This window comes from Achromobacter sp. CF-sbj1-Ac2-l (genome assembly GCF_052698165.1).
In genome coordinates this window covers 222,643-278,293 of record NZ_CP199855.1, presented here as the reverse complement: position 1 = coordinate 278,293, position 55,651 = coordinate 222,643, and the positions used below count along the sequence as shown (strand labels likewise).

Genomic DNA, 55,651 nt, shown 5'->3' with positions numbered 1-55,651 from the left:
ATCGCCCAGCTTGATCGCGACCACCGAAGGATCCTGCACCGGCCCGACCTTGATCGCGCAATCGATGTTCTCGGCGATGAAATCCGGCACCCTGTCATGCAGCAGCCATTCCACCCGCATGCGGGGATACTGGCGCAGGTAATGCGCCAACGCCTCCATGAACTGGTTCTGACCGAACGCGTGCGGCGCCACCACTCGCAACGACCCGGTCAGGTCCTCGCCCGCGCCACTGACCTCGCTCTCGAGCGACTGCCAGGTGGTCGTCAATTCCCGGGCGCGTTCGTAGCAGCGCTGGCCATCGTCGGTCAGCCGGATGGCGTGGGTCGAGCGCTGCAGCAGCCGCACCCCCAGCGAGCGCTCCAGCAACTGCAGCCGGCGGCTGATCGTCGGCTGCGTCGCTCCCAACTGCAAAGCGGCCGCCGACAGGCTGCCAGCCTCCACGATGCGTATGAAGGTCTCCAGCAACAGCAGGCGGTCTGTTCCAGTTGCGGCGGGCAGGGCGGGCTTGGTCATACGCCTATCGTATAACGGATCTACCCGGGGGACGGCTACCCACGGCCCCCGCGGACGCTCAGAATCTGCCCCGTGCCCCTTCGCGGCCTATTTCCTGAACGGAACCCCCATCATGTCCTCCGATACCCGGGCGCACCCCGCGCCCACAACCCAAGATCCGTCCGCCGGACTGGTCCTGCTGCTCGCCATCGGCGCCGGCCTGGCCGTTGCGTCCCTGTATTACAACCAACCGATGCTGGGCATCCTGGGCGCGGACCTGCACGCCAGCGCCAGCCAGCTTGGCTGGATTCCGACGCTGACCCAGTTGGGCTATGCGTTCGGCATCCTGCTGCTGGCGCCGCTGGGCGACCGCTACGACCGCAAGCGCATCGTCCTGATCAAGGCCGCCGCCCTCGCCGCGGCGCTGTTGCTGGCCGCCGCCGCCCCCGCCATCGGCGTGCTGCTGGCCGCCAGTTTCGCCATCGGACTGTCCGCCACCCTGGCGCAGGACATCGTGCCCGCCGCCGCCACGTTGGCGCCACCAGCGCATCGCGGCCGCATCGTCGGCACGGTGATGACCGGCCTGCTGTTGGGCATCCTGCTGTCACGCGTCATCAGCGGCTTCGTCGCCGAACAGCTCGGCTGGCGCACCATGTTCCTGGCCGCCGCGGTGTCGATCGTGGCGCTGGGCGCGGCCCTGTGGCGCGGCCTGCCCGCGTTCGCCCCGACCTCCCGGCTGCCCTACGCCGAACTGCTGCGCTCGCTGCCCCGCCTGTGGCGCCAGCACGGCAAACTGCGCCGCGCCGCGACCGCGCAAGGCCTGTTGTCGCTGGGTTTCAGCGCCTTCTGGTCGACCCTGGCGGTCATGCTGCACGAGGCGCCATTCCACCTGGGCGCGGCGGCGGCCGGCGCCTTCGGCCTGGCCGGCGCCGCCGGCGCCCTGGCGGCGCCGCTGGCCGGCCGCTACGCCGACCGGCGCGGCCCCAACGCCGTCAGCCGCCTGGGCGCCGCGCTGACCGCGGTGTCGTTCGCCACCATGGCGTTGCTGCCGTTGCTGTCGGCCCAATCAGGCCTGTGGCTGATCGCGGCCAGCGCCATCGGCTTCGACCTGGGCATCCAGGTGGCGCTGATCGCGCACCAGAGCATTGTCTATGGCATCGACCCCGCCGCGCGTAGCCGGCTCAACGCGGTGCTGATGGTCAGCGTCTTCATCGGCATGGCCGCGGGCGGTGCGCTCGGCAGCCTGGCACTGGCGCACTGGGGCTGGATCGGCGTGACCGCGGTGGCCACGGCCGCGGCGGTCGGCGCCCTGGCCCTGCGCCTCTGGCCGGCCCGGCGCCGCGTGGCGCAGGGCGCGAACTGCGCGGCCTGACCGGACGGCCCGCGCCAGCGGACGTCGAATGCGACACAGCCCTCGAACCGAGCAACGGTTCGAGGGCTGTGCGACCCGATGCAAACGTCGGGGACTTACTGCGCGGCGTAGCGCGGCGAACGCGGACCGTACAGGATGCCGCCCGGCGTGCCGGCGCTGAGCAGCATGTTGTTGGTCATGCCCGCCACGCCGAAGCTGCGGTCGGACAGCGTGTTGACCACCTGGTCCACCACCGCCTGCACCAGCATGCCGATCAGGCCGCCGCCGCCATTGCTGGCCTGCACCACCTGCTTGCTGCCATCCCACAGCTTGGCGCCGGTGCGCAGATCGACCAGCGCGGCATCGATGGAGACCGTGATCGAACTGGAAAGGACGGCGTAGCTGGAGCCATACTGCTTGACGGTCATGTACAGCGCGGCATCGGCGCCGAAGATCTCGCGCAACCGCGGAGCCGGCAGCTCATGGATTTCTTCGGCGCTGGTCAGGCCGTTCTGCTTGAACGTCTCGTCCATCACCGCCACCGGGATCACGTAGTAACCCGATTCCGCCAGCGGCAAGGTTGCCTGCGACAAGACCGCGGCTGTCGCGGCCACGTCCACCGAGGTATTGAGCGGCGGCAGCACCAGGATCGACGCCGGCTTGCTCTCGCGGAAAGCGGCGTAGTCCACATTGCGTTGCGGCGCGGCGCAGCCGGCCAGCAAGGCCACCAGCGCCAGCACGGCGATACGGAGGGTCGTGGTCATGTCAGGCTCCCTTCTTGGTTGCTTGCTCAGGCGCGGCCTGGCTGGCGGGCGCCGCGGGTTTCGCCGCCTCGGGCTGGGCGGCCTGCGACGCGTTTTCCGCCGTCTTGCTGGCGTTGCGCAGCAGGAAGTCCATGAACGGCTTGGACTCCGGGAAAGCCGCCTTCTCGCCTTCCAACTGCTCCACGCCCTTGGCGCCTTCGCCCATCTTCAGATACAGCATGCCAAGATGCGCGCGGAAGCCCGGCGGCAGTTCCGCGTTGGTCGCCCGCGCGGTCTCGATGTTCTTTTCCATCGCCAGCGTCTGCGCCGCGTAATCGGCGCCGTCGTCCTTGAGGTAGGCGTAGACCGAAGGCTGGTATGACTGCCAGCTATACATGCTCTTGGGTTGCGCGCACGCAGTCAGCGCGCCCGCCAGGGCGGCCACCGCCAGGATGCGGCCGGCGCGCCCGAGCGCGACCGGGCGAACCATCGCCAGATTGTTCAACATGGGGCGCCCTTTCACTGTTGTACGGGCTGCCAGGCGCCCTGTTCGATACCGTCGACCAGGCGGTCGACGGCCTCGCGGATCGCCAGATCCAGCACCTTGCCGTTCAGCGTCGAGTCGTACCCGGCGGTGCCACCGAAGCCGATGACTTCGCGGTTGGACAGGCTGTATTCGCCGGCGCCGGACGCGGAATACACCACTTCGGACGTCGTCACGTCGACCACGTTCAGGTCGACCTTGGCATAGGCCACCTGTTCCTTGCCGCGGCCGAGAATGCCGAACAACTGCTGGTCGCCCGTCACCTTGCGGCCGAAGGCGGTCACGTCGCCCGTCACCACGTAGCGCGCGCCCTTGATCTGGCTGGCCTTCTTGTTGAAGGCGGCTTCCTGGGCGATCTCGGAGAGGTTCTCGCGATCCATCACCTGGAACCGGCCGCTGCGCTGCAGGTGGCTGACGAGAATCGTCTTGGCCTGGCCGCCCAGCCGGTCCACGCCGTCGGAGAACACGCCACGCAGATAGTTGGTGCGGTTGTCGAACTTGCCTACCGAGATCGGGCTGCGCACGCCTTGATAGGGCTTGCTGGCCGCCGCCACGGCGGGGACCGCCACGGACTGGGAGCGTTCGGTGGCGCAACCCGCGACCACCAGCGACAACATCGTTACCGCGCCAAGCTGTACTGCCTTCTTCAACATGCCACTCTCCTGCTGGCCCGCGCCAAACCCGCCGGGCGTCGTTTGAAAGAAAGAAATCCGGCGGCGAGTATATACAATTGAATACAGAATTTATATTTGGAAGTGACGGATTGAAATGCGCTATTTCGTATTAATGGCCCCAACTTCGGCCATTTCCTCCTATGTGCGCGCTTCTATTTGTCCGATTTTTGAAATGCTGTGCCAGGGTGGAATTTTCTTGGGCCGCAACGCATCGGCAAGCGGCAGAATAATTTCCAAATGAAACGCAGCGAGAGGCAAGCAAGGTCATGTGACGGCGCCCCGGCCGGGGCGCCAATGGGCCGGACGAACGCCGGCCCGGCGGGACGTCAGTGTTGGGGGCCGGCTTCGGGCTGATTGATCTGCGAAGCGTCGATGATCTCCGCCACCAGCACCGGGCCAGGCCCCTGCAGGTAGTACTCGGCCTCCCGCGGCTCGCGCAGCTTCATGTAGCGGGCCTCGCCGATCTGCATGGTATGTCCGGCGGCCAACTCGGCGCCGCTGTCCAGCATGTAGGCCATGATGTTATTGAACATGCCGGAATACTCCTCGCCCTGGTGGTGACCCTCGGCCAGCACGGCGAAATCCGGCAGGCCGAAACGGTCGCCGCCGTAGGTGCGCATCCATACGCCCTGCACGCCTTCGACCTCGTATTTCACGAAACCGCAATACAGCATGGTCAGCGGCAGCGAACGCAGCACCTCAAGGCTTTCGTCTCCCAGCGAATCGTCGGTGAACACGCCGGCGGGCAACGAGGTATGCGCATGCTCGTTCAGCACCGCGACCGCGTTGAAGCGACCCAGCGCGCCAGCCACCGCGGCCATCGCCACGTACTGCTCCAGCGGATTCTCGTCGAAGCCCGCGTAGTACAGCAGAATGTGGCTGACGTGGGCGCGCACCTGCTCCTTGACCGGCGCGGGGTAGTGCGCGGGCGCCACGCAGACTTCCAGCGCCTCCTGGGGCAACGGCGCGTTCCAGCCCACCATGCGCACCACATGCCTGCCCCAGCCGACCATGCCCACCAGTTCCGGCATGTCCGGCTCGATCTCGGCGCGCGCCTGGCGCATTTCCGGGTGGTAGGCGCGCAAGGCCGCCGCCAGCGCGTCGGCTTTCAGGGCCAGCGGCGCCGCGAACACGACCTGCAGGCTCGATGGATTGTCGATATCGGGATTGGCCGTGAGGGCCGCGGTCTCGCCGGGCGTATCGGAGCGGCCGAAAAAGCGGGAGAAGATACTCATGGTGGGCGACCTGCCTGTCGGGGAAAGCGGGGATGCTATCAAGCCCTCGCGACACATTGGCCGGCCAGATGCAACCAAAGTCCGCCGCCCGCAACCAGATGTAGGGCGGCCGCGCAACCCGCCCCCGGTGCTACTTCAATTCCCGCGTGGCCCCGATCACGCGCAAGGTCGGCATCAACTGGCGCCAGGCATCCTTGGCGATCGCGGCCGGTCGCTTCAGGTCGGCCGCCGCGGGATCATCCAGCAGGTCGCCCTTGCAGGCGAAGACGATGCTGTTGGTCATGTCGTCGTCCACCACCTCGAACATGGCGCTGCCGAACGCGGTCCGCACCCGGTCCAGGTACTCGTGGTGATCCGGATGGTTGACGTGGAAGTTGATCACGAGGATGCCGTCGTCGCGCAGGGCGCGATGGCAGTCCGCGTAGAAATCCGCCGAACACAGCGCGTCAGGAATCCCGGCATCGTCAAAACCGTCGAGCAGCAGCACGTCGGCGGCCTCGCACAGGCCGCGCACATAATCGGCGCCGTCGGCCTGCACCACCCGGAAGCGATCGCTGTCGGGCGGGACCATGAACGCCTCGCGCAGCGCGATCACGGCCGGGTCGATCTCGACCACCGCGATGCGCGAACGCGTCAGGTAGCGATGGCAGAACTTGGCCAGCGAACCGCCGCCCAACCCCACCATCAGAATGTCGGCGGGCTCCGGGGCGAACAGCACGAAGCCCATCATCATCCGCGTGTACTCCAGGTCGAGCGCGTCGGGATTGAGCGTCGACATGCGGCTCTGGATGACTTTCTCGGAAAAATGCAGGGTGCGTGTGGTGCCGGCGGCCTGCACGTAGGGCCGGGCGACGTCTGGCGCCACCGGCGCGCTGGACAGGGACAAGGAGGAATCACGGGCGGACATGGGGCAGAAGATACCACCGCCGCCCGCCCGCGACGCGATCTCGGACCGATCCCCACCGCCGCCGGTTAAAGAATGCGCGCCGGACAGCCGTACATATCGTGTCACCTCGCCATCGCGGGCAGCGGCCGACCCGGCCCGCCCCCGATGCCATGTGCCCCGCCTTACCGGAACATCCCCATGCAGCCATTGGCCACCGACAACCTCCTTCCTCCCGCCGTCCCCGCCGGCAGCGACCCGCGCGCCGCCAGACGCGACGCCGACGCCGATGCCAAGGCGCAGAACCTGGAAACCACGACCAGCGACCGCCCGGTCTCGGTACGCGTGGTGCTGAGCGACGACGCCCTCGAACGCGCCGCCAAGGCGCGCAAGGCCGCCTCGCAGATCGCCGTCGATGCGGCCCAGTCGCGCCAGGATTTCGCCCGTTCCCGCGTCTCGCAGATCAAGCAGCGCATCGAGATGCTCAAGAAAATGCTGATGTTCCTGGGCAAGGCCGCGGCCAAATCCATCCTTCTGGAACTACGTCAACTGGCCGGCGAACTCGGCCAGGCCGCCGCGGCGCTCAAAAGCAGCGCCAGCGCCGCGCCGGCCGCGAGCGCCGCCGACGCCACGGCGGCGCCCGTGGTGCAGGGTGCCAGCGGCCCCGCGACGGACGGCCCCGCCGCCACCGTCTCGCAGGCCACCACGGCCGAAGACGCCAACGCCGCCGGGCCCGCGTCAGCCGATGCCGGCGACGCAGCATCGGCCCAGGCCGCCGTGCCCAGCGCCGCCACCGCCTCGCGCGCCGTGGCGGCCTATGCCGCCGCCAGCGACACCGCCGTCGCGACCGCCGCCGACACGGCCGAAGCGGCGGATCCCGCCCCCGCGGCGCAAGCCGCGACCCCGGCGCCGCGCGACGCCGCCAAGGACGTCTCGGTGCCCGGCGAGCAAGACAAACCCAATGCCGCCAGCGGCGACGACGACAAGTCGACGTCCACCGCCGAATCCCGCCAGGAACGGCAGGTCGAGCAGAAGCGCCGCCAGGATGATGCCCAGGCGGTGCGCGACGCCATCCGCGCCATGAAGGAACTGCTCGCCATGCTCAAGAGCAAGCTGCGCATGCAGGACAAGGCCACCCAGAAACAGGTCGCCGAGGTGCAGGACGCCCTGGCCGACGCCGAGAAATCGGCCCATGCGATCGAAGGCGGCGGCCCGACCGGCGCCGGCCTGGACAGTGGCGGCGTGGGCGGCGCCAGCATGGAGGCCGGCGGCGGCATGACGGCGTCGGCCTGAGCGGCCGGCGGAATACCGCCACTCGCGGCGCCCGCGGTCGCCCCCTGACATTGCGCCCCGGCGGCGCGCACCCCGCGGCAAACGGCCTATGATGACGCTCCGTCCCTCTTGCCATGGCGGCCGCCGCCGCCCACCGCGATGTCCCTCATCCGCCCGCTCCTGCTCATCCTGCTGGCCCTGCCGTTTCCGGCCATGGCCCAAGCAGACGTCGATGACACCGCCGCACAGGCCCGTGCCACCCTGAAGCAGCGGTCGCTGGAACCCGAATGGATAGACGAGTGCTTCCTTGCCAGCAATCCATTCCGCTACTGCATCTATCTCGATAAACAAGCCGGCGGATTCCGTGTCGCCGACGTGCAATTGCGCGAGCCCTACCAGGTCTACCTGTTCGACAACGGGCCTGACTATCCACAGGACGGGCGCTACCGCATCCGCCTGAACGGCAAGATCGGCTATGCCGACGAAGAAACCGGCGCCATCGTCGTCGCCCCCGTCTACGACTGCGCCTTTCCGTTCAAGGACGGCAGGGCCAGCGTGGGCTTCGGCTGCAAGGAAGAAAGCGATGGCGAGCATCGCTGGTGGTCGGGCGGAAACTGGCAGGTCATTGATAAGAACGGAAAGACCGTCAAATAAGAACCCGGTTACACGCCCGCGCCTTCATGATCCGGCGCGCCCCACGACATCATCGCGTCCAGCAAAACCACCGCAGGCGCGCCTGCGAATCGTGCGCGTCCGGGTCGTCATGCTCGAACCCCACCTCCACCCCACCGGCGGTGGTCACAACGAAGTGGAACTCGATATCGCCACAGGCGGTGATCAACGGAAAGCAGCGCGGATCGTCCCGCCGATAGGCGCGGTCCAGATCGCTGGGGTTGTAGAGCTCGTCCGCCATGCCCAAGGCGACGAACACGGCTTCGGGCGTGTTCGGGCCGCGCGGCATCCGGCGCGGCAATCACTCCATCCGTAGCGTATCGATGGTCGTCGTCGTCCTGGCCCTGGGCGTCGTGCTCTCGACGACCAGCGCGACTCCAAGCTGACGCAGGAAGGCATAGCGCAGCTTGCGCACCGACAAACCGCTTTCATTGGTCTCCACGCAATCCAAATCGATGGCTTGCCCGGGAATTCGCTCATGCACTTGATTCGCGGGATAATCCGTGCCGCTGGCGCAGGTGAGCGTTTGCCTGGGCCCGGTTCGCCGCCCTTCCCATCCGCCCTCGCTCTCGAGCGTGAACCGGGCATTTTCCGGCGGATTGGCCAACACATCGCCCGGCCATTGCTGGATGTCGCGCGCCATCCAGCGCGGCGGCACCTGCGCGGCCTTGAATCCGCCGGCCTGATGGATCAGCAGCGCCAGGCTGCGATAGTTGAGCGCCAACACGTAGTTGACCGGCAGGCCATTGAGCTTGCCGATATAGATACTGCGCAACGTGCCGTCGTCGCGATCATTGTGGAACGTCAATTCGTACTCGCTGTCCACCGCGACGTGGTCGATGCCGACGGTATGCTGGGTGCCCGTCATGCGCAAGGCGCGAAACCCCATGGGCTGCGTGCCCGCCGCCGGCAGCCTGGCCCGCACCGCGGGCGGCAGGGCATCGGGCAACAGGGTGCGCGCGGTGTAGGCATCGGCATTGAGCGCGACTTCGCGGGTCGACACGGGTTGCGCGCAGCCCGCCAGCACGGTAACGGCGGCCAGCACGGCCAATCTGGAAATCGTCTCGATACGCATGGGATGGGCTCCACGTCAGGCAACAGGCAGGCAAACGCCAAGGCGTGGTGCATTCTGAGGGAGCGTCGAGGTATCAACCAGACTTTGGCAACGATTGGCAATCATTGCCCCGCGTCGGATCCTCCAGCTTGAACCATTCGGGCCACGAGCTGCGATGCCGGTCGCCCGCCTCGATACAGGGAATCAACGTCTGCGCCAGCGCAGGCAACCGATCCGCGGACTTGGCGATCCGATACTTGACGCTGTGCACGCATTCCCGGTCGCCGAATTCGCATCGATTGAGCCGGGTGCCGCCGCAGGGGCCGTTCGCCAGGCCTTTGGGACAGGTCTCGGGGCAGACGTAGAGTGTGTCCTGCAAGCGGCAGGTGCCACAGGTGTCACAACCCACCAGCGGCCGCTTGAATGTCCGTTCGACCGCGAGCAGCGCCCGCGCCGCCACGCCGGTCTTCCAGAACGGCCGCGTCACACTCCAGCCAAAGGCGCTGCCGAGCCATCCCGTGCGATCGAAGAGCTGTTCATGCACCGTGGAAAGCAGCGTATAGCGCAAACGCTCCCCGGGAGTGGCCGCGACATCGGACTGCCCCAGCTCCCACGCGTCAATGCCAGGGGCGAAGCCTGTCTGGGGTATCCCGGGCATCCGCCAACTCGCCTGCCATCGATCCATCCAGTCGGACAGCGAGGTCACCGCATCCCGTTGCTCGGCGATCGCCTGCTCCAGCAACAACAGTTCGTCCAGCGTGTGCACTCCGGACAGATGCACACCGGCATAACCCATCCATTGCAGGCCCACGATCTGCAGCGCCAGCCGCTCGAGGCTGCGCGCGCTGGCATCGGCGGGCGAAATCTCTTGCTCCCTGCCCAGCAATTCGCGCATGGCGTCGGTGATGACGATTCCGGGCACATCCTGCAACGCCGCCGCGCGCCTGTGGGTCAGCCGCATCACACAGGCCAGCATGGGTTTGACGCAGCCCTGGGCGCGCATCCAGGCCTGGGCTTCGAGATGCTTGGCGGCGTCGAAGCCCAGTTGCAGGGTCAGGAAATCCGCGCCGGCCAGCAGTTTCTTCTGCGCCTTCAGGTACTGCGCGGCGCCTTCTTCCTCACGGTATTTGAACGGGTTCAACGCCGCGCCCAGCAGCCAGTCCGGGCCGTGCTCGCGGGCAATCTGCAGCGCGGGCACCGACTCCAGATAGCGCACGGGCGCCCGTCCCGGATCATGGCCAGGCAGGCGGTCCCCACTGAGCAGCAGCAGTTGCGACAGGCCCCGCGCCTGCATCGCGTCCATCTGGCCCAGCAGGTCGGCGCGCGCGCGATCCTTGCCCGAGAAATGCAACAGCGATGAAGCCGGATCGCCCAGCGCCCCTGCCCCCTGCAGGGGGCTCAGGTCGGAATGCAGGCCGACGCGGTCGGCGAAGGCAGGCAGCAACGGCCAGCCGGCCAGGTGCCCGCGTTGCACGATCCGCTCGAGCGCGGCCCGGCGCGCGGGAGACTGTTGAGGAATGATCTCCAGCACGCAGGCGAAGCGTCTCGCGTTCAACGCCTGTTTCAATGCACTCAAGACAGCTCGATACCAAGTCGTTCAGGGGCGCCGCGCCACCTCGCGCCGCAACGGATTCGGCCAGCGGCGATTGGCGCTCAAGCCGCGCCGTGCGCGGCGATGTTGCGATATTGCCCTTTGAAATACAGCAATGGCTGCGTGGCCGCCGCTTCCTGCAGATTCAGCGCCTTCACTTCGCCAATCACGATCACGTGGTCACCGGCGGCGTATTCTGCGTGGATCTCGCAATCGATCCAGTGCAGGCTGCCGGCAATGAGCGGATTGCCCAGCGGCGATTCCTTCCAGTCGATGCCGCGCCACTTGTCTGTGCCACGCCGGGCGAACTGGTTGGACACCTCGACTTGCGCATCCGACAGGATGTTCACGGCAAAGCGGCCCGCCTGGCGGATCTTGGGATAACTGGCCGAATTGGACATCACGCTGAACGACACCAGCGGCGGGCTCATCGACACGCTGTGGAACGACTGGCAGGTAAAGCCGATCGGCTCGCCATCGATGTGGGTGGTGACCACCGTGATACCGGACGCGTAGTGCCCGAGCGCTTCACGAAAGCGCAACGGCTCGATGGCGGGACTGGGGAGTGACATGGTAGGGACTGCCAAAACTGGCGACTGGGTGCAGCGCGAATGCTATGTAAGGCCTTGCGGGCAGGGCCGTCGCAAGCAGCTTGCGACGGCCATTTCCCGTCTCGAAATCAGTTCGAGAGTTCGTTGCGGACGATCTCCGCGCCTGCGCTCAGCGAGCTCAGCTTGGCGCGCGCGATCGCACGCGACAGCGGAGCCATGCCGCAGTTGGTGCACGGATAGAGCTTGTCGGCGTCCACGAACTGCAGCGCCTTGCGCAAGGTGTTGGCCACTTCCTCGGGCGTCTCGATGGTATTGCTCGCCACGTCAATGGCGCCCACCATCACCTTCTTGCCGCGAATCAGCTCAATGAGCTCCATCGGCACGTGGGAGTTGTGGCACTCCAGCGAAACGATGTCGATATTGGACTTCTGCAGCTTGGGGAAGGCTTCCTCGTATTGCCGCCATTCCGAACCCAGCGTCTTCTTCCAATCCGTATTGGCCTTGATGCCGTAGCCATAGCAGATGTGGACGGCGGTTTCGCACTTCAGCCCTTCGATGGCCCGTTCCAGCGTGGCGACGCCCCAGTCATTGACCTCGTCGAAAAAGACATTGAAGGCGGGCTCGTCGAACTGGATGATGTCGACGCCGGCCGCTTCCAGCTCCTTGGCTTCCTGGTTGAGGATCGTGGCGAATTCCCAAGCCAGCTTCTCGCGGCTCTTGTAGTGATCGTCATACAGCGTGTCGATCATCGTCATCGGGCCGGGCAGGGCCCACTTGATCGGCTGCTTGGTCTGCTGGCGCAGGAACTTGGCATCCTCGACGAAGACCGGTTTCTTGCGCGCCACTGCGCCCACCACCGTCGGCACGCTCGCGTCATAGCGGTCGCGGATCCGGACGGTCTTGCGGTTCTCGAAATCGACGCCGTCCAGGTGCTCGATGAACGTCGTCACGAAATGCTGGCGCGTCTGTTCGCCATCGCTGACGATGTCGATGCCCGCGTGCTGCTGTTCCTGCAGCGACAGGCGCAGGGCATCCTGTTTGCCCTCGATCAGTCCGCCATCCTGCAATTTCCAGGGCGACCACAGGGTCTCGGGCTCTGCCAGCCAGGAAGGTTTGGGCAGGCTGCCGGCGGTGGAGGTGGGAAGCAGTTTTTTCACAATAAGACCTGATGCTCTTTATTAATCAATGTGGGGTGGCCGCGGACCACTGCTCAAGAACCGTCTGATACGGCTTGATGAAGTTTTCCTCGACGAACTTGCCCTGCTCGACAGCCAGCCGGCTACGCTCTTCCCGATCGTAGACAATGCGGGTCAGGGAATAATCCTGGTGCTTCAGGCTCGGCTGGTAGGACTTCCCGGCAGCCGAGTTGGCGTTGTAGATCTCGGGCCGATAGATCTTCTGGAAGGTATCCATCGTGCTGATGGTGCTGATCAGCTCGAGATTGGTGTAATCGCCCAGCAGATCGCCGGTGAAATAGAACGCCAGCGGCGCGGCGCTGTTGGGCGGCATGAAGTAGCGCACCTTCATTCCCATTTTCTTGAAATACTCGTCCGTCAACGAATACTCGTCCTGCAGGTATTCGACGCCCAGCACGGGATGCTGGTTTTCGGTGCGCTGATAGACCTTGCTGCTCGAAACGCTCAGACAGATGACGGGCGCCTTGTGGAAGTTTTCCTTATAGGTGCTCGAATTCACGAAGCTCTTGAAGAGCTTGCCGTGCAGGTCGCCAAAATTCTCCGGCGTGCTGAAGGCGGTCGTATTCTTGTTGTGCTCCAGCAGCAGCACGCTGAAGTCGTAATCCCGCACGTACGAGGAAAAGTTATTGCCTACGATGCCCTCGAAGCGTTCATTGGTATGCCGGTCGAAAATGCTCGTCTTCAGCACTTCGATCAGCGGCAGGCCGTTACCGCTGCTTTGGCCTTCGATATTCAATTCGACGGAAATGATCTCGAGCTTTACGGAATAGCGATCGCCCTTGGGATTATCCCAGTGCGCCAAGGCGTTGAAGCGATTGTCGATCATCCTGAGCGTATTGCGCAGATTCTCCTGACGGCTCTCCCCCCGGGCCAAATTGGCGAAGTTGGTCGTGATTCGCGTATTGTCCGCGGGACGATAATCCTCATCGAAACAAATGCTCTTGATGGCAAATGTAAACTCTTTACTCATTCTGATCCGGCGCTCAAATTTCTGACAAAAAGCTCGCGTCTATTTTCCGCCGTCATTTATTTCCAAATTTCTTCGGATTTTTGATTTGGCAGTCTTGACACTTTCAATATTCGAGCCGTATTTTATGTTGCGCCTTCCATGAATAAAAATGATTTTATTTGGATGAAATCATTAGTTCCGCTCATGCTCTGGCCGAGGCCGGGCGCCCCCATGCCAGCGGGACATGGTCCGGCAGGGCAACGTCCGGCCGCGCGGCGCGCCAGGGCGTCGCGCTAACATGGCCGTCATGGGGTCGTTCAATCGCCGTCAATTCACCGGTATCGAGGTCGCGCACATCGCGGACGGCACGCGCGGCTTTGCGCCCCATTTCCACGACGAATTCGTGATCAGCGTCAATGTGCGGGGCTGGGAAAAAATCACGCTCGACAGGAAATGCTTCGATGCCGCCGAGGGTGACGTCACGCTCTACAACCCGGCGCAGGTCCAAAGCTCCCATGTCATCAGTGAGTCGTGGCAATTCGCGAGCATGTATGTGGACCCGGCCGCCCTCCCGGTCCTGCTCGGCATCAACCCGGAAACCGTTTTCGACAAGCCCCTGCTGCAAGCGCCAGGCATTGCAGCCAGGCTGCGCGGCGCCATCCTGTCAGCGCTGAACCGGAACACGCCCGAGAGCGTGGCGCAGGAAGGGCTGGTCCACGTTTTCGACGAACTGTTGCAGATGGCGGGATCGGGCGGACCCGCGACATCCAGGCACGTGCCGGCGTCCATCAGCGGCATCGCCGACCGCCTGCGCGACGACCCTGCCTTGCCGACGCTGACGGACCTGGCGGCATCGGCGGGGATGACGCCCGTGCAGCTCGTTCGGGCCTTTTCCAGGGTCTATGGCATGCCCCCGCTGGCGTGGCGCTGGAACCAACGGGTTGCCGAAGCGCGCAAGAGAATCGCCCAAGGCGAGAACATTGCGGCGGTGGCGCTGGACCTGGGATTTGCCGACCAGTCCCACCTCACGCGCAGGTTCCGGGCCGTCGTCGGCGTCCCGCCCGGCCAATGGCGCGACGGCTGAAATAGCGTTCAAGACAGGGCCGCGCGCCCGCGGGCATAGTGCTGCCGTTACTGAACGAGCAGACTATGACCGCCGCCTCTTCGCCCATTCCCATCGGCTACACCGCCGTCCCCCGCGGACACATTGCCAGTGTCGTCACCGACCTCGAAATGCTGTCCAGGCCCGACTTGCCCGGCGCTTCCTTGCCCCAAGGTTTCGAGCTGGCCCCGGTTGCCGGAATCGGCCTGGATGCCTACCGCGCGCTGTTCCGCAAGGTCGGGGCCGACTGGCTGTGGTTTTCGCGCCTTTTCATGGAAGACGGCGAGTTGGCCGCCATCCTCGCGCACCCCGACGTCGACATCCACATTGTCCGGACCGGACTTGGGGACGTTGGCATTCTGGAGTTGGACTTCCGCACGCAAGGTGAATGCGAGTTGGCGTTCCTGGGGCTCACCGCGGAGTGCACGGGCCGGGGCGTGGGCCGCGCGCTGATGAGCAAGGCAGTGGAACTGGCCTGGGTGCGGCCCATCACCCGGATGTGGGTCCACACCTGCACCTACGACCATCCTTCGGCACTGCGCTTCTACATGAAAGCGGGCTTCAAACCGTACGCAATCCGGGTGGAAGTGCAGAGAGATCCGAGGTTGAGCGGCGACTTGCCGAAAACTGCCGCCGCGCACGTCCCGATTATCGACTAGCCGCCGCGGCCGGCTCGGGTCGGCGCCGACCGGCAATGGAAAGGGGCCGCCACGGCGGCGGCCCCGCGTCCTCGCCGCGATATCACTCCACCGTCACGCTCTTGGCCAGGTTGCGCGGCTTGTCCACATCGGTGCCGCGGGCGCAGGCCGTGTGGTACGACAGCAGTTGCAGCGGCACCGTGTGCAGGATCGGCGACAGCTTGCCGTAGTGCTCGGGCATGCGGATCACGTGCATGCCTTCGGCGCTCTGGATCTTGCTGTCGGCGTCGGCAAACACGTACAGCTCGCCGCCGCGCGCGCGCACTTCCTGCATGTTGGACTTCAGCTTTTCCAGCAGCTCGTCCTTGGGCGCGATGGTGACAACGGGCATGTGCTCGGTCACCAGGGCCAGCGGACCGTGCTTGAGTTCGCCGGCCGGGTAGGCCTCGGCGTGGATGTAGCTGATTTCCTTGAGCTTGAGCGCGCCTTCCAGCGCGATCGGGTAATGCATGCCGCGGCCCAGGAACAGCGCGTTTTCCTTCGAGGCAAAGCGGTCGGCCCAGGCCATGATCTGCGGTTCCAGCGCCAGCACCGAGCCGATGGCCACGGGCAGGTGGCGCAGCGCCTTCAGGTGTTCGGCCTCCTGCTCGTCGGTGAGGCGGCCGCGCACCTGCGCCAGCGCCAGCGTCAGCAGGAACAGCGCGGTCAACTGCGTGGTGAAGGCCTTGGTCGAGGCCACGCCGATTTCGACGCCAGCACGCGTGATGTACGACAGCTTGCACTCGCGCACCATGGCGCTGGTGGACACGTTGCAGATGGTCAGCGTGTTTTCCATGCCCAGCGAGCGGGCATGCTTGAGCGCGGCCAGGGTGTCGGCGGTTTCGCCCGACTGGGAGATCGTGACGACCAGCGAACGCGGGTTCGGCACGCTGTCGCGGTAGCGGTATTCGCTGGCGATTTCGACGGCCACGGGGATCTTGGCGATCGATTCGATCCAATACTTGGCGGTCAGGCCGGCGTAATAGCTGGTGCCGCACGCCAGGATCAAGAGCGAATCGATGTCCTTGAAGATCTTGTAGGCGTCGTCGCCGAACAGCTCGGGCGTGATGGACTCGATGTCCTGCAGCGTGTCGCCGACGGCGCGCGGCTGCTCGAAGATCTCTTTCTGCATGTAGTGGCGATAGGGGCCGAGCTCGGCCGCGCCCGTATGCACGTGCACCGTGTGCACTTCGCGCTTCACATCCTTGCCATTGGCGTCCACGATCCAGACGCGCGCCAGTTGCAGATCGACGACGTCGCCGTCTTCCAGGTAGATGATCTGGTCGGTGGTGCCGGCCAGCGCCAGCGCATCCGATGCCAGGAAATTCTCGTTCTGGCCCACGCCCACCACCAGCGGCGAACCCTGCCGCGCGCCGACCACGCGGTGCGGCTCGTCGCGGCAGAACACGGCGATGGCGTAGGCGCCGTGCAGGCGGCGCACGGCGTTCTGCACGGCCTCGAACAGGTCGCCGGCGTACAGATGGTTGACCAGGTGCGCGATCACTTCAGTGTCGGTCTGGCTTTCGAAGACGTAGCCCACGGCCTGCAGCTCGGCGCGCAGTTCGTCGTGGTTCTCGATGATGCCGTTGTGCACCAGCGCGATGCGCGGTTCGTCGTTGCCCAGGCGCGAGAAGTGCGGATGAGCATTGTGCGTGGCCGGCACGCCGTGCGTGGCCCAGCGGGTGTGGGCAATGCCGGTGAAGCCTTGCAGATGGTCCTGCGCGACCTGCTCGGCCAGCTCGGCCACGCGCTGGGTGCTGCGCGTGCGGCGCAGGTGGCCGTCGGCGTACACGGCGACGCCGCAGGAGTCATAGCCGCGGTATTCCAGCCGCTTCAGGCCTTCGACCAGGATCGGGGTGATGTCGCGCTGGGCGACGGCGCCAACAATGCCGCACATAGGAGAGACTCCTGAAAGTTCGAGTACGGAACGCATTGTGCGCGTCCCGACAAGAAATTTGATTTCTTTATCTGGTCATATTTGACAGTTTATTCACTTACATATTTGTGATTAAATAATATTTCACCAATCATCCATTCATGAATTAATCATGCAAAACCAGCCGATCACCCTGCCGGAATTGGACGATCTGGACCTGCGCATCCTGGAACAGCTGCAGGACGACAACTCGCTGACCAACCAGGAGCTGGCCGCGCGCGTGCACGCCTCGCCGCCGACCTGCCTGCGGCGGGTGCGGCGCCTGGTGGAAGAAGGGGTGATCGCGCGCCAGGTGGCCATCCTGGCGGCCGGGAAGCTGGGCAGCACGCTGACCGCCATCGTCGAGATCACGCTGGACGTGCAGGCGGCCGAAAGCCTGGACGCCTTCGAACAGATCATGTTGGCGGAACCGGCGGTGCTGCAGTGCTACCGCGTGTCGCCGGGGCCGGATTTCGTGGTGATCGCGCAGGTCCGGGACATGCCCGCCTATCACGCGCTGGCGCACCGCGCCTTCACCGCGCACGCCAACGTGCGCAACGTGCGCACGTTCTTCTCGGTGCACCGCGCCAAGTTCGAGACCCGCATCGACGTGCGGACGCCATAGCGACGCGCCTCAGCGGGCCGCCAGCAACCGCTCGAACTGCGCCAGATAACGATTGCCCATCTTCTGCACGTCGTGCTCGTCGCGCACGTACTGATACGCGCGCTCGGTGATCTCCTGGCGGAACGCGGCATCATCCAGGCAACGCGCCATGCCCTGGGCCATGGCATGGAAATCGGCCACCGCGCACAGCACGCCGCGCCCGTCGGCCAGGCTTTCCTTCAAGCCGCCAGCGTCAGTGGACACCACCGGCACCCGCTGCAGGAAGGCGTCCAGCACGCTGCTGCCCAGCGCCTCTTCCTCGGAACTCATGACGAACACGTCGAGGATGCTGTAGAAATCCTCGACGCCCTTGCGAAAGCCCGCGAAACGGTAGACGTCCTCGACGCCCAGCGCGCGCGCCTCGTCGCGCGCCTGCTGTTCGCGGTCGCCGCCGGCGCCGAAATGCAGGAAGACGAAATCGCGCCGCGTCCGGGCCAGTTCGGCCACCGCGCGCACCAGCGTCACCGGGTCCTTGTCGCGGATCAGCGCGGCCGACGTGGCCATGACCTTCTTGCCTTCCAGATCGAACTCGCGCGCCAGCGCGGCGACGTTCTCCTGGTTGATCTGGTGCGGCTCGACCGCGCTGCGGATGATGACCGGGTCCAGCCCCAGGCGCCGCGGCTCGCTCGCGGCCATGTCGCTGATCGCCACGAACAGGTCGGTGTGGCGCCACTTGAAGCCGGTCTTCCATTCCTCGTTGGGCTTGACCACGAACGAGGTGCGGCGCGAAAACGCCACCGGGCGCCGGTGCAGCCACTTGGTCAGCACCGCCCAGGTGATGGTGTTGGCGGTCTGGGCGTGGATGATGTCGTAGCCGCTGCCCGCGCGCGCCAGGAACGCCAGTTGCGCCGGCACGTTGCGGACGGTGTGCGCCACGAAGCCCTCCTGGCGCACGCGCTCGGCCAGCGGGCCGCCTTCGCGGCACAGCACTTCGACCTGGTGGCCGGCGTTGCGAAACGCGCGCATGCAGTACAGCGTCTGGCGTTCGCCCCCGCGCCAACCCTTTTCGAAGTTGAGCTGCAGGATCTTCATGCGCGGCCGATGCCCGAGTACTCAAAGCCCTGCGCGCGCACGTCGGCGGGCGTGTAGAGATTGCGGCCGTCGATGATCAGCGGCGTCTTGAGCAGCGCCTTGACGCGGTCGAAGTCGGGCGCGCGGAAGACCTTCCACTCGGTGGCGATCAGCAGCGCGTCGGCGCCGTCCAGCGCGTCGTACATGTCGGTGGCGAAGCTCACGCCGGGTTTGCCATCGAGGACGCGGGCGGCCTCGTGCATGGCCACCGGATCGTAGGCGCGCACGGTGGCGCCGCGGCGCGTCAGCTCGGCGATCACGGTCAGGCTGGGCGCCTCGCGCATGTCATCGGTATTGGGCTTGAAAGACAGGCCCCACAGCGCGATCCTGCGGCCGCTCAGGTCCTCGCCGTAGCGGTCCACCAGCTTTTCCGACAGGCGGAACTTCTGCGCGTGGTTGGCAGCCTCGGCCGCCTCGATGACGCGCATCGGCAGCGCATTCTCGGCGGCGGTGTTGACCAGCGCCTGCACGTCCTTGGGGAAACACGAACCGCCATAGCCGGCGCCCGGATAGAGGAAGTGATAGCCGATGCGCGGATCGGCGCCGATGCCGCGGCGCACCTGCTCGATGTCGGCGCCCAGCGCCTCGGCCAGGTTGGCCATCTCGTTCATGAACGAGATGCGGGTGGCCAGCATGGCGTTGGCGGCGTACTTGGTCAGCTCGGCCGAGCGCACGTCCATCACCATCAGGCGATCGTGGGTGCGCTGGAACGGCTCGTAGATGCGGCGCATGACGCCGATGGTGTAGTCGTCGTCGGCGCCGACGATGACCCGGTCCGGGCTCATGAAATCGTTGATCGCAGCGCCTTCCTTCAGGAATTCCGGGTTGGATGCGACGCTGAACGGCACCTCGACGCCGCGCCTGGCCAGTTCCTCGGCCACCGCGGCGCGCACCTTGTCGGCGGTGCCGACCGGCACGGTGGACTTGTCCACGATCAGCTTGCGGGTGGTCATGTGGCGGGCGATGTTGCGGGCCGCGGCCAGCACGTACTTCAGGTCGGCCGAGCCGTCCTCGCCCGGCGGCGTGCCGACGGCGATGAACTGCACGTCGCCGAAGGCCACGCTCTGGGCCACGTCGTCGGTGAAATGCAGGCGGCCGGCCTGCACGTTGCGCCGCACCAGGTCTTCCAGGCCGGGCTCGTAGATGGGGATCCCGCCCTGGCGCAGCAGGGCGATCTTGGCCGCGTCCACGTCCAGGCACATGACGTCGTTGCCCATGTCGGCCAGGCACGCTCCCGACACCAACCCTACGTAACCGGTACCCACGACCGTGATCTTCATGCCTGAACGCCTTAAAAATAGGTAATCGTCGCGCCGGGACGAACCGTCACCGCGCCGGCCGCCATTATAGAAGCCGTGCGGCCCACGGGTTTGGCGGCGGCCGGCGGTCCCGCGCCGCCTCCGCCCCGGCCGCTATGGTTCCGACGGCGCCCGCAGCTTGCTGAACCGCACGGTGTTCACGACAACCGCCAGGCCGGCGCAGATCGTGCCCAGCACCAGCGCCAGCCCGGGGCCGTGCGCTGCGCTGACGCTGAAGGCGATCGCCACCAGCGCGGTGCCGAAGCTCTGCCCGAACACCCGGGTGGTGGCCTGCAGGCCGCCTGCCGCGCCGCTGCGGGCGCGCGGCGCGGCCGACAGCATGGCGCGGTTGTTGGGCGTCTGGAAGAAGCCGAAGCCCACGCCGGCCACGAACATGCCGGCAATGATCGGCACGTTGCCCACGGCCGCCGGCAGCGCCGCCAGCCACAGCATGCCCGCCACCATGGTGGCCGCGCCGACGCCGCTCAGGGTGGCGGCGGAGTAACGGTCCGACAGGCGGCCCGCCACCGGCGCGATCAGCGCCGTGCCCACCGGCCAGGCGCCCATCAGCAGGCCGACCTCGAGATAAGGCCGGCCCAGCACCTGCTGGAAATAGAACGGCAGCGACACATACGACGCCATCTGCGCCGCGAAGGTGCAGGCCGACGCGCCCACCGCGAATGCCAGCGGCCGGATGCGCAGCAGGTCGACCGGCACCAGTGGCGCGGGCTGGCGGCTGGCGCGGCGCACCAGCACCAGGCCGGCCACGGCCGCGATCGCCACCAGGCCGATGCCGCGCAGCAGGTCCTGGCCCATCATGTCGATGCCGGAGATGAACACGCCCAGCGTCGCCATGCAGAGCAGGGCGCTGATCCAGTCCAGCTTGACGTCGTTGCGCGGCACCTCAGGCAGATGGCGCAGGCCGAACATGGCCAGCACGCAGATCGGCAGATTGACCGCGAAGATCCACGGCCAAGGCGCCACCGACAGGATCGCCGAGCCGATGGTCGGCCCCAGCACCGACATCACCGCCACCGTGGTGGCGTTCAGACTGATTCCGCGGCCCAGCATCTTGAGCGGATAGATATTGCGCACCAGGCCGCCAAACAGGCACATCAGCGTTGCGGCGCCCACGCCCTGGAATACCCGCGCCGCCGTCAGTTGCACCAGCGAGCCGGCCAGCGCGCAGCCCAGCGAGGCCAGCGTGAACAGCACCAAGCCGAAAGTGAACATGCGGCGAAAGCCGATGCGCTCGGCCAGCGCCGACAGCGGCAGCAGCATCATCACCACCGCCAGGTTGTAGGCATTGACCACCCACACCGCCTGCGCCGGTGACGCGTTCAGGTCGGCCGCGATGGTCGGCAGGGCGACGTTGGCGATGGTGGTGTCCAGCACTGACAGGCTGATGCCTGTCATGACGGTCGCCGCGGCCCAGTAGCGGCGCGGGACCGGCAGGCCGTCCGGCGCGGCGGGCTTGGCGCCGCCGGCCGGGGTTTGCGACGCCGGCGGCGTCACGACTTCTTGACCGGCCGTTGCCAACCGTCGATGGTGAGCTGCTTGACGCGCGACACCGTCAGTTTCTCGGCCGGCGCATCGCGGGTCAGCGTGGTGCCAGCGCCCAGCGTCGCGCCGCGGCCCACGCGCACCGGGGCCACCAGTTGCGTATCCGAGCCGATGAAGGCGTCGTCCTCGATGACGGTGCGGTGCTTGTTGACGCCGTCGTAGTTGCAGGTGATGGTGCCCGCCCCCACGTTCACGCGCGCGCCGATATCGGCATCGCCGATGTAGGCCAGGTGGTTGGCCTTGCTGTCGGCGCCCAGCACGCTCTTCTTGATCTCGACGAAGTTGCCCACATGGGTGCGGTCGCCCAGCTCGGCGCCCGGACGCAGGCGCGCATACGGGCCGATGCGCGCGTCGCCGCCCACCTGGGCCTGCTGCAGATGGCTGAAAGCCTCGATCTGCGTGCCCGCGCCGATGCTCACATCGCGCAGCACGCAATGCGGGCCGACGCGCACCCCGTCGGCCAGCGTCACGCGGCCCTCGAACACGCAGCCCACGTCGATAAAGACATCACGACCGCAATTCAGCGTGCCGCGCACATCGAAACGCGCGGGGTCGGCCAGCGTCACGCCTGCCTCGAGCTGGCGACGCGCCTGCTCGGCCTGCCAGCGGCGCTCCAGTTCGGCCTGCTGCACGCGGCTGTTCACGCCCAGCGTCTCCCACGAGGCGCCCGGCTGGGCCGCGCCCACCGGCACGCCATCGACCACGGCCAGGCCGACCACGTCGGTCAGGTAGTACTCGCCCTGGGCATTGTTGTTGTCGATGCGCGAGAGCCAGTCCTTGAGCCGGGCAGTCGGCGCGGCCAGGATGCCGGTGTTCACTTCCTTGATGGCGCGCTCGGCTTCGGAGGCATCCTTGTGCTCGACGATACGGCAGACATTGCCGCCGGCGTCGCGCACGATTCGTCCATAACCGGTGGAATCGGCCAGCACTTCCGTCAGCACCGCGGCGCCGGCGCCACGCGCCTGCAGCAGGCGGCGCAACGTCTCGGGTTGCACCAGCGGCACGTCGCCGTACAGCACCAGCGTCACGTCGTCCTCGCCGTCGCCTTCGCGCAGCAGCGGCACGGCCTGCTGGACCGCGTGGCCGGTGCCTTGCTGCGGCTGCTGCAACGCGAATTGCAGGTCGTCCTGGCCCGCGAAAGCCTGCTTGACGCGGTCGGCGCCATGGCCGACCACCACGATGACGCGGGCCGGCTCGAGCTGGCGGGCGCTGTCCAGCACGTGTGCCAGCATCGGTTTGCCGGCCAGGGTATGCAGCACCTTGGGCAGGTCGGACTGCATGCGCTTGCCGAGTCCGGCGGCGAGAATCACTACATTAAGCATAGGTTCCGGTATTTGAATGCGCCCGCTACCGCCATCCGGCGGTCCGGGACGGGATTGAAAAAATCAGGGCTTGCCGTCGGCAGGCCCGTTGTTCTTGGTGGCCGTCTTGGCCGCCGGCTTGCGCGCGGCCTTGCGAGCGGGCTTGGCGACCGGCTTGGCTGCCTTGGCCGCCGGGGCGGCCGCGGCTTGCGGGCCGCCCGGCTTGGCCTTGGACTTGTCGGCCTCGGGCGCCGGCTGGCTGCCCGGCATCGATGCGGCCGTGGCCGCCGCGATCTGGTTGAACTGCTGTTGCAGCAGGTCCCACCAGGCCTTGGAGGCCGATTGCGCCGCCGCGCCCATCTGCTCGCTCATGCCGGGCTGGGCGCCAGCCGCGCCGCCCTCGGGCTCGGACGCCTTGGCCTCGGCCTTCGCGGCGTCGGCGGCATCTTGCGACGCGCCTTTCGACGTGTTCCTGGCGGCCGGCGCGGGTTTCAGGCCCAGCACCACTTCCAGCGGCGACGCCGCGCCGCTTTCGCGCACCGCGCCCAGGTCCAGATTGGCGGCCGAGTCGACAAAGGCGCGCAACGTGCTGATGGTGGAGCGCTGCACTTCCATGCCCTGGATCGTGCTGGACAGCATCGACAGGTTCATGCGCAGCCAGTTTTCGACCGAGCGCAGTTCGGTGATACGGCGGTCCAGGTCTTCCAGGTTCATGGGCGGCGCCATCGGCAGGCTGCTCGCCAGCCCGCCCGGCCCGGTCAGGCCGGCCCAGGCCTGGCGCATCATTTCCATGCTGGCCAGCAGCGGATTGCCCGACAGGTCGGAATTCTGGCCCATGCCGGGCAGGACGAACGGGTTGCTGTGTTGGTCGCTCATTCCTGTCTTCCCATAGATCGCAAAGCGCCGCCGGCCTGACTGGTCACCCCGGCAGCAGCTGATTATTCTCCACGCGCACATGGTCGCCGGACGCAAACGCGAACGGTTGCGCGCTGCGGAACTGCCGCGTGCTGCCGTCGTTCATGCGAACCGTGAGCTCATAGTGCGTCACCGTTTGTTGCTGCCTGATATTACGCTCAACTTCACGGCCTGCCAAAGCGCCGCCCACCGCGCCCAGCACGGTCAGCGCCGTCTTGCCGTTGCCGCCGCCGAACTGGTTTCCGACCACGCCCCCGGCGACGCCGCCGGCGATCGTGCCGACCAGGTGGTCGCTATTGTCCTTGACCGGCACCTGCACCTGGCGAATGGTTTCCACCACGCCGCAGGTGCGGCAGGCCTGTGCCGCCGGCGCGGGAGCGGGCGCCGGCGCGGGACGGCCCTGGGCCTGGACCTGGGCCTGTGGTCGTGCGCCCGGGGCTTGCGGCTGGGCGGGCGCGGGCTGCGCCGGAGCCAGGTTGGCGGCCTCGGGCCCGGCCTGCGCGAGCGCCGGGTCCTCGGCGTGCGGCGTGGCCGATGGCGTCGGCAGCCAGCCCATCACGGCGGCGACACCGACCGAGCACATGACGATCACCGCGATGGCGGCGGCCGCGACCAGCGGATGCAGGCCGCGGCGGGAAGATTCGGTTGGGACGGGGTAATTCATGACGATGCTCCATCGTTACTAACCGGCAGTGGTATAGCACCCGGATGCGGTTTCGGCATGTTGCGATGGTGACGCTTCATTGCTGCGCCAGGGCGGGTGGACAGCCCGCGGCATTCGTGGACAATAGGACCATGAATGCCATCACCTTGCCTCAGATCGAAGCGGCCATCAACTATTGGCGCAATGTGTCGCCGTCGACCGGCGACGAATCACGCCTGTGCCCCGAAGCCGCCGCGCTGGCCGCCCCCTATGCCCTGATGATCATGTCGCACCGCCGCGAAATCCCCGCCGCCGAACTCAGCGACCAGGCCCGTGCCGCGCTGTCCGGCTGGACGGCGGCGGGCGGCGTGTAAAGCCGGCCGGCACGCGCCAGGCCTGGGATAAGCAGCCGGTGCGCCGCGGACCGCCTGAGGGCGGACCAGGCACAAGCGCGTCCCGGATCAGCCCTTGAGCAGGGCCTGGATATCGTGCACCAGGGCGTCGACCCCGATGTTGTTGTTGGCCAGCACGCGCGATTCGCCCTTGCCGTCCAGCAGGTAGAAAGCCGCGGTGTGGTCCATGGTGTAGTTGCCGTCCTTGGTCGGCGCCTTGGCGTAATAGGCCTTGAACGAGGCCGCCGCCTTCTTCACCTGGTCGGGCGTGCCGGTCAAACCCAGAAAACGCGGGTCGAACGCCGTTACGTATTGCTTGAGCACGTCCGGCGTGTCGCGCTCGGGATCCACCGTGATCAGCAGCACCTGCACGCGGTCGGCGTCCGGGCCCAGCTTCTTCATCACCTCGGTCAGCTCGGCCAGCGAGGTCGGGCAGACGTCCGGGCATTGCGTGAAGCCGAAGAACACCACCACCGCCTTGCTGGCGAAATCCTGCAACGTGCGCGTCTTGCCGTTGTAGTCCGACAGCTCCAGGCCGCGGCCCAGTTGGGTGCCGCTGATGTCGCTGCCCTTGAATTGGGGCGCGTTGTCGCCGCAGGCGGCCAGGGCGGCAGTGAACGCGGCGGCCGTGGCCAGGCGCAGGGCCAGGCGCCGGCTGGCGGAAAATACGGACATCGACTTATCTCCAGGGGGTCAGATCAGCGCGACCCAGTGGTCCACCAGCAGGGCGCCGAACAGCAGCGCCAGGTAGAGAATGGAAAAACGGAACATGCTGCGCGCCAGCTCGTCGCTGTAGTTGCGGTACAGCCGCCAGGCGTACGACACGAACATGCCGCCCAGCACCAGCGCCGACGCCAGGTACAGCGCGCCGCTCATGCGGATCGCGGTGGGCAGCAGCGTGGTGGCGACCAGCGCGATGCTGTAGAGCAGGATCTGCAGGCGCGTGAACTGCTGGCCATGCGTCACCGGCAGCATCGGCAGGCCGGCCTTGACGTAGTCATGGTTGCGATACAGGGCCAGCGCCCAGAAATGCGGCGGCGTCCAGATGAAGATGATCAGCACCAGCAGCCAGGCCTCGGCCGGCACGGAATCGGCCACCGCCGCCCAGCCAAGCGCCGGCGGCATGGCGCCCGACAGGCCGCCGATGACGATGTTCTGCGGCGTGCGCGGCTTCAGGATGATGGTGTAGATGACGGCGTAGCCGACGAAGGTGGCGAAGGTCAGCCACATGGTCAGGGGGTTGACCAGCGTGTACAGCACGAACATGCCGGCGCCGCCCAGCAGGCCGGACAGGCTCAGCACCTGGAACGCGGAAATGGTGCCGCGCGCGGTGGCGCGCCGCGCCGTGCGCAGCATGCGGGCGTCGACTTCCTGCTCGATCAGGCAGTTGATGGCGAAGGCGGCGGCCGCCAGCAGCCAGATGCCGAGCGTGCCGAACAGCACGCGGCGCATGTCCGGCACGCCCGGCACGGCCAGGAACATGCCGATCACCGCGCAGAACACCGCCAATTGGGTGACGCGCGGCTTGGTGAGAACGAAATACTGGCGGAGCAATCCGGATTGGGGAGCGGCAAGACTGGTCATCATGCACCCTATTTTAAACGCGCACCGAATTGGGGCCGTAGCCCCCGGCCGGCGCCCCGCCCGCGGTGGACAGGCGCACCATCAGGACCACCGCGGCCAGCGTCAGGCCGGCGGCCCCGCCATTGTGCAACACCGCGATCAACAAAGGCCACTGGAAGAAGATCGTCGTCAGGCCGGTCAGCAACTGCGCGCCCAGCAGCGCCAGCATGAGCGTGGCCGGTCCCCGCAGGCCGCGGTCGGCCCGCAGGCGCCAGGCCAGCACGCCCAGGTAGGCAAACACGACGAAGGCAAAATTGCGGTGCACCCAGTGGATCGCCGTCAGCGCCGGCTGCGAGATCATTTCGCCGGACGGCAGTTCGCCCAGCCCGCGGATGATGGAATAGCCGCCATGGAAGTCCATGTCCGGCACCCACTTGCCGTGGCACATGGGGAAATCCATGCAGGCCAGCGCCGCGTAGTTGGTGCTGACCCAGCCGCCCAGCGTCACCTGGATCAGCAGCAGGATGAAGCCGCCGACCACCCACGGTTTGAAGCGCCGCGCCGCGGCGGCCACCGCATGGTGCGGGCGTTCACGCGCCGACAGCCAGGTCATCAGCGCCAGCACCGACAGGCCGAACACCAGGTGCGCCGTGACCACGGCGGGCATGAGCTTGTGGGTCACGGTCCAGGCGCCGAACGCACCCTGCACGCACACCGCCACCAGCGTCGTCACCGCCAGGGCCGGCGAGCGGCCCAGTTCGCGGCGGTAGCGCCAGGCCATGTAGACGATGCCGATGATCAACATGCCCAGGATCGAGCCGACATAGCGATGGATCATCTCGATCCAGGCCTTGGACAGCGTCACCGGCCCGAACGGCATGGCCTGCGAGGCCTCGTGGATATCGCCCATCGCCCCCAGCGGCGTGACGCTGCCGTAGCAGCCGGGCCAGTCCGGGCAGCCCAGGCCCGAGTCCGTCAGGCGCACGAAGGCGCCGAACATGATCAGGTCCAGCGTCAGGAACCAGGTGAAGAAGACGAGTTTGCGATACCGCGCTTTGATGCGTTCCATGGAAATCAACTAAATACCGATTCAACCGATGCGCGAGTTATAGACCAGCTTGCTGATGTCCTTGCGCACCTTCACGCCGTCGGCGTCGGCGGGATACTGCATCATCAGGTTGCCCAGGGGGTCGATCACCCAGATCGGCTGCGCCAGGCCGGGCTGTCCGACCGCGGCATCGCGCGCCAGCAGGAAGCGCGCCAACTGGTCCGGATCGGCGCGCAGCATGATCGTGCCCTGGTAGGCCTCCAACACCTTGTCCGGCACCGGGCCATCGTCGGTGATGAACCAGACGCGCGCCAGGCGATCGACGTTCTTGCCCTGGCTGGCGTGGGTATTGCGGGTGATGTAGAGCTTGCGGGCGCAACTTTCCGGGCAGGCCGCGCCGTCGGCCGCGACCAGCAGCCACTTGCCCTTCAGGCTCTGCAGGTCGAACGGCTTGCCGTCCAGCGTGGTCAGCTTGAGCGCCCCCGGCGCCGGCACGGGCCGCTGCGGCTCGACCAGTTGGCCGTAGTTGCTGGCGTCCGCCGGCCACCATTGCGGGTTCATGTAGACCACGAAGGCCGCCACGATAGGCGCCAGCGTGCACAGGAACACCAGCACCATCGGCGTCAGCGAGCGCCGGGCGGGTTTGGAAGCAGTCATGTCGCGAGCCACGTGGGTCATGGATTCTATTGTCGGGAGAGGCGGTCAGGCCGCCGGATCGTCGGCCGCGCGCTGGCGCATGCGCTTGATGGCGCCCCCCAGCACCACCAGCCAGGCGATGGCGGCAAACAAGGCGAAGGAAAACCACTCGACGGCGTACACCGTGTTCTGCTGGAAATTCACCGACGGCTGCGGCCAGTCGTGCACCAGCCCGTCGTCCTCGCCCAGGCCGAACTGGCTCACCACCGTGGGCAGCAGGGTCAGTCCGGTGGCCTTTGCGTAGGCCTCCAGCGGCAGGTTCTGCACCTGCGGCACGACGCCGCCGGGCGCCGGCAGCGAGGCCGGCAGGCTGGAGGCGTCCTGGCCCCCCAGCGACCACAGCTCGAACATGCGCGGCACGCGCGGCGACAGCTCGCCCTTGATGGTCTGTACGCCTTCAGGCGCGGCGGGCAGCACCGGGGCGCCCTGGCCCTGGATCACCCGCGGCAGCCAGCCGCGCAGCACCAGCACCGCCGTGCGCTTTTCCGCATCCAGCAGCAGCGGCGTGGCCAGCCAGTAGCCCGGCTTGCCATCGTGGTTGCGGTTGTCCAGCAGTACACTGAATTCAGGCAGCCAGGTGCCGCTGGCCTGCGCCACGCGCCACGGCTTCAGGTCGGCCGGCGCGGTCGACGGCGCCAGCACCAGCGGCGCTTGCTTGCGGCCGGCCTCGATAGCCGCCAGAATGTCGCGTCGCTCGTCGGCCCGCCGCAGTTGCCATTGGCCCAGCGAGGCCAGGATCACCACGGCGATCCCCAGCAGGAGCAAAGCGGCTACCGTGTAGCGGGTTGAATGCGGTCGGGCCATCTGTATTGAATCAATCGATTTTGTCCGGAGACCATCATGCGCGTTTTCGTCGTACTGGCCTTCATCGGTATCCTGGCCAGTCTGGCATCCGCCCTGGTCTACCTGATGCGGGACAAAGGCAGCACCAACCGCACGGTCAACGCGCTGACGGTGCGCATCGGCCTGTCGGTGGCGCTGTTCCTGTTCGTGCTGTTCGCCCACCACATGGGCTGGATCGAAAGCACCGGGCTTAGATAGCCCCGCTGGCCGCCGGTTCCCGGCGCGCGTCCAGCCGCCTATTGGAACACGGACCGCCATCGAGCGAAGGGCGAGGCCGGCGGCGCCGGTTTCCCGGCGGCCCGCCAGCCTCGCCCCGTCCAGCCGCCGGCCCGGCAGCGCCGGGCCCGCGCCTCAGAACCAGTAGACGAACAGGTACAGGCCCAGCCACACCACGTCCACGAAGTGCCAGTACCAGGCGGCGCCTTCGAAGCCGAAGTGGTGATCGGGCCGGAAATGGCCGCGCATCAGGCGGATCAGGATGACCGTCAGCATCGTGGCGCCCAGGATCACGTGGAAGCCGTGAAAGCCCGTCAGCATATAGAACAGCGAACCGTAGGCGCCCGAATTGAACTTCAGGTTCAGCTCGGTGTACGCATGGTGGTATTCGGCGGCCTGGCAGGCCACGAAGATGAAACCCAGGATGACCGTGGCGGCCAGCCAGAACATGGTCTTGCCGCGATGGTTCTCGCGCAGCGCGTGGTGGGCGATGGTCAGCGTCACGCCCGAGCTCAGCAGCAGCGCGGTGTTGATCGTCGGCAGCCAGAAGGGGCCCACGGTCTGGAAGTGCTCGACCACGCCGGCCGGACCGAAGTTGGGCCACACCGCCTGGAAGTCGGGCCACAGCATCAGGCGGTGGTCCATGTCGCCCAGCCACGGCGTGGTGATGGTGCGCACGTACCACAGGGCGCCGAAGAACGCCGCGAAGAACATCACTTCCGAGAAGATGAACCAGCTCATGCCCCAACGGTACGACCCGTCGATGCGCTTGCTGTTCATGCCGGCCTCGGATTCCTGGATGGCGTCGCCGAACCAGTAGTACAGCACCACGATCAGCGCGATGAAGCCGACCAGCACCGACCACTTGGCCCAGCTCACGCCGTTGATCCAGCCGGCGGCGCCCAGGCCCATGAGCAGCAGCGCCACCGCCGTGCGCACGGGATGACCCGAATCGGCGGGCACGTAGTAATAGGGTGCCTCTTTACCTTGAACCGAGTGGCTTGCACTCATGGCTTTCTCCCTGGTACTGATTTATAGAATTAAGTGATTCAAGTCAGGCTGGAAACCGCCCAACGCACAATTAACACCAGCACGGTCACGAAGATCGCCGCCGCCAACAGTCCCGCCACGATCACGTGCACGGGATTGAGCCTGGCGCTGTCCTCGCGGTAGCCCGCGCCCTTGCGGACGCCGAAAAACCCCCACGCCACCGCCTTCATCGTCTGAAGAAAACTCAGCTTGCGCTGGGCGGATTCACGCAGGTCGTCGCTCATGGTTCGCTAGCCGCCGATGGCTTTGCCCGCCAGCAGCGCCGAACCGCGGAACACGGTCCAGGCGAACACGGCGATGACGAATACCAGCAGAACCAGTCCTGCGATCTTGTTGCGTCGGCGCTGCTCGGGGGTCATGGCCATGCTGCCTGTTGCGGGTTTCGGATCGGCGCTCACTTGACTTCGGGCGGCGTCTCGAAGGTGTGGAACGGCGCGGGCGACGGCACCGTCCATTCCAGGCCTTCGGCGCCTTCCCACGGCTTGGCGGTGGCCTTCTCGCCCTTGCCCATGTAGCAGCGCAGCACCGCCCACAGGAAGATCAGTTGCGACAGGCCGAACCAGAACGCGCCGATGGTGGCGATCTGGTGGAACGTCGTGAACTGCGCGGCGTAGTCGGCGTAACGGCGCGGCATGCCGGCCAGGCCCAGGAAGTGCATCGGAAAGAAGGTCACGTTGAACGAGATCAGCGTCGACCAGAAGTGCAGCTTGCCCAGCTTTTCGCTGTACATGCGGCCGGTCCACTTGGGCAGCCAGTAGTAGGTGCCGGCGAACAGCGCGAACAGCGAGCCGGCCACCAGCACGTAGTGGAAGTGGGCCACCACGTAATACGTGTCATGCACCTGGATGTCGATCGGCGCCACCGACAGGATCAGGCCGGTGAAGCCGCCCATCGTGAACACGAAGATGAAGCCGATCGAGAACAGCATCGGCGTCTCGAACGTCATCGAACCGCGCCACATGGTGGCGACCCAGTTGAACACCTTCACCCCGGTCGGGATGGAGATGAGCATGGTGGCGTACATGAAGTAGAGCTGGCCGGTCACCGGCATGCCCGTCGTGAACATGTGGTGGGCCCACACGATGAACGACAGCACGGCGATCGAGGCGGTGGCATACACCATCGAGGCGTAGCCGAACAGCTTCTTACGGGCGAACGCGGGCACGATGGCCGACACGATACCGAACGCCGGCAGGATCATGATGTAGACCTCGGGGTGCCCGAAGAACCAGAACACGTGCTGGTACAGCACCGGGTCGCCGCCGGCGGCGGCGTTGAAGAAGCCGGTGCCGAAGTGGCGGTCGGTCAGCACCATGGTGATGGCGGCGGCCAGCACCGGCATCACGGCCAGCAGCAGGAACGCGGTGATCAGCCAGGTCCAGCAGAACAGCGGCATCTTCATCAGCGTCATGCCCGGCGCGCGCATGTTCAGCACGGTCACGATGATGTTGATGGCGCCCATGATGGAGGACGCGCCCATGATGTGCATGGCGAAGATGGCCAGGTCCATGCCCGGGCCCATCTGCAGCGACAGCGGCGCGTACAGCGTCCAGCCGGCGGCGGTGGCGCCGCCCGGCACGAAGAACGAGGCCGTCAGCATGATCGCGGCCACCGGCAGCAGCCAGAAGCTGAAGTTGTTCATGCGGGCGAAGGCCATGTCGGACGCGCCGATCTGCATCGGGATCATCCAGTTCGCGAAGCCCACGAAAGCCGGCATGATGGCGCCGAACACCATGATCAGGCCGTGCATGGTGGTGAACTGGTTGAACAGCTCGGGGCGGAAGAACTGCAGGCCCGGCTCGAACAGCTCGGTACGCAGCAGCAGCGCCAGCGTGCCGCCTTCGAGCAGCATGACGAACGAGAAGATGAGATACATCGTCCCGATGTCTTTGTGGTTGGTGGCGAAAAGCCAGCGGCGCCAGCCGGTGGGGGTGGCGTGGTGGTGGTCATCGTGACCGTGGCCGTGGCCCGGCGACACGTGGTCTACAGTGACGCTGCTCATGATGGACTCCTTCCTGCTGAGTGCCGGCTCCGTTCCACGGAACCGGCAGGGTATCTCTGACTAAACGGAACCAGCTCTGCGTTGGGAAGCGGGCGCGATCAACGCGCGGCCGCCACGTCCTTCGGCATCACTGTCGGGTCCTGCCCCTTGCCGGCGTTGCTCCAGGCATGGCGCGTATAGCTGATGACCGCGGCGATCTCGACATCATTGAGCTGGGGACCGAACGCCGCCATGGCGGTGCCGGGCTTGCCCTTCAGCACGGTGTTGATCTGGGCGGCTTTGGGGCCCAGCACAACCTTGTCTCCATCGAGGGCGGGGAAGCTGCCCGGGATGCCCTTGCCGTTGGCCTGGTGACAGGCCACGCAATTGGCGGCGAAAACCTTCTCGCCACGGGCAACCAGTTCGGCTTCCGTCCACTCTTTATTGGGATCGTCGGCGTTTGCCGCCATCTTCTTCTTTTGGTCCTCAACCCACTTATCGTAGTCCGCTTGCGCCAGGACTTCCACGACGATGGGCATGAAGGCGTGGTCCTTGCCGCACAGTTCGGCGCACTGGCCACGGTAGATACCGGGCTTTTCGGCGCGGAACCAGGCGTCGCGCAGGAAACCGGGGATCGCGTCCTGCTTGACGCCGAAGTCCGGGATCATCCAGGAGTGGATGACGTCGGCGGCGGTCAGGACGACGCGCACCTTCTTGTCCACGGGCACCACCATGTGGTTGTCCGTTTCCATCAGGTAGAACTGGCCCTTGGGCTCGCGGCCTTCGATCTGGGCGCGCGGCGTGGACAGGGTGGCGAGGAACTTGACGCCAGCGGCGGGGCCGTCGAGGTATTCGTAGCCCCACTTCCACTGGTAGCCGGTGACCTTGATGGTCAGGTCGGCGCTGGAAGTGTCTTTCATGGCGACGACCGTCTTGGTGGCCGGCAGCGCCATGGCGATGACGATGATGAAGGGGATGACCGTCCAGGCCACTTCCACGCCGAGGTGTTCGTGGAAGGTCGCGGCCTTGTGTCCGCGGGATTTCCGGTGCGCCCAGATGGAGTAGAACATCACTCCGAAGACGCCCACGAAAATCACAATACAGATCGTGAGCAGTAGCCAGTGCAACCACATGACATCACGCGTGATCTGCGTAACGCCTTCATGCAGGTTCAGCTGATTGACCTTCGGGCCGCCGGGCATGTCTTGCACCTGGGCAATGGCCGCGCTGCCAATCAGCAGCGCACAAGCGCCCAGTATCCCTCTCCACTTCTTCATGCTTACCTCGAAACACGGCGCGAGGGCCCTTGTCGCCTGTTGGCACGGATGTCACTGCAACAGGACTACGCGCAATTATTAGATGGCAGGGTTAGGCAGGGGGAGATAGAGCGGCCCCCGCGTTCCCACTCGAAATCACAAAGAAACTGGCGGATTATAGCGGACGCGCAAATGGATGTAAGTTTGTGCTCTTGAATTCATACCGCCCGCCCCCATCTGCGCGCGTTCGTTCACGACCCAGGGTAAACAGGGGTGGCATAAAATCGCGGACAGTCTTATTAACACCGCCTCACGATGCCCAAACAGTTGTCCGATCTGTATGCCGCCCTGAGCGCACGGGCCCAGGAGCCTGCCCCGGTTGGCGCGCACGCGCTCTATATAGCGGGGCGCCGCTGCGGCTGGGCCACGCATGCCGCCTGCGATGCCTTGCGGGGCGCCGCCCATATCGAGTCCGATGCCGACGCCTTGCACATCGGCGCGAGGCTGTCGCCCGGCCCGGCCCTCGACGCGGCGCTCGAACAGGTCGCGCAACTGTTGCGCCAAGCCAACTGCCTGCGCGGTTGGCGCGATGAATTACTCGACGTGCTGGATGGCGACACCGCGCTCGGCGTCATCGAACGCGCGGCGATGCGGCCGCTGGGCCTGTTGACCAAGGCCGTCCACCTGAACGCCTGGACGCCCGATGGCCGCATCTGGATCGCCCGGCGCGCGCTCAGCAAATCCACCGACCCCGGCATGTGGGACACCCTGGTGGGCGGCCTGGCCGGCCGCGGCGAAGACCTGGACGTTGCGCTGGTGCGCGAATGCGGCGAGGAAGCCGGCCTGGACGCGCCGGACCTGGCGCAGCGCTCGCCGCTGCGCACCATCCTGCGCATCCACCGCCGCCTGCCCGAGGGCTACCAGGTCGAGGACGTGCTGACCAGCACCTGCGTGCTGGCGGCGGACGCGCGGCCCGCCAACCGCGATGGCGAAGTGATGGAAATCGCGGCCGCCGACGTCGACACCGTGGTGCGGCGCGTGGCCGACGGAGAGTTCACGCTCGAAGCGGCGCTGGTGATCATCGAAGACATCATGCAGCGCCGGGCGGCCGGCGAAATCTGAACCGGCGCTCCCGCGCGGCGGGCCGATGCGCCCAGCGGCGCGCGGCTCAGACAGCGCGCGGCACGACCGCGCCGGCCGGCCGGCGCGCACCTGCCCGCATCAGGCGCTGGCGCCTCCCGGCGCCGCATCCGTCTCGCGCGCATCGGCCTTGTGCGCGTCGGCCTGGCGCGTCTCCACTTGTTGCAACGGCGCGGCGTGCGTCTCGACCTGCAGCGGCTGCGCGGGATGCGCCTCGACAGGCCGTGTCTCGACCTGCCGCGGACGTTGTTGCTGCGGCTCCGACCCGCTTCCCACTGCCGGCAGCGCCACCGCTGCGCCCGGCTCGGCCGCCTGCAACGCCTGCACCGCCCGCGTATCGAGGCCGCTCTGCACCCCCGCGGCCTCGGCCGCTTCCGCCGCCTGTGAGGGCGAAGGCGCCGACGCCGGCGCGGGAGCGGGCGCGGGCGTCGCGTTGGCCTGCGAGAACTGCTTCCAGACCTCGATCGCCCGCAGGCGCTGCTTGGCCACCACCTGGATGCGTTCGCGCAGGTTTTCGTCGCGGGCAAGCAGGGCGTGGAAATCGCGCGACGACAGCATCAGCAGCTTGCTGTAGCCCAGCGAGGTCACCTCGGGCGCGATCTGCTGCTCGCCCAGCAGGCCGAGTTCGCCGAAGAACTCGCCGCTGCCCAGTTCGATCATGGTGTTGTCCGGCAGGTGCACCGCCACTGCGCCCGACGCCACGAAGCACATCTCTTCGCCATGCCGCCCCTTGGTCAGCACGCGCTGGTCGGGCAACGACAGGCGCGGCTTGAGCAGCTTGCTGATGGCGCGCAACGAATCGGCCGACAGCCCCTCGAACAGCGGCACGCGCTTGATCAGGTCGGCCGCGCTCATTTCGATGTCCAGCGGCGGATGCGTGTCGATGTGCGCCCAGCGGCTCTTCAACTGCGCCATCAGGTCGGCGTAGACCTCGCCGCTGATCAGGAACTGCTCCAGCATGTCGCGATAGCGGATCCGTTCCAGCTCGCGCGCCACCCGGCCGAGGTAGCTCTCCTGCAGCCACTGCGCGTACGACGGATATTGCAGGTTCAGCGCCTGCATCGCGTTTTCGATCAGGTCCAGGCGGCGCTGGTGCAGCGACACGATGCGCTGCGTGGCGGTTTCGCCCAGCAGCGGCGTGATCTGCTCGCGCGCGAACACGATCAGGCGCTGGGCCACCGATCGCTTGCTCATCAGGTTGGCGAAACGCTGGCCCAGTTCGCGCGCCAGCCAGCCCTGGAAACCGAACAGGTAGTGCAGCCGCAAGGCCAGCCGGAAGCCGGTGGAATAGCGCACGTCGGCAATGATGGCGCGCTCGAAGCCCGGCACCCCGCCCATTCGGATCGCGTCCTCCAGCCGTTCGGCCCGCGCCAGCAGCGTTTCCGCCATGCGCCAGTCGACGATCTGCGCCTTGAGGATGTCGAAGAACATTTCCTCCTCGCGCTGCGCCACGATCGCCAGCCCGACGGCCACCCGCTGCTCGTCGCTCATCTGGCTGACCTGGCCATCGTGCACGCTGGTCAGGCTGGCGTCGAACACCGCGCGGATACGGTCGCGCACCTCGCTGCCGATGTGCTCGGTCTTGGCCACTTCTTCGGTCTTGCCCTGCAGGTCCTCCAGCGCCACCGCCAGCGCCTGGTTGCGGATGGTGCGCTCGACCGGCGACAACTGGTTCAGCCCCAGCATGCGGATCAGCGGCCGCAGGCTGATGCCGTTGACGAACAGCGTCAACAGCACGAAACCGGTGGTGGCCACGGCGATGAACTGGCGCGCCTCCTCGGGCACGCCGGTCTGCTCGGTCACGGCCAGGGCCAGGGCCAGCGACACCGCGCCGCGCAGGCCGCCCCAGAGCATCACCACCTTGTAGGGATTGCTGACCTTGGTGCCCAGCTTGGTCAGCCCCAGCAACGGCAGCAGCCCGAACACCACGATGGCCCGCGCCACCAGCGTCGCCACGAACACCACCGCCACCAGCACCAGTTCCTGCCAGTCGGCGGCCGCCATCAGCTTGGGAATCAGCATGGCCGCGAACAGGAAGATGAGGGAGTTGGCCCAGAAGCCGAATTGTTCCCAGGCGCTCGACAGGTATTCGAAGGTGGTCGGCGACATGCGGGTGCGGCCGGTCGACCCCACCACCAGGCCGGCGATCACCGTGGCGACCACGCCCGACACGTTCAGGTAGTGCTCGGAAATGAAGAAGGACAGGTAGGCCAGCGTCAGCGTCAGCGTGATCTCGGCCGTGGGAAAGCCGCGCAGCCAGGCGAACAGGAAACAGGCCAGCCGCCCCATGGCGAAACCGGCGATGCCGCCGCCGATGAAGTGCACAATGAAGTCATTGAAGATGCCGCTGGCGGTCAACTCGCCATGGCCGCCCAGCACGGCCAGCAGCACCGAGTACAGGGCGATCGACGCGGCGTCGTTGAACAGGCTTTCGCCTTCGACCAGCGTGGTCAGGCGCTTGGGCGCGCCCACTTCGCGGAAGATGCCCACCACCGCCACCGGGTCGGTGGTCGCCACGATGGCCCCCAGCAGCAGGCAGACCACCAGGCCATAGGGCGAGATCGCGTCCAGCGTCACGCCCACCACCACCGTGCACACCACCACGGCGACGATCGCCATCATCAGGATCGGGCCGATGTCGTCCATCAGCCGCCGTACGTTCATGGACAGCGCGGTTTCGAACAGCAGCACTGGCAGGAACACCATCAGGAAGGTCTCGGAGGAAATCTCGAACCGCTCCAGCGAATCCAGGAAGTCGCCGATCCAGCTCGGCGCCCAGCCATGGACGTGCACGATGATGCCCAGCAGGCAGCCGACGATTGCCAGCAGCACCGAGTAGGGCAGCTTGAGGCGGCCAGCCAGCGGCGGCATGAAGCACACCAGGGTCAACAGCCCGGCCAGGCCGAATACGAGAAAACCTACATCCATGGATAACGCCGCGTCCCGATCATGAAGCTTGTGAGAAGTTCCACAAGAATAGCGGGTTTTCCAGTCGATTCCGGCGAACGGCTATTTCCGGCGCACGTTTCGTTACCCCGATCGGGTGGGGCGATACGCGCCGGGACATGTTTTTTAGGTAAGGTAGGAGCCCGTGCAGAAACTTCGCAGGAGCCGCACTTGGCACGCGTCCATACCCTGGCCCGGCGCACCGACGCCCCAGCCATGCTCGTCCAGTTGACCGATTGCCACCTGTTCGGCGAGCCGGACACCGTGATGCTCGGCGTCAACACCGATGCCAGCCTGCGCGCCGTGCTGCGCCAGATCGAGGCCGACGGCAAGCACCCCGACCTGCTGCTGGCCACGGGTGACCTGTCCCAGGACGGCGAGCCCGCCGCCTACCAGCGCCTGGCCGCCATCCTGGGCGCCGCGCCGGCGCTGGAGGGCGCCCGGATCCGTTGCCTGCCGGGCAACCACGACCTGCCTGTGGCGATGCGCCATGAACTGCCAGAATGGTCGGTGCCCGTGACGGACGTGGGCGCCTGGCGCGTGGTTTCGCTGGACACCACCGTGCCCGGCTCCAACGCCGGCCACCTGCCCGACAGCCAGCTCGATCTGCTGGAAGCGGCGCTGGCCGAGGCGCCCGGACGACACACGCTGCTGGCCATGCACCACAACCCGATGCAGATCGACAGCCACTGGCATGATTCGATGATGATCGACAACCCGCAGGCGCTGTTCAAGCTGTTGGCGCGCTGGCCGCAGGTGCGTGTGCTGCTGTGGGGCCACGTGCACCATGAGTTCGACCGCCGCCGCCACAACCTGCGCATGCTGGCCACGCCCTCCACCTGCTTCCAGTTCAGCATCCGCGACGGCAAGCATGTGGTCGACAACCTCGCCCCCGGGTATCGCTGGATCAAGCTCTACCAGGATGGCTCGATGGCCACCGGCGTGCGGCGCGTGCAGGACGCCCTGTGGCATGCAACGCAGCCCGGTCCGGCCAGCGCGCAGGCGGCCTGAACGGCCCGACGCGTTTCGCGCGCGCAATAAAAAACGGGGCACCATATGCGTGGTGCCCCGCAAGCATCCGTCTCATAGGGGAGGGGAAAGAGGAGAAGCCGAGACGGATGACAAGACTGCCAACCAAAGTTTGCGGTCTACGTGAAGTTAGGCGGGGCGCACTGCATTAAGTTTCTGAAATCGGCGGTTATTTCGCGGCGAATTTGTATCAATTTATTGGTGCGACGCGACAATGGCCGCCACGGCCCCTTCCCTGGGTCTGGGCGGTCGGCGGCGTAAATGGAAAGGGCCGCGAATCGCGGCCCTGGGCATGGATGCGGCGGGAAATCAGGCGGCCAGGTTGCCGCGCATCTTCTTCAACGCGGCGGCCTCGATCTGGCGGATGCGTTCGGCCGACACGCCGAATTCCTGCGCCAGCTCGTGCAGCGTGGCGCCGCCGTCGTCCTGCAGCCAGCGGGCCTCGACGATGCGGCGCGAACGCGGGTCGAGTGCTTCCAGCGCGCTCGACAGGCCCGAGCTCTGCAACTGGTCGCGGGCGGCGCGTTCCAGCACGCGGGTCGGCTCCTGGCGGCCTTCGTCGGACAGGTACGCGATGGGCGCGTAGCTGTCGTCATCGTCGTCCTGGTTCTCGAGCGACATGTCGCGGCCGGACAGGCGCACTTCCATTTCGCTGACATCCTCGCGGCGCACGTTGAGTTCGCGCGCGATGTGATCGACCTGTTCCGGATCCAGCGTCTGGCCGTCCGGCCGCATGCTGCGCAGGTTGAAGAACAGCTTGCGCTGCGCCTTGGTGGTCGCCACCTTGACCAGCCGCCAGTTGCGGATGATGTATTCGTGGATTTCGGCCTTGATCCAGTGCACGGCGAACGACACCAGGCGCACGCCGCGCTCGGGGTCGAACCGCTTGACGGCCTTCATCAGGCCGACATTGCCTTCCTGGATCAGGTCGGCGTGGGGCAATCCATAGCCCAGGTACTGGCGCGCGACCGACACCACCAGGCGCAGGTGCGACAACACCAGCTCGCGCGCGGCGCCCAGGTCTTCGCTGTCGCGCAGGCGGCGGCCGAGTTCGGTTTCGCGTTCGGCCGACAGGACCGGCAGGCGGTTCACGGCCGAGATGTAGGCATCGATCGTGCCGAGCGCGCCCGGATTGGCGATGGCCAACGCCAGAGCGTTGCCGGACGTGGCCAACGAGGTACTGGGTTGCTTCATTGCGGCGGTCTCCGGAAAGCGAAGGGGTAAAGACATGGATTCGATGTTAGCACTCTAGTAAAGGGAGTGCTAATTCGACTATTGCGACGCGTCAAAGTTTCCTCCACGCGATGCGACCCCATTTTAAATTCCGACCTGCCCGCAGGGCCATCCGCCTTGCCGGGCAGGCCATCACACGGCTCCGGACGCGTTGGCTACCACCCCAGCCGCTTCAGTCCCGCCGCGGTGGCCTCGCCATCCGGGCGTACGAACAACGCGCCGCGGGGATCCATATAGACCTGGTATTTCGCGCCATCGAACAGCGGCATGTAGGCCGCGCTGCCAAATTGGACATCGACGAAGGGAAACCAGTTCGGGAAGCTCTGTTTGAGCGACCCCAGGTCCGGCGCCGGCCAGTCGTCCAGCGCATGCACCGAACGCGTCGCCGAGGCCTCGCGCGCGGCGTCGCTGTAGCGGCCGGACAGGCGCTCCAGGCGATACAGCGGCGACACGCCCGCCATCAGGGCCGGCAGGCGCCAGCGCACCACGCGGGCGTCGATCTGCCATTGGTCGCCATACAGCACATATTGCTTGGCGCCCACGCCCGGCGCGGCGGCGCTGACCTGGAACTGGCCTTCCGCCTGCTGGCGGACCTCGATCCGGGCCACCGGTTCGTCGGTGGTCAGCTTGAAGAACTGGACCAGCGACAACGCCAGCAGCCCCGACACGCCGCCCAGCAACAGCAGCAACAGGCCGAACACGCGCCGCACGGGGCGGAACTGGAAGGTGCGCCGGCCGCGCTCGTCGCGCGGGCCGCCCTTGCCCAGCAGCATCGCCAGGCCCGGCAGGAAGACGACCACCGCGGCCAGCAGAATCCAGACGAAGGGAGCGATTCCGTTGATCAAATCAGCCGATCCTATGCAAAGGGCGCCGCGGCCAGGGGCCGGGCGGGAGCCGCCGCGGGCCTGCCACGGCAGGCCGCCCAGTATAGAAGCGAGGGGTCAGGCGACCGGCTTTCCAAGCCGCTCGACGTGAAACCGGATGTGATCCTCGATGAAGGTCGAGATGAAGTAATAGCCATGGTCGTAGCCGTCCTGGCGGCGCAGCACCAGGGGCTGGCCGGCGCTGGCGCAGGCCGCCTCGAATACCTCGGGATACAACTGCTCGGCCAGGAACTGGTCGGCGGTGCCCTGGTCGACCAGGATGCCGCCGGGGAATGGCTGGCGCAAGCCGCGCATCAGGGCCGAGGCGTCGTAGGCGGCCCAGTCGTCGCGGTTCTCGCCCAGGTAGGCGCCGAACGCCTTCTGGCCCCACGGGCACTGGCTGGGCGCGGCGATCGGGGCGAACGCCGAGACCGACCGGAACTTGCCCGGGTGACGCAGCGCCAGCACCAGCGCGCCGTGACCGCCCATCGAATGGCCGAAGATGCCGACGCGCGCGGCGTCGCCGGGCAGGGCGGTGGTGACGATGCCATGCAGCTCGCGGGTCACGTAGCTATCCATGCGGTAGTGGGCGCGCCAGGCCGCGGTGGTCGCGTCCAGGTAGAACCCAGCGCCGGTGCCCAGGTCCCAGCTCTCGTCTTCGCCCGGCACGTTGGCGCCGCGCGGACTGGTGTCGGGCGCCACCAGCATCACGCCCAGTTCGGCGGCCAGGCGCTGGGCGCCCGCCTTGATCATGAAGGTTTCCTCGGTGCAGGTCAGGCCGGCCAGGTAGAACAGCACTGGCACCGGGCCGTGCTCGGCCTGCGGCGGGACGAACACCGAAAACCGCATCGGCAGGCCGATCTCGGCCGACTCATGGCGGTAATAGCGCTGCGAACCCCCGAAACAACGATGCTGGGAAATGAGTTCCAGGGAGGCGGGCATGGGAGGTCTCCGGGTCTGAGGCTGAAGAAAATTCGGTCGGAATTAGGGTATATCCACGGTACGAGGATCCGTCGCCGAATGTTAACCTGCCCGAATCGGAGTCCTTTCCACAAAAAGTAGCGATTCCGCGCCCATATTGTGATCGCGGGGCTTGACCAGCGTTCACCGTGGCACTATTTATATACGTGAGAGAAGACAACCCGTTCTTCTGGAAGCGCAAGCCCTGACACTATGGCCCGTCTGCCCCGTCTGTACGCCCCTGGGCTGCCCCAACTGGTGCAGGCCAATTTCATTCAGCCGCTGGCGGCGGCATCGCAGCCCGCCCCGGCCGATATCCTCAATCAGCTTGCCACGTGGCTGGGCGAATCGGCCCAGCGCCACCGCGTGTCGGTGCATGGCTGGCTGCTCGCCAACGACCGCATCCTGCTGCTGGCCACCCCCGCCGACGAGGAAGGCCTGCCGCGCCTGATGCAGACGCTGGGCCGCAACCTGGCGGCGCGCCTGCGTGGCGGTCGGGTGTTCGCCGGCCGCTATCGATCCGCCCTGCTCGAGCCCGGAGCCTGGGTTCTGCCCGCGCTGGTCTGGCTGGAAACCTATCCGGTGCGCAGCGGCGCGTCGCAGGATCCCGATTCCTGGCCTTGGTCCTCGGCCTCCAGCCATACCGGCAATACCACGGCCGCGCCGGCGCAGTGGCAGTCCGACCATGCCGACTACTGGGCCTGCGGCAACACGCCCTTCGACCGCCAGGCCAACTACCGCAAGCGCCTGCAGGACGGCCTGTCGCGCGAGGAAAGCCAGCGCATCGACCAGGCTGTTTCTGGCCAGTGGGCGCTGGGCGGCCCGAGCTTCATCGCCAGCCTGGCCCATACCGCCAGCCGCCGCGTGGCCCCGGGCCAACGCGGACGGCCGCGCAAAAAGCCGGCCGCGCCGGCCGCCGCCGAGTCCGGCGGCGATACCGGGGGGGCCGCGACGCCGGCGTCACCGCCATCCAACGGAACCTCCGGAAGCGGATCATCCTCCTGACCAGGCGCCTTCGGGCGCTTTTTTCATGCCGCCGCAATCTCCGAGGCGGCAGGATCGCGTGCGTTCGCACGCCAGCCGAGAGGCGCCGACCGGCCTCCGAATTCGCCAAAAAGCATCACAATAATTGGGGACAAAACATGGCGAAATCGAGGGATTCACCCCCTTGAGGCCCGTGCGGGTCGGCGCACCGTCACCGCAAGCCTTGATTGGTGCGGGCCTTGTTATGTCCCCATATTAATGCTCTATGACGGTGCAATGAATAAATTAGGGTCGCACCCCTTATGTTTCTATTGCACCCTACTGCCTACGGGGGTATTGTCCGTTCCTGCACTGCAACATTAGAACGCAGTCTTACTGCGGAGCGCGCCATGCCCCAAATCACCCCGAACGAATCCTGTCCCACCCCCAAGGCGACCCCGATCGATGCCAGCCGCATCGGCCTGCCGCCGGCCCAGGGCCTGTACAACCCCAAGAACGAGCATGACGCCTGTGGCGTGGGCTTCGTGGCGCACATCAAGGGCAAGAAAAGCCACGCCATCATCCAGCAGGGCCTGAAGATCCTGGAAAACCTCGATCACCGCGGCGCGGTGGGCGCGGACAAGCTGATGGGCGACGGCGCCGGCATCCTGATCCAGATCCCGGACACGCTTTATCGCGACGAGTTCGCCCAGCACGGCATCACCCTGCCGCCGCCCGGCGAATACGGCGTGGCGATGGTGTTCCTGCCCAAGGAAACCGCCTCGCGCCTGGCCTGCGAACAGGAACTGGAGCGCTCGGTGCGCGCCGAGGGCCAGGTCGTGCTGGGCTGGCGCAACGTGCCCGTGGACGTCGACATGCCGATGTCGCCCACCGTGCGCGACTGCGAACCCGTGATCCGCCAGTTGTTCATCGGCCGCGGCGCCGATGTGATGGTGCCCGACGCGCTCGAACGCAAGCTGTACGTGATCCGCAAGACCGCCAGCCACGCCATTCAGAACATGCACCTGGCGCACGGCAAGGAATACTTCGTGCCCTCGGCCTCGGTGCGCACCGTGGTCTACAAGGGCCTGTTGCTGGCCGACCAGGTCGGCCGCTACTACCGCGACCTGGCCGATCCGCGCACCGTGTCGGCGCTGGCGCTGGTGCACCAACGCTTCTCGACCAACACCTTCCCGGCCTGGCCGCTGGCCCACCCGTACCGCATGATCGCCCACAACGGCGAAATCAACACGGTCAAGGGCAACTTCAACTGGCTGCGCGCCCGCGAAGGCATGATGCAGTCGGCCGTGCTGGGCGACGACCTGAAGAAGCTGTACCCCATCGTCTATGAAGGCCAGTCGGACACCGCCACGTTCGACAACTGCCTGGAACTGCTGGTGAACTCGGGCTACTCGCTGGCCCACGCCATGATGATGATGATCCCGGAAGCCTGGGAACAGCACACGCAGATGGACGAAAGCCGCCGCGCCTTCTACGAATACCACGCCGCCATGATGGAGCCGTGGGACGGCCCCGCCGCGGTCGCGTTCACCGACGGCCGCCAGATCGGCGCCACGCTCGACCGCAACGGCCTGCGCCCGGCGCGCTACCTGGTGACCGACGACGACATGGTCATCCTGGCCTCGGAAGCCGGCACCCTGTCGATCCCCGAGAACCGCATCGTCAAGAAGTGGCGCCTGCAGCCGGGCAAGATGTTCCTGATCGACCTGGAACAGGGCCGCATCATCGACGACGCCGAGATCAAGCTGCAACTGGCCAACAGCCGTCCGTACCGCCAGTGGATCGAACGCCTGCAGATCAAGCTCGAATCGCTGCCGGCCCCGCGCCAGGCCGCCGTCGCCACGCAATCGTCGGTGTCGCTGCTGGATCGCCAGCAGGCCTTCGGCTGGACCCAGGAAGACTACAAGTTCATCCTCGAACCCATGGCCTCGACCGGCGAGGAAGTGATCGGCTCGATGGGCAACGACGCCCCGCTGGCCGTGCTGTCCGACCGCGCCAAGCCGTTCTACAACTATTTCCGCCAGTTGTTCGCCCAGGTCACCAACCCGCCGATCGACCCGATCCGCGAGCAGATGGTGATGTCGCTGGTGTCGTTCATCGGCCCCAAGCCCAACCTGCTGGACATCAACAACGTCAACCCGCCGCTGCGCCTGGAAGTGTCGCAGCCGGTGCTGGACTTCGCCGCCATGGCGCAGATCCGCGACATCGAGCAGGTGACGGGCAAGAAATTCCGCAGCTTCGAGCTGGACATCACCTACCCGGCCGCCTGGGGCCCCGAGGGCATCGAAGCCCGCGTGGCCGCGCTGTGCGCGCGCGCCGTGGACGCGGTGCAAAGCGGCTACAACATCCTGATCGTGTCGGACCGCCTGGTCGACAGCGAGCGCGTGGCCATCCCCGCCCTGCTGGCCACCTCGGCGGTGCACCAGCACCTGATCCGCGCCGGCCTGCGCACCAACACCGGCCTGGTGGTGGAAACCGGCTCGGCCCGCGAAGTGCACCACTTCGCGCTGCTGGGCGGCTATGGCGCCGAAGCCATCCACCCCTACCTGGCGCTGGAATCGCTGGGCAAGATGAGCGACCCGGAAAAGGCCGTCAAGAACTTCATCAAGGCAATCGGCAAGGGTCTGAACAAGGTGATGTCCAAGATGGGCATCTCCACCTACATGTCCTACACCGGCGCCCAGATCTTCGAAGCGGTCGGCCTGCAGAGCAGCCTGGTGAACAAGTACTTCACCGGCACCGCCTCCAACATCGAAGGCATCGGCATCTTCCAGGTGGCCGAGGAAGCGCTGCGCCAGCACCGCGCCGCCTTCGGCAGCGACCCGGTCCTGGCGAACGACCTCGAAGCGGGCGGCGAGTACGCCTACCGCGTGCGCGGCGAAGAGCACATGTGGACGCCGGATTCCATCGCCAAGCTGCAGCACGCCTCGCGCGCCAACAACTACCGCACGTACAAGGAGTACGCGCAGATCATCAACGACCAGAGCCGCCGCCACATGACGCTGCGCGGCCTGTTCGAGTTCCGCTTCGATCCGTCGCGCGCCATCCCGCTCGATGACGTCGAGCCGGCCAAGGACATCGTCAAGCGCTTCGCCACCGGCGCCATGTCGCTGGGCTCGATCTCGACCGAGGCCCACTCGGTGCTGGCCGTGGCCATGAACCGCATCGGCGGCAAGTCCAACACCGGCGAAGGCGGCGAAGACGAACTGCGCTACCGCGCCGAAATGCGCGAAGGCCGCAGCACCATCAAGGACGGCGACACGCTGGCCTCGGTGCTCGGCTCCGAACGCATCGAAGCCGACGTCGCGCTCAAGAAGGGCGACTCGCTGCGCTCGAAGATCAAGCAGGTGGCCTCCGGCCGCTTCGGCGTCACCGCCGAGTACCTGTCGTCGGCCGACCAGATCCAGATCAAGATGGCGCAGGGCGCCAAGCCCGGCGAAGGCGGCCAGTTGCCGGGCCACAAGGTCTCGGAGTACATCGCCAAGCTGCGCTACTCGGTGCCGGGCGTGGGCCTGATCTCGCCCCCGCCGCACCACGACATCTACTCGATCGAAGACCTGGCGCAACTGATCCACGACCTGAAGAACGTCAACGCCAAGGCCTCGATCTCGGTCAAGCTGGTGTCGGAAGTCGGCGTCGGCACGGTGGCCGCGGGCGTGGCCAAGGCCAAGGCCGACCACGTCGTGATCGCCGGCCATGACGGCGGCACGGGCGCCTCGCCGGTCTCGTCCATCAAGCACGTCGGCACGCCCTGGGAACTGGGCCTGGCCGAAACCCAGCAGACGCTGGTGCTGAACCGCCTGCGCAGCCGCATCCGCGTGCAGGCCGACGGCCAGATGAAGACCGGCCGCGACGTCGTCATCGGCGCGCTGCTGGGCGCCGACGAATTCGGTTTCGCCACGGCGCCGCTGGTCGTCGAAGGCTGCATCATGATGCGCAAGTGCCACCTGAACACCTGCCCGGTGGGCGTGGCCACGCAGGATCCGGTGCTGCGCAAGAAGTTCCAGGGCAAGCCCGAGCACGTCGTCAACTTCTTCTTCTTCATCGCCGAGGAAGTGCGCGAGATCATGGCCCAGTTGGGCATCCGCAAGTTCGACGACCTGATCGGCCGCGCCGACCTGCTGGACATGCGCTCGGGCGTCGAGCACTGGAAGGCGCAGGGCCTGGACTTCACCCGCGTGTTCCACCAGACGCAGTCCGATGCCGAAGTGCGCCAGACCGAAGAACAGGATCATGGCCTGGCCGGCGCGCTGGACCACCAGTTGATCGAGCGCAGCAAGCCGGCGCTGGAGCGCGGTGAGAAGGTCTCGTTCATCGTGCCGGTTCGCAACCGCAACCGCACCATCGGCGCCATGCTGTCGGGCGCCGTGGCCGCGCGCTACGGCCACGACGGCCTGCCGGACGACACCATCCACATCCAGTGCAACGGCACCGCCGGCCAGAGCTTCGGCGCGTTCCTGGCCCATGGCATCACCATGGACCTGGTGGGCGAAGGCAACGACTACGTCGGCAAGGGCCTGTCGGGCGGCCGCATCATCGTGCGCTCGCCCAATGACTTCCGCGGCTTCGGCCCCGACCACATCATTGCCGGCAACACCGTCCTGTACGGCGCGCTGGCGGGCGAGGCCTTCTTCAACGGCGTGGCCGGCGAACGCTTCGCGGTGCGCAACTCGGGCGCCGCCACGGTCGTGGAAGGCACCGGCGACCACGGCTGCGAATACATGACGGGCGGCACCGTGGTGGTGCTGGGCGCCACCGGCCGCAACTTCGCCGCCGGCATGTCGGGCGGCGTGGCCTATGTGTGGGATCCGGAACGCACGCTCAAGCAGCGCGCCAACCTGTCGATGGTCGAACTGGAAGCCGTGCTGCCGCACGCGGAACAGCAGGCCCAGAACAACATCGACGTCTGGCACAGCGCGCAGCGCGGCGGCGAGCGCGAGACGGATGAAGCCATCCTGCGCCGCCTGGTGGAAGACCACTTCCGCTACACCGGCAGCTTCCGCGCCCGCGAAATCCTGGGCGACTGGGAAGCCTCGCGCGGCAAATTCGTAAAGGTCATGCCGACGGACTACCGCCGCGCATTGGGTGAAATGTGGCGTGCAGCCAACCCGCAACAACTGGCTGCGTGAGGGATACCATGGGAAAGATTACCGGCTTTATGGAATACCAGCGCCTGCAGGAGGCCTCCGAGGCCCCGCAGAAGCGGCTGAAGAACTGGCGCGAATTCGTGCTGCACCTGACCGACGACCAGGCCAAGCAGCAGGCGGCGCGCTGCATGGACTGCGGCATCCCGTTCTGCAACAACGGCTGCCCGGTCAACAACATCATCCCCGACTGGAATGACCTGGTGTACAAGCAGGACTGGCGCCGCGCGCTGGACGTGCTGCACTCCACCAACAACTTCCCGGAATTCACCGGCCGCATCTGCCCGGCGCCGTGCGAGGCCGCCTGTACCTTGAACATCAACAGCGACGCCGTGGGCATCAAGTCCATCGAGCACGCCATCATCGACAAGGGCTGGGCCGAGGGCTGGGTGACGCCGCAAGTGCCGGCGCGCAAGACCGGCAAGAAGGTCGCCGTGGTGGGCTCCGGCCCCGCCGGCCTGGCCTGCGCGCAGCAACTGGCGCGCGCCGGCCACTCGGTGACGCTGTTCGAGAAGAGCGACCGCATCGGCGGCCTGCTGCGCTACGGCATCCCCGACTTCAAGCTGGAAAAGCACCAGATCGACCGCCGCATCTCGCAGATGGAAGCCGAAGGCGTGGAATTCGCGCCCTCGACCTACGTCGGCAAGCCGACCGACCCGGTGGCCGACGGCCTGACCGTGCGCACCCCGGACTCGCTGCTGGCCGAATTCGACGCCGTGGTGATGAGCGGCGGTTCGGAAACCCCGCGCGACCTGCCGGTGCCGGGCCGCGAGCTGTCGGGCGTCTATTTCGCCATGGACTTCCTGCGCCAGCAGAACAAGGCCGTGGCGGGCGACCGCCTCACCAACCAGACGCTGGCCAAGGGCAAGCACGTGGTGGTGATCGGCGGCGGCGACACCGGTTCCGACTGCGTCGGCACCAGCAACCGCCATGGCGCCGCCTCGGTCACCCAGTTCGAACTGCTGCCGCAGCCGCCCGAGTCCGAGAACAAGGCCATGACCTGGCCCTACTGGCCGCTGAAGATGCGCACCTCGTCCTCGCACGAGGAAGGCTGCGAACGCGACTGGTCGGTGACCACCAAGCTGCTCAAGGGCAGCAACGGCAAGGTCGAGAAGCTGGTCGGCGCCCGCGTCGAGTGGTTCAAGGATGAATCGACCGGCCAGATGAAGATGCGCGAGGTCGAAGGCTCGGAATTCGAGATCAAGGCCGACCTGGTGCTGCTTGCCATGGGCTTCGTGTCGCCGGTGCAGGCCGTGCTGGATGCCTTCGGCGTCGACCGCGACGCGCGCGGCAACGTGCGCGCCAACACCGACGACTACCGTACCAACGTGGAAAAGGTCTTCACCGCCGGCGACATGCGTCGCGGCCAGTCGCTGGTGGTCTGGGCCATCCGCGAAGGCCGCCAGTGCGCGCGCTCGGTGGACGCCTACCTGATGGGGTCGAGCGACTTGCCGCGCTGAGCGCGCCGCGCTGCCGCGCCGGTCACCGACCCGGCCCCCGCTTTCGCCGCCCGGCACGTCGTGCCCGGCGGCGAAATTCTTTCAGCCAGCCGACATTTCGCATTGCGTAAGATGCGGTCATTGACCCCATCGCGCCGCCCGCCATGTCCTCCGCTGACCCCGCCGTTGCCGCCCCGCCGACACTGCCGCAGATTTTCCTGGCCTTCGCCAAGGTCGGCCTGACCAGTTTCGGCGGCGGCCTGAGCGGCTGGATGATGCGCGAATTCGTGCAGCAGCGGCGCTGGCTGTCCGAAGCCGATTTCCTCAGCGGCCTGGCGCTGGCGCAGTCGTTCCCGGGCGTGAACGTGGTGAACCTGGCCATCTGGATCGGCTTTCGCCTGCGCGGCGGCGCCGGCGCGCTGCTGGGCGGCCTGGGCATCACCGTGCCGCCGATGCTGGTGGCCATCGGCGCGGCCGCGCTGTTCGCCAGCATGGCGCAGTCGCAGGGCCTGCACGTGGCCATGGCGGGCGTGGCGGCGGCGGCGGTCGGGGTGTCGCTGCAGACCGGCCTGCGCGCCGCCCGGCGCGCGCTGCAGGGCTGGGTGCCGGCCGCCGTCATGGGCGCGACCTTCGCCGCCATCTTCCTGCTGCGCCTGCCGCTGCTGTGGGTGGTGGGCGCGATGGCGCCCCTGTCGATCGGCATCGCCTACGCGCGGCTGCGGCGCCGGGAGCGGCAACCATGAACCTGGCCACGCTGCACGACCTGTTCTCGGTGTTCACGCCGCTGTCGTTCCTGACGGTCGGAGGCGGCCAGAGCATCCTGCCCGACATCCACCGCCAGGCGGTGGACAGCTATGGCTGGATCAGCGAATCGCAGTTCCTGGATTACTTTGCGCTGTCCCGCATCACGCCGGGCCCGGCGTCGCTGCTGGTGACGCTGATCGGCTGGCAGGTGGGCGGGTGGCTGGGCGCGATTGCCGCGTCGATCGCGATCTTCCTGCCCTGCTCGCTGTTGATCTACGCGCTGGCGCGGGTCTGGGCGCGCTACCGCCAGGCCACCTGCGTCCGCGCCATCGAGGCGGGCCTGGTGCCGGTGGCCGCCGGCATGATCCTGGCCTCGTCGTGCACGGTACTGCGGGCCGCCGAAGGCGGCGCCTGGGCCTGGGGCGTGGCCGCGGTCTCCACGCTGGCGCTGGTCTACACGCGCATCAGCCCCTTCCTCATGCTGGCGCTGGGCGCGCTCGTGTTCCTGGCCGCGCTGGCCTGAGCCGGCGCCCCGACCAGCGAGGGACGCCGCGCGACTAGGCGCCGCCGCGCTGCATGCGCGGCCCCGAGACCGCCGCCTGCCCCAGCCAGTACACCGCGCCCGCCACCACAAAGCTGGCCGGCGCCGCGAAGGTCGCCGCAACGCCGTTCAGGTGCATCAGCACCAGGCCGCTGGCCGCGCCCGCGAACCAGGCGCCGAGGCCGCGGCGGTTGTAGGCGCAGCCCCCGCCTGGCGTCGGCGCGGCTTCGTCCACCGCCAGGATGTGCACCAGCGCCACGGCGACCCACGCCACCACGAAGATGCCCTGGTAGGCCAGCGCCTGCAGCAGATAGGCGAACACGTCGAACAGCATCAGCGCGTATGACACCGCGCCCACGATCACCGCCCAGGCGGCCTTGGACAGGCGCGCTCGGCCGAAGCGCGCGAAGAAGGCCTGCATGTTGATGGTGGCCAGGTAGTAGTTGGCGGTATTGATGCGGGTCTGCGTCACCCAGACGAAGAACAGGCCGCCCAGCCCCATCAGCTTGAGCAGCGCCAGCACCACCGACACTTCGCTCAGGGCGCCATCGCCGGGAATGATGGCGACCAGGTAGATGCCGGCCACGCCGTTTAGCAGGAAGGTCACCAGGTAGAACGGCATGCCGAAGTTGTAGCGGCCGTGGTAGCGCGCGTCTTCGCGGCGGCCGAAGCGCGCGTAGTCGAAGGTGAACATCATCAGGATCCACACGCCCATGTAGTACACGTAGGCGTCCCACCAGCCGCCCGCCACCGGCCCTCCGGCCGGGCCGAATGCCAGCCAGGCGTCGCTGTAGCCGTACTCGCGCATGGCCAGCGCCACTGCCAGCAGCAGGCCGCCCAGGTAGAAGGGCAGCAGCACGCCGTTGAACTTGTCGAGCCAGCGCTGCACGCTGCCGAAGATCAGCAGCACGCTGTAGACGACCACCAGCAGCGCGAAGGCCCAGTAGGGCACGGCCGGGAACATGTGGTGCGCGGCGACCGCCATCACCGAGCCCTCGAACACGGCGTAATAGATGGCGGTGGCAAAGAAGATCAGGGTGGCCAGCGCCGCGCCCGAGGTGCCGAACACGCTGCGAGAGAACAGCGCCACCGACTGGCCGGTGCGGATGGCGTAACGCGAGATCACGGCGTTGATCAGGCCATAGGAAATCACCGACAGCACCATGCCGATGATGGCGTTGCGGGCGCCGTAGTTGAGCGCCAGCGTGGCGCCGACCACGATGTAGAAGATGGCGCTGCACACGGCCCACCAGGCCATGGTGAGCGGGAATCGGCCCATGCGGTCGGCATCGGCCACGGTGGCGAGGGAAGTGTCCCGGTCGGAGGACGAGGAGCTGGAAGCAAGGTTGGCCATGGAGGCTCTCCTGACGTGCTGAAGAACCGCGGAATGCGGACGGGTACGGCGTGCAGCGTGTGAAACTCAAATGCACAGGCGCGAGCGCGCCCGTCCGGCCCGTCGGAACGGGCCGGAAGGAAAGCGGCAATCAACGGGAAAGCGGGGCGGAGATCAGCCCAGGGCGGCGCGCAGCCGCTCGAGGCGGGCGCGGTAGTCCTTGCGGGCCTGCAAGGCCGTCTCCAGCGTGACCCGCTCGAAGCGGGCCTGCTGGTTGGGCTGCATCTGGCCGACCTTGTCGAGGTCCGCGCTGATCACGGTGCCGATCATGGCGTAGCCGCCGCCGGACACGGCATCGCGATGCAGGATGATGGGTTCCACCCCCGCCGGCACCTGGATCGAACCAATGGGATAGCAGGCGTCGACGATGTTGGACGGATCGGCGCCGGCGCCGAACGGCTGTTCGCGCGGCTGGAACTTCAGCGCGCGGCCCTTCTTGTAGCGGTAGCCGATGCGGTCCGCCTCGGAGGTCACGCTCCAGGCGTCTTCGTAGAACGATGCAGCCGATTCCGGCATCAGGCGATGGTCGTACAGGCCCGGCACCACGCGCAGCACCTGTTCCTTCGGACACTCGCTGGCGAGCGCCGCCGGCAGCGCGCGGCCGACCCGCGTCCCGGGGCGCGGCGCGCCCACGCGCAAGCGGTCGCCGGCCTGCAGGCGGCGGCCCTCGAAGCCGCCGATGGCGCCCAGCGTGTAGGTCGAGCGGCTACCGAGCACCTCGGGCACGTCGATGCCGCCGGCGATCGCCAGGCAGGCGCGCGCGCCGGCCTGCACGAAATCGAATGACAGCCTGGCGCCGGCCGGCACCGCCAGCGCGGTGTTGCAGGCCTGTGCCTGGCCATCGATCTTGGGCGTCATGGTGGCGCCGGTGACGGCGATCACCGCCGCGCGGGTGAAGCGCAGTTCGGGCCCCATCAGCGTGCATTCCAGCACCGCCGCGTCCTCGGGGTTGCCCACCAGCAGGTTGGCGGCGGCCAGCGCGTACTGGTCCAGCGCGCCCGAGGGTGGAATGCCCAGGTGGTAGTAGCCCTGGCGGCCACGATCCTGGACCGACGTCGCCAGCCCGGGCTTGATCACTTCGATGAGCGGTTCGTCATGCGACATGGAGCGTCTCCAGAAGGCGGGCGTTGTACTGTTCGGGCGCCGCCATGAATTCGGACAGCGAGAACGACACGGGACGGATGTCGAGCTGGAAGGTGCCGGCCTCGACCCGCGCCACCGCGGCGTCGTACTCGGCGCGGCTGATCGGCTTGAACTTGACGATGTCCCCGGGACGGAAGAACACCATCGAGTCGCGCAGGTGCGCCTGGCGCTGCGCGGGCTCGAAGATCGGCGCCGGCGTCACGCCGAACATCTGGTAGCCGCCCGCGCCGCGCACGGAATAGATGCAGGCGAAGCAACCGCCATGTCCCACCGTGTGCTTGGGCGTGTCGGTGCGCGGCCGCAGGTACTTGGGCACTTCCAGCTGGCGTTCGCGTTCGACCATCTGGAACATGAACGGCAGCCCGGCCACGAAGCCGACCATCGACACGAACCACGGCGCGCTGGAATGCGCGGCGATGAATGCATCGGTATCGGCAAAGCCGTTGATGCGCGCCGCGTATTCCAAGTCGGTCGAGTCCGGGTCCTGGTGGCGCTCGCGAAAGCGCATCAGCGTCTCGTGAGTCCAGGGGTCGTTGTAGAGCACCGGCACCTGGATGACGCGGGTGTCGAGCCGCAGGTTATCCAGGTCGATGGTGGCCTCGATCTCGCGCAGGATGGCCAGCATGGCCTCGGGCGCGACCTGCTCGGGGTCGTAGCGGATCTGGTACGAGGCGTTGGCCGGGCAGATCTCGGTGACGCCGGGCACGGCGCGTTCGCGCAGCGCGCGCGTGATCGCCATGCCCTTGAAGAACGCGGCCAGCGACATCGATTCGCTGATCTCGGCGAAGATGAATTCATCTCCGCCATGGGTGTAGCGCACCGTCATTGGGTCCCCTCCCGCTGCTGCATCCAGCTTTCCAGATAGTTGGTGTGATAGTCGCCCGCCAGCACGCCCGCGTCGGCCACCAGGGCGCGATGCAGGGACAGCGTCGACGGCACGCCTTCGAATTCGGTTTCATCCAGCGCGCGCGCCATGCGAGCCAGCGCGGCGTCGCGGTCCTCGTCCCACACGATCAACTTGGCCAGCAGCGAATCGTAATAGGGCGGCACCACGCTGCCGGCATACACCATCGAGTCAATGCGCACGCCCGGACCGGCCGGCCAGCGCACGTGCGACACGGTGCCGGGGCCGGGCGTGAAGTTGCGCGCCGGGTCTTCGGCGTTCAGGCGGCATTCGATGGCGGCGCCGCGCATGACGATGTCCGCTTGCTTGAGACGCAGAGGCTCGCCGTCGGCGATGCGCAGCATCTCGCGCACCAGGTCGATGCCGGTGATGGCTTCGGTGATCGGATGCTCGACCTGGATGCGCGTGTTCATTTCTATGAAGTAGAACTCGCCGCGGGCCTCGTCGTACAGGTATTCCAGCGTGCCGGCGCCGCGATAGCCCACCGATTCGGTCAGGCGCAGCGCCGATTCGCACAGCGCCTGGCGCAGCGCGGGGCTCAGCGCCGGCGACGGCGCTTCCTCGAACACCTTCTGGCGGCGGCGCTGCAGCGAGCATTCGCGCTCGAACAGGTGCACCGCGCGCTCGCCGTCGCCCAGCACCTGCACCTCGATATGGCGGGCGCGCGGCAGGTAGCGCTCCAGGTAGACGCCGCCATCGCCGAACGCGGCGCGCGCCTCGGCCTGGGCCATGGGAATGGCCTCGCGCAGTTGCGCCTCGTCGGCCGCCACGCGGATGCCGCGTCCGCCGCCGCCGGCACTCGCCTTGATCATCAAGGGATAACCGATCTGCGCCGCATGGCTCAGGGCCTCGTCCAGCGAGCCGACCACACCCTCGCTGCCCGGCACGGTGGGCACGCCCGCCGCCTTGGCGCAGGCGCGCGCCGCGGCCTTGTCGCCCATGCTGCGGATGGTGCGGGCATCGGGCCCGACGAACACCAGGCCGGCGTCGGTCACGGCCTGCGAGAAGTCGGCGTTCTCGGCCAGGAAGCCATAGCCCGGATGGATCGCGTCGGCGCCGCTGTCGCGCGCCGCCGCCAGCAGGGCCTCGGCGTTCAGATAGCTGCGCGTGGCGTGCGCCGGTCCGATGTGCACCGCCGCGTCCGCCAGGCGCACCGCCAGGGCGTCGCGATCGGCGTCGCTGTAGACCGCCACCGTGCGCATGCCCAGCTCGCGCGCGGCGCGAATGACCCGCAGCGCGATCTCGCCGCGGTTGGCGACCAGCAGGGTGTGGATGCGGCGCGGCCGGTAGAAGGAATGCACGCCCATGCCTCAGCCCTCGATCCGCAGCAGGGCCTGGCCCGGTTCGACCGGGTCGCCATCGGCCACCAGGATCTCGGCGACCACGCCGCCGATCTCGGCCTCGATCTGGTTGAACTGCTTCATCACCTCGACGATGCCGACCACGTCGCCGGGCTGGATGGCGGCGCCCACCTCGACGAACGGCGCGGCGTCGGGACTGGGACGGCGATAGAAGGTGCCGGGCAGGGGGCTCTGGATTTCTTGCTGCGACATGGGTTTTCTCCTTGGAATGTATGGGAATGATGGGCGGATCAGGACAGCCGCGGCGGCGCGATGCGGATGCCGTGCGCCTCCAGGCGGGCGCGGGTGGCCTGCACCAGCGCCAGCGCGCCGGGGGTGTCGCTGTGGATGCAGACAGAGTCGAAGCCGATCGGAATGTCGCGGCCATCCACGGTGCGCACCTTGCCGTCGGTGCACGCGCGCAGCACCTTGTCGGCCACCTGCTCC

Annotated in this window: 54 protein-coding genes (2 of these 54 running past the window's edge); 15 read left to right on the top strand and 39 right to left on the bottom strand. The window is 67.0% G+C overall.

The genetic code is table 11. The features are described from left to right. A protein-coding gene (locus ACUDCK_RS01310; protein WP_175167253.1) for a LysR family transcriptional regulator crosses the window boundary here: on the bottom strand, positions 1 to 513 show its 5' portion. It extends 432 nt beyond the left edge of the window; only the first 513 of its 945 coding nucleotides appear in the window; its start codon is at positions 511 to 513; its stop codon lies off the left edge, out of view. A 112-nt stretch (positions 514 to 625) separates the two neighbouring features. Here ACUDCK_RS01310 and ACUDCK_RS01305 point away from each other — a divergent pair, with 112 nt between their 5' ends. Beyond that, complete coding sequence (locus ACUDCK_RS01305) at positions 626 to 1,864, top strand: MFS transporter (RefSeq protein WP_175167254.1); 1,239 nt, start codon at positions 626 to 628, stop codon at positions 1,862 to 1,864. A gap of 95 nt (positions 1,865 to 1,959) precedes the next feature. On the opposite strand, the gene ACUDCK_RS01300 is transcribed toward ACUDCK_RS01305, so the two are convergent. From ACUDCK_RS01300 to ACUDCK_RS01280, 5 genes are all read right to left on the bottom strand, one after another. Beyond that, positions 1,960 to 2,607 carry a DUF799 domain-containing protein gene (locus ACUDCK_RS01300; RefSeq protein WP_054503682.1) on the bottom strand — a complete coding sequence of 216 codons (648 nt, stop codon included), beginning with the start codon at positions 2,605 to 2,607 and terminating at the stop codon, positions 1,960 to 1,962. Between the two features lies 1 nt (position 2,608). Beyond that, positions 2,609 to 3,094 carry a DUF4810 domain-containing protein gene (locus tag ACUDCK_RS01295; protein ID WP_054503683.1) on the bottom strand — a complete coding sequence of 162 codons (486 nt, stop codon included), beginning with the start codon at positions 3,092 to 3,094 and terminating at the stop codon, positions 2,609 to 2,611. Between the two features lie 11 nt (positions 3,095 to 3,105). After that, positions 3,106 to 3,783 carry a CsgG/HfaB family protein gene (locus ACUDCK_RS01290; protein WP_054503684.1) on the bottom strand — a complete coding sequence of 226 codons (678 nt, stop codon included), beginning with the start codon at positions 3,781 to 3,783 and terminating at the stop codon, positions 3,106 to 3,108. Between the two features lie 347 nt (positions 3,784 to 4,130). Further along, positions 4,131 to 5,039 (bottom strand): DUF4261 domain-containing protein, encoded by a 909-nt coding sequence (locus tag ACUDCK_RS01285; protein WP_054503685.1) that lies wholly within the window; start codon positions 5,037 to 5,039, stop codon positions 4,131 to 4,133. A gap of 130 nt (positions 5,040 to 5,169) precedes the next feature. Next, positions 5,170 to 5,946 (bottom strand): fused MFS/spermidine synthase, encoded by a 777-nt coding sequence (locus tag ACUDCK_RS01280; protein ID WP_175143661.1) that lies wholly within the window; start codon positions 5,944 to 5,946, stop codon positions 5,170 to 5,172. A 177-nt stretch (positions 5,947 to 6,123) separates the two neighbouring features. Here ACUDCK_RS01280 and ACUDCK_RS01275 point away from each other — a divergent pair, with 177 nt between their 5' ends. After that, on the top strand, positions 6,124 to 7,215 hold the full coding sequence (locus tag ACUDCK_RS01275) for a hypothetical protein (RefSeq protein ID WP_175167255.1): 1,092 nt from the start codon (positions 6,124 to 6,126) through the stop codon (positions 7,213 to 7,215). A 138-nt stretch (positions 7,216 to 7,353) separates the two neighbouring features. Beyond that, positions 7,354 to 7,848: a hypothetical protein gene (locus ACUDCK_RS01270; protein ID WP_244976884.1), complete on the top strand. Its 495-nt coding sequence runs from the start codon at positions 7,354 to 7,356 to the stop codon at positions 7,846 to 7,848. A 49-nt stretch (positions 7,849 to 7,897) separates the two neighbouring features. Here ACUDCK_RS01270 and ACUDCK_RS01265 read toward each other — a convergent pair whose 3' ends face one another. The 6 genes from ACUDCK_RS01265 to ACUDCK_RS01240 form a co-directional block, all read right to left on the bottom strand. Then, complete coding sequence (locus ACUDCK_RS01265) at positions 7,898 to 8,167, bottom strand: hypothetical protein (RefSeq protein WP_175167256.1); 270 nt, start codon at positions 8,165 to 8,167, stop codon at positions 7,898 to 7,900. Continuing rightward, positions 8,168 to 8,941, bottom strand: coding sequence for a hypothetical protein (locus ACUDCK_RS01260; RefSeq protein ID WP_175167257.1), 774 nt, complete (start codon positions 8,939 to 8,941; stop codon positions 8,168 to 8,170). 73 nt (positions 8,942 to 9,014) lie between these two features. Next, positions 9,015 to 10,496 (bottom strand): methylenetetrahydrofolate reductase C-terminal domain-containing protein, encoded by a 1,482-nt coding sequence (locus ACUDCK_RS01255; protein ID WP_175167258.1) that lies wholly within the window; start codon positions 10,494 to 10,496, stop codon positions 9,015 to 9,017. Between the two features lie 77 nt (positions 10,497 to 10,573). Continuing rightward, positions 10,574 to 11,083, bottom strand: a complete 510-nt coding sequence (locus ACUDCK_RS01250; protein WP_054503695.1) for a flavin reductase family protein — start codon at positions 11,081 to 11,083, stop codon at positions 10,574 to 10,576. A 107-nt stretch (positions 11,084 to 11,190) separates the two neighbouring features. Further along, the gene (locus ACUDCK_RS01245; RefSeq protein WP_175143653.1) at positions 11,191 to 12,219 is read right to left on the bottom strand and encodes a methionine synthase; all 1,029 of its coding nucleotides are present in this window, start codon (positions 12,217 to 12,219) and stop codon (positions 11,191 to 11,193) included. 25 nt (positions 12,220 to 12,244) lie between these two features. Then, positions 12,245 to 13,228 carry a DUF1852 domain-containing protein gene (locus tag ACUDCK_RS01240; protein ID WP_054503697.1) on the bottom strand — a complete coding sequence of 328 codons (984 nt, stop codon included), beginning with the start codon at positions 13,226 to 13,228 and terminating at the stop codon, positions 12,245 to 12,247. A gap of 277 nt (positions 13,229 to 13,505) precedes the next feature. Between ACUDCK_RS01240 and ACUDCK_RS01235 the strand changes: the two genes are divergently transcribed. Both ACUDCK_RS01235 and ACUDCK_RS01230 read left to right on the top strand, forming a co-directional pair. Continuing rightward, positions 13,506 to 14,291, top strand: a complete 786-nt coding sequence (locus tag ACUDCK_RS01235) for a helix-turn-helix domain-containing protein (RefSeq protein WP_175167259.1) — start codon at positions 13,506 to 13,508, stop codon at positions 14,289 to 14,291. 65 nt (positions 14,292 to 14,356) lie between these two features. Continuing rightward, positions 14,357 to 14,968: a GNAT family N-acetyltransferase gene (locus ACUDCK_RS01230; protein ID WP_175167260.1), complete on the top strand. Its 612-nt coding sequence runs from the start codon at positions 14,357 to 14,359 to the stop codon at positions 14,966 to 14,968. 82 nt (positions 14,969 to 15,050) lie between these two features. On the opposite strand, the gene glmS is transcribed toward ACUDCK_RS01230, so the two are convergent. Next, positions 15,051 to 16,883 carry a glutamine--fructose-6-phosphate transaminase (isomerizing) gene (gene glmS, locus ACUDCK_RS01225; protein WP_064524576.1) on the bottom strand — a complete coding sequence of 611 codons (1,833 nt, stop codon included), beginning with the start codon at positions 16,881 to 16,883 and terminating at the stop codon, positions 15,051 to 15,053. A 151-nt stretch (positions 16,884 to 17,034) separates the two neighbouring features. Between glmS and ACUDCK_RS01220 the strand changes: the two genes are divergently transcribed. After that, positions 17,035 to 17,526 carry an Lrp/AsnC family transcriptional regulator gene (locus ACUDCK_RS01220; RefSeq protein ID WP_049070653.1) on the top strand — a complete coding sequence of 164 codons (492 nt, stop codon included), beginning with the start codon at positions 17,035 to 17,037 and terminating at the stop codon, positions 17,524 to 17,526. A 9-nt stretch (positions 17,527 to 17,535) separates the two neighbouring features. Here ACUDCK_RS01220 and ACUDCK_RS01215 read toward each other — a convergent pair whose 3' ends face one another. From ACUDCK_RS01215 to ACUDCK_RS01190, 6 genes are all read right to left on the bottom strand, one after another. After that, positions 17,536 to 18,597 (bottom strand): glycosyltransferase family 4 protein, encoded by a 1,062-nt coding sequence (locus ACUDCK_RS01215; RefSeq protein WP_064524574.1) that lies wholly within the window; start codon positions 18,595 to 18,597, stop codon positions 17,536 to 17,538. After that, positions 18,594 to 19,916, bottom strand: a complete 1,323-nt coding sequence (locus tag ACUDCK_RS01210) for a UDP-glucose dehydrogenase family protein (RefSeq protein WP_064524573.1) — start codon at positions 19,914 to 19,916, stop codon at positions 18,594 to 18,596. Before ACUDCK_RS01210 ends, ACUDCK_RS01215 begins: the two co-directional genes overlap by 4 nt. A gap of 132 nt (positions 19,917 to 20,048) precedes the next feature. After that, a complete protein-coding gene (locus ACUDCK_RS01205) occupies positions 20,049 to 21,449 on the bottom strand; it encodes an MFS transporter (RefSeq protein ID WP_054503703.1) in 1,401 nt (466 codons plus the stop codon). Then, positions 21,446 to 22,819, bottom strand: coding sequence for a bifunctional UDP-N-acetylglucosamine diphosphorylase/glucosamine-1-phosphate N-acetyltransferase GlmU (glmU, locus tag ACUDCK_RS01200; RefSeq protein ID WP_175167261.1), 1,374 nt, complete (start codon positions 22,817 to 22,819; stop codon positions 21,446 to 21,448). The genes ACUDCK_RS01205 and glmU overlap by 4 nt, the downstream gene beginning before the upstream one ends. A gap of 63 nt (positions 22,820 to 22,882) precedes the next feature. Then, positions 22,883 to 23,674, bottom strand: coding sequence for a PhaM family polyhydroxyalkanoate granule multifunctional regulatory protein (locus tag ACUDCK_RS01195; protein WP_175167262.1), 792 nt, complete (start codon positions 23,672 to 23,674; stop codon positions 22,883 to 22,885). A 43-nt stretch (positions 23,675 to 23,717) separates the two neighbouring features. Further along, positions 23,718 to 24,377 (bottom strand): outer membrane lipoprotein, encoded by a 660-nt coding sequence (locus tag ACUDCK_RS01190; protein WP_175167263.1) that lies wholly within the window; start codon positions 24,375 to 24,377, stop codon positions 23,718 to 23,720. Positions 24,378 to 24,508: 131 nt separating this feature from the next. Between ACUDCK_RS01190 and ACUDCK_RS01185 the strand changes: the two genes are divergently transcribed. Then, positions 24,509 to 24,730: a DUF3717 domain-containing protein gene (locus tag ACUDCK_RS01185; protein ID WP_054503707.1), complete on the top strand. Its 222-nt coding sequence runs from the start codon at positions 24,509 to 24,511 to the stop codon at positions 24,728 to 24,730. Positions 24,731 to 24,817: 87 nt separating this feature from the next. Here the strand turns inward: ACUDCK_RS01185 and ACUDCK_RS01180 are convergent, their stop codons facing one another. The 5 genes from ACUDCK_RS01180 to ACUDCK_RS01160 are packed head-to-tail and all read right to left on the bottom strand — an operon-like array spanning position 24,818 to position 28,859. Continuing rightward, positions 24,818 to 25,423, bottom strand: coding sequence for an SCO family protein (locus tag ACUDCK_RS01180; protein ID WP_175167264.1), 606 nt, complete (start codon positions 25,421 to 25,423; stop codon positions 24,818 to 24,820). An 18-nt stretch (positions 25,424 to 25,441) separates the two neighbouring features. Further along, positions 25,442 to 26,332, bottom strand: a complete 891-nt coding sequence (gene cyoE / locus ACUDCK_RS01175) for a heme o synthase (protein ID WP_006392377.1) — start codon at positions 26,330 to 26,332, stop codon at positions 25,442 to 25,444. Between the two features lie 13 nt (positions 26,333 to 26,345). Beyond that, entirely contained in the window at positions 26,346 to 27,380 is a 1,035-nt protein-coding gene (locus ACUDCK_RS01170) for a COX15/CtaA family protein (protein ID WP_054503709.1), read from the bottom strand. 21 nt (positions 27,381 to 27,401) lie between these two features. After that, the gene (locus tag ACUDCK_RS01165) at positions 27,402 to 28,016 is read right to left on the bottom strand and encodes an SCO family protein (RefSeq protein ID WP_244976885.1); all 615 of its coding nucleotides are present in this window, start codon (positions 28,014 to 28,016) and stop codon (positions 27,402 to 27,404) included. Positions 28,017 to 28,061: 45 nt separating this feature from the next. After that, complete coding sequence (locus ACUDCK_RS01160; protein ID WP_054503711.1) at positions 28,062 to 28,859, bottom strand: SURF1 family protein; 798 nt, start codon at positions 28,857 to 28,859, stop codon at positions 28,062 to 28,064. Positions 28,860 to 28,895: 36 nt separating this feature from the next. Here ACUDCK_RS01160 and ACUDCK_RS01155 point away from each other — a divergent pair, with 36 nt between their 5' ends. Then, the gene (locus tag ACUDCK_RS01155; protein ID WP_006392373.1) at positions 28,896 to 29,096 is read left to right on the top strand and encodes a twin transmembrane helix small protein; all 201 of its coding nucleotides are present in this window, start codon (positions 28,896 to 28,898) and stop codon (positions 29,094 to 29,096) included. A 153-nt stretch (positions 29,097 to 29,249) separates the two neighbouring features. Here the strand turns inward: ACUDCK_RS01155 and ACUDCK_RS01150 are convergent, their stop codons facing one another. From ACUDCK_RS01150 to coxB, 5 genes are all read right to left on the bottom strand, one after another. Continuing rightward, entirely contained in the window at positions 29,250 to 30,125 is an 876-nt protein-coding gene (locus ACUDCK_RS01150; protein WP_026383359.1) for a cytochrome c oxidase subunit 3, read from the bottom strand. Between the two features lie 38 nt (positions 30,126 to 30,163). Continuing rightward, complete coding sequence (locus ACUDCK_RS01145; protein ID WP_006392371.1) at positions 30,164 to 30,388, bottom strand: DUF2970 domain-containing protein; 225 nt, start codon at positions 30,386 to 30,388, stop codon at positions 30,164 to 30,166. Between the two features lie 6 nt (positions 30,389 to 30,394). Continuing rightward, positions 30,395 to 30,523 carry a cytochrome oxidase small assembly protein gene (locus ACUDCK_RS01140; protein ID WP_020925592.1) on the bottom strand — a complete coding sequence of 43 codons (129 nt, stop codon included), beginning with the start codon at positions 30,521 to 30,523 and terminating at the stop codon, positions 30,395 to 30,397. 35 nt (positions 30,524 to 30,558) lie between these two features. Continuing rightward, positions 30,559 to 32,166 carry a cytochrome c oxidase subunit I gene (ctaD, locus tag ACUDCK_RS01135; RefSeq protein ID WP_049070636.1) on the bottom strand — a complete coding sequence of 536 codons (1,608 nt, stop codon included), beginning with the start codon at positions 32,164 to 32,166 and terminating at the stop codon, positions 30,559 to 30,561. A 98-nt stretch (positions 32,167 to 32,264) separates the two neighbouring features. Beyond that, on the bottom strand, positions 32,265 to 33,422 hold the full coding sequence (gene coxB, locus ACUDCK_RS01130; protein ID WP_049070634.1) for a cytochrome c oxidase subunit II: 1,158 nt from the start codon (positions 33,420 to 33,422) through the stop codon (positions 32,265 to 32,267). A gap of 294 nt (positions 33,423 to 33,716) precedes the next feature. On the opposite strand from coxB, the gene ACUDCK_RS01125 reads away from it, so the two are divergent. Continuing rightward, a complete protein-coding gene (locus tag ACUDCK_RS01125; protein ID WP_054503712.1) occupies positions 33,717 to 34,523 on the top strand; it encodes an NUDIX hydrolase in 807 nt (268 codons plus the stop codon). A 99-nt stretch (positions 34,524 to 34,622) separates the two neighbouring features. On the opposite strand, the gene ACUDCK_RS01120 is transcribed toward ACUDCK_RS01125, so the two are convergent. Continuing rightward, positions 34,623 to 37,469 carry a cation:proton antiporter gene (locus ACUDCK_RS01120; protein ID WP_175167265.1) on the bottom strand — a complete coding sequence of 949 codons (2,847 nt, stop codon included), beginning with the start codon at positions 37,467 to 37,469 and terminating at the stop codon, positions 34,623 to 34,625. 189 nt (positions 37,470 to 37,658) lie between these two features. Between ACUDCK_RS01120 and cpdA the strand changes: the two genes are divergently transcribed. Beyond that, entirely contained in the window at positions 37,659 to 38,498 is an 840-nt protein-coding gene (gene cpdA, locus ACUDCK_RS01115) for a 3',5'-cyclic-AMP phosphodiesterase (protein ID WP_054503714.1), read from the top strand. A 327-nt stretch (positions 38,499 to 38,825) separates the two neighbouring features. Here the strand turns inward: cpdA and rpoH are convergent, their stop codons facing one another. The 3 genes from rpoH to fghA all read right to left on the bottom strand — a co-directional run bounded on the left by rpoH (position 38,826) and on the right by fghA (position 41,554). Next, positions 38,826 to 39,710 carry an RNA polymerase sigma factor RpoH gene (gene rpoH / locus ACUDCK_RS01110; protein WP_006388088.1) on the bottom strand — a complete coding sequence of 295 codons (885 nt, stop codon included), beginning with the start codon at positions 39,708 to 39,710 and terminating at the stop codon, positions 38,826 to 38,828. Positions 39,711 to 39,904: 194 nt separating this feature from the next. Further along, positions 39,905 to 40,594, bottom strand: coding sequence for a hypothetical protein (locus tag ACUDCK_RS01105; protein WP_054503715.1), 690 nt, complete (start codon positions 40,592 to 40,594; stop codon positions 39,905 to 39,907). A gap of 96 nt (positions 40,595 to 40,690) precedes the next feature. Continuing rightward, entirely contained in the window at positions 40,691 to 41,554 is an 864-nt protein-coding gene (gene fghA / locus ACUDCK_RS01100) for an S-formylglutathione hydrolase (RefSeq protein WP_064524559.1), read from the bottom strand. Between the two features lie 231 nt (positions 41,555 to 41,785). Here fghA and ACUDCK_RS01095 point away from each other — a divergent pair, with 231 nt between their 5' ends. The 5 genes from ACUDCK_RS01095 (at position 41,786) to ACUDCK_RS01075 (ending at position 50,406) form a co-directional block, all read left to right on the top strand. Then, entirely contained in the window at positions 41,786 to 42,577 is a 792-nt protein-coding gene (locus ACUDCK_RS01095; protein ID WP_054503717.1) for a hypothetical protein, read from the top strand. Positions 42,578 to 42,945: 368 nt separating this feature from the next. Beyond that, positions 42,946 to 47,685 carry a glutamate synthase-related protein gene (locus ACUDCK_RS01090; protein WP_054503718.1) on the top strand — a complete coding sequence of 1,580 codons (4,740 nt, stop codon included), beginning with the start codon at positions 42,946 to 42,948 and terminating at the stop codon, positions 47,683 to 47,685. 8 nt (positions 47,686 to 47,693) lie between these two features. After that, the gene (locus ACUDCK_RS01085) at positions 47,694 to 49,160 is read left to right on the top strand and encodes a glutamate synthase subunit beta (RefSeq protein WP_054503719.1); all 1,467 of its coding nucleotides are present in this window, start codon (positions 47,694 to 47,696) and stop codon (positions 49,158 to 49,160) included. A gap of 143 nt (positions 49,161 to 49,303) precedes the next feature. Continuing rightward, on the top strand, positions 49,304 to 49,882 hold the full coding sequence (locus ACUDCK_RS01080; RefSeq protein ID WP_054503720.1) for a chromate transporter: 579 nt from the start codon (positions 49,304 to 49,306) through the stop codon (positions 49,880 to 49,882). Next, a complete protein-coding gene (locus tag ACUDCK_RS01075; protein WP_054503721.1) occupies positions 49,879 to 50,406 on the top strand; it encodes a chromate transporter in 528 nt (175 codons plus the stop codon). The genes ACUDCK_RS01080 and ACUDCK_RS01075 overlap by 4 nt, the downstream gene beginning before the upstream one ends. A gap of 34 nt (positions 50,407 to 50,440) precedes the next feature. On the opposite strand, the gene ACUDCK_RS01070 is transcribed toward ACUDCK_RS01075, so the two are convergent. The 6 genes from ACUDCK_RS01070 to ACUDCK_RS01045 all read right to left on the bottom strand — a co-directional run. Continuing rightward, positions 50,441 to 51,778 carry a purine-cytosine permease family protein gene (locus ACUDCK_RS01070; RefSeq protein WP_175167266.1) on the bottom strand — a complete coding sequence of 446 codons (1,338 nt, stop codon included), beginning with the start codon at positions 51,776 to 51,778 and terminating at the stop codon, positions 50,441 to 50,443. 153 nt (positions 51,779 to 51,931) lie between these two features. Next, a complete protein-coding gene (locus ACUDCK_RS01065) occupies positions 51,932 to 52,921 on the bottom strand; it encodes a 5-oxoprolinase subunit C family protein (RefSeq protein ID WP_049070609.1) in 990 nt (329 codons plus the stop codon). Then, a complete protein-coding gene (locus ACUDCK_RS01060) occupies positions 52,911 to 53,786 on the bottom strand; it encodes a 5-oxoprolinase subunit B family protein (RefSeq protein ID WP_054503723.1) in 876 nt (291 codons plus the stop codon). Before ACUDCK_RS01060 ends, ACUDCK_RS01065 begins: the two co-directional genes overlap by 11 nt. Continuing rightward, positions 53,783 to 55,171 (bottom strand): acetyl-CoA carboxylase biotin carboxylase subunit, encoded by a 1,389-nt coding sequence (locus ACUDCK_RS01055; RefSeq protein ID WP_175167267.1) that lies wholly within the window; start codon positions 55,169 to 55,171, stop codon positions 53,783 to 53,785. The genes ACUDCK_RS01060 and ACUDCK_RS01055 overlap by 4 nt, the downstream gene beginning before the upstream one ends. Positions 55,172 to 55,174: 3 nt before the next feature. Continuing rightward, the gene (locus ACUDCK_RS01050) at positions 55,175 to 55,417 is read right to left on the bottom strand and encodes an acetyl-CoA carboxylase (protein ID WP_049070603.1); all 243 of its coding nucleotides are present in this window, start codon (positions 55,415 to 55,417) and stop codon (positions 55,175 to 55,177) included. A gap of 38 nt (positions 55,418 to 55,455) precedes the next feature. Then, positions 55,456 to 55,651: the 3' portion of a 5-oxoprolinase subunit PxpA gene (locus ACUDCK_RS01045; RefSeq protein WP_175167268.1), read on the bottom strand. Its footprint extends 575 nt past the window's final position; the window shows 196 of its 771 coding nt (coding positions 576–771); the start codon falls outside the window, past its right edge — the gene reads right to left on this strand; the stop codon is at positions 55,456 to 55,458.

Bases quoted from the DNA above. Each gene is read 5' to 3' on its own strand.
- ACUDCK_RS01250 (WP_054503695.1), bottom strand. From the start codon at position 11,083: ATGTCACTCCCCAGTCCCGCCATCGAGCCGTTGCGCTTTCGTGAAGCG.
- ACUDCK_RS01070 (WP_175167266.1), bottom strand. From the start codon at position 51,778: ATGGCCAACCTTGCTTCCAGCTCCTCGTCCTCCGACCGGGACACTTCC.
- ACUDCK_RS01295 (WP_054503683.1), bottom strand. From the start codon at position 3,094: ATGTTGAACAATCTGGCGATGGTTCGCCCGGTCGCGCTCGGGCGCGCC.
- ACUDCK_RS01140 (WP_020925592.1), bottom strand. From the start codon at position 30,523: ATGACCCCCGAGCAGCGCCGACGCAACAAGATCGCAGGACTGGTTCTG.
- glmU (WP_175167261.1), bottom strand. From the start codon at position 22,819: ATGCTTAATGTAGTGATTCTCGCCGCCGGACTCGGCAAGCGCATGCAG.
- ACUDCK_RS01210 (WP_064524573.1), bottom strand. From the start codon at position 19,916: ATGAAGATCACGGTCGTGGGTACCGGTTACGTAGGGTTGGTGTCGGGA.
- ACUDCK_RS01095 (WP_054503717.1), top strand. From the start codon at position 41,786: ATGGCCCGTCTGCCCCGTCTGTACGCCCCTGGGCTGCCCCAACTGGTG.
- cyoE (WP_006392377.1), bottom strand. From the start codon at position 26,332: ATGACCAGTCTTGCCGCTCCCCAATCCGGATTGCTCCGCCAGTATTTC.
- ACUDCK_RS01165 (WP_244976885.1), bottom strand. From the start codon at position 28,016: ATGACTGCTTCCAAACCCGCCCGGCGCTCGCTGACGCCGATGGTGCTG.
- ACUDCK_RS01185 (WP_054503707.1), top strand. From the start codon at position 24,509: ATGAATGCCATCACCTTGCCTCAGATCGAAGCGGCCATCAACTATTGG.
- ACUDCK_RS01085 (WP_054503719.1), top strand. From the start codon at position 47,694: ATGGGAAAGATTACCGGCTTTATGGAATACCAGCGCCTGCAGGAGGCC.
- ACUDCK_RS01145 (WP_006392371.1), bottom strand. From the start codon at position 30,388: ATGAGCGACGACCTGCGTGAATCCGCCCAGCGCAAGCTGAGTTTTCTT.
- ACUDCK_RS01260 (WP_175167257.1), bottom strand. From the start codon at position 8,941: ATGCGTATCGAGACGATTTCCAGATTGGCCGTGCTGGCCGCCGTTACC.
- ACUDCK_RS01190 (WP_175167263.1), bottom strand. From the start codon at position 24,377: ATGAATTACCCCGTCCCAACCGAATCTTCCCGCCGCGGCCTGCATCCG.
- ACUDCK_RS01065 (WP_049070609.1), bottom strand. From the start codon at position 52,921: ATGTCGCATGACGAACCGCTCATCGAAGTGATCAAGCCCGGGCTGGCG.
- fghA (WP_064524559.1), bottom strand. From the start codon at position 41,554: ATGCCCGCCTCCCTGGAACTCATTTCCCAGCATCGTTGTTTCGGGGGT.
- ctaD (WP_049070636.1), bottom strand. From the start codon at position 32,166: ATGAGCAGCGTCACTGTAGACCACGTGTCGCCGGGCCACGGCCACGGT.
- ACUDCK_RS01080 (WP_054503720.1), top strand. From the start codon at position 49,304: ATGTCCTCCGCTGACCCCGCCGTTGCCGCCCCGCCGACACTGCCGCAG.
- ACUDCK_RS01270 (WP_244976884.1), top strand. From the start codon at position 7,354: ATGTCCCTCATCCGCCCGCTCCTGCTCATCCTGCTGGCCCTGCCGTTT.
- rpoH (WP_006388088.1), bottom strand. From the start codon at position 39,710: ATGAAGCAACCCAGTACCTCGTTGGCCACGTCCGGCAACGCTCTGGCG.
- ACUDCK_RS01240 (WP_054503697.1), bottom strand. From the start codon at position 13,228: ATGAGTAAAGAGTTTACATTTGCCATCAAGAGCATTTGTTTCGATGAG.
- ACUDCK_RS01160 (WP_054503711.1), bottom strand. From the start codon at position 28,859: ATGGCCCGACCGCATTCAACCCGCTACACGGTAGCCGCTTTGCTCCTG.
- ACUDCK_RS01125 (WP_054503712.1), top strand. From the start codon at position 33,717: ATGCCCAAACAGTTGTCCGATCTGTATGCCGCCCTGAGCGCACGGGCC.
- ACUDCK_RS01170 (WP_054503709.1), bottom strand. From the start codon at position 27,380: ATGGAACGCATCAAAGCGCGGTATCGCAAACTCGTCTTCTTCACCTGG.
- ACUDCK_RS01305 (WP_175167254.1), top strand. From the start codon at position 626: ATGTCCTCCGATACCCGGGCGCACCCCGCGCCCACAACCCAAGATCCG.
- ACUDCK_RS01120 (WP_175167265.1), bottom strand. From the start codon at position 37,469: ATGGATGTAGGTTTTCTCGTATTCGGCCTGGCCGGGCTGTTGACCCTG.
- ACUDCK_RS01155 (WP_006392373.1), top strand. From the start codon at position 28,896: ATGCGCGTTTTCGTCGTACTGGCCTTCATCGGTATCCTGGCCAGTCTG.
- ACUDCK_RS01300 (WP_054503682.1), bottom strand. From the start codon at position 2,607: ATGACCACGACCCTCCGTATCGCCGTGCTGGCGCTGGTGGCCTTGCTG.
- glmS (WP_064524576.1), bottom strand. From the start codon at position 16,883: ATGTGCGGCATTGTTGGCGCCGTCGCCCAGCGCGACATCACCCCGATC.
- ACUDCK_RS01280 (WP_175143661.1), bottom strand. From the start codon at position 5,946: ATGTCCGCCCGTGATTCCTCCTTGTCCCTGTCCAGCGCGCCGGTGGCG.
- ACUDCK_RS01090 (WP_054503718.1), top strand. From the start codon at position 42,946: ATGCCCCAAATCACCCCGAACGAATCCTGTCCCACCCCCAAGGCGACC.
- ACUDCK_RS01290 (WP_054503684.1), bottom strand. From the start codon at position 3,783: ATGTTGAAGAAGGCAGTACAGCTTGGCGCGGTAACGATGTTGTCGCTG.
- coxB (WP_049070634.1), bottom strand. From the start codon at position 33,422: ATGAAGAAGTGGAGAGGGATACTGGGCGCTTGTGCGCTGCTGATTGGC.
- ACUDCK_RS01180 (WP_175167264.1), bottom strand. From the start codon at position 25,423: ATGTCCGTATTTTCCGCCAGCCGGCGCCTGGCCCTGCGCCTGGCCACG.
- ACUDCK_RS01050 (WP_049070603.1), bottom strand. From the start codon at position 55,417: ATGTCGCAGCAAGAAATCCAGAGCCCCCTGCCCGGCACCTTCTATCGC.
- ACUDCK_RS01285 (WP_054503685.1), bottom strand. From the start codon at position 5,039: ATGAGTATCTTCTCCCGCTTTTTCGGCCGCTCCGATACGCCCGGCGAG.
- ACUDCK_RS01195 (WP_175167262.1), bottom strand. From the start codon at position 23,674: ATGAGCGACCAACACAGCAACCCGTTCGTCCTGCCCGGCATGGGCCAG.
- ACUDCK_RS01220 (WP_049070653.1), top strand. From the start codon at position 17,035: ATGCAAAACCAGCCGATCACCCTGCCGGAATTGGACGATCTGGACCTG.
- ACUDCK_RS01150 (WP_026383359.1), bottom strand. From the start codon at position 30,125: ATGAGTGCAAGCCACTCGGTTCAAGGTAAAGAGGCACCCTATTACTAC.
- ACUDCK_RS01235 (WP_175167259.1), top strand. From the start codon at position 13,506: ATGGCCGTCATGGGGTCGTTCAATCGCCGTCAATTCACCGGTATCGAG.
- ACUDCK_RS01215 (WP_064524574.1), bottom strand. From the start codon at position 18,597: ATGAAGATCCTGCAGCTCAACTTCGAAAAGGGTTGGCGCGGGGGCGAA.
- ACUDCK_RS01060 (WP_054503723.1), bottom strand. From the start codon at position 53,786: ATGACGGTGCGCTACACCCATGGCGGAGATGAATTCATCTTCGCCGAG.
- ACUDCK_RS01230 (WP_175167260.1), top strand. From the start codon at position 14,357: ATGACCGCCGCCTCTTCGCCCATTCCCATCGGCTACACCGCCGTCCCC.
- ACUDCK_RS01275 (WP_175167255.1), top strand. From the start codon at position 6,124: ATGCAGCCATTGGCCACCGACAACCTCCTTCCTCCCGCCGTCCCCGCC.
- ACUDCK_RS01075 (WP_054503721.1), top strand. From the start codon at position 49,879: ATGAACCTGGCCACGCTGCACGACCTGTTCTCGGTGTTCACGCCGCTG.
- ACUDCK_RS01055 (WP_175167267.1), bottom strand. From the start codon at position 55,171: ATGGGCGTGCATTCCTTCTACCGGCCGCGCCGCATCCACACCCTGCTG.